59 protein-coding genes and 1 pseudogene (1 of these 60 running past the window's edge) are annotated in these 54,710 nt (G+C 61.8%); 36 read left to right on the top strand and 24 right to left on the bottom strand.

Annotated features, from left to right (window positions below; all coding sequences use genetic code 11):
• The 5 genes in view from AC3IP0_RS11530 to AC3IP0_RS11510 are tightly spaced (at most 37 nt apart) and all read right to left on the bottom strand, a layout consistent with a single transcriptional unit that may run on beyond the window.
• Nucleotides 1-293 carry the 5' portion of an aromatic ring-hydroxylating oxygenase subunit alpha gene (locus AC3IP0_RS11530; RefSeq protein ID WP_489327451.1) on the bottom strand. Its footprint begins 991 nt before the window's first position, so the window shows 293 of its 1,284 coding nt (coding positions 1-293); its start codon is at nt 291-293; the stop codon falls past the left edge of the window.
• A 23-nt stretch (nt 294-316) separates the two neighbouring features.
• A complete protein-coding gene (locus AC3IP0_RS11525) occupies nt 317-1,465 on the bottom strand; it encodes an amidase (RefSeq protein WP_489327449.1) in 1,149 nt (382 codons plus the stop codon).
• Entirely contained in the window at nt 1,462-1,947 is a 486-nt protein-coding gene (locus AC3IP0_RS11520; RefSeq protein WP_489327447.1) for a nuclear transport factor 2 family protein, read from the bottom strand. Before AC3IP0_RS11520 ends, AC3IP0_RS11525 begins: the two co-directional genes overlap by 4 nt.
• Nucleotides 1,948-1,950: 3 nt before the next feature.
• The gene (locus tag AC3IP0_RS11515; protein ID WP_046040355.1) at nt 1,951-2,322 is read right to left on the bottom strand and encodes a hypothetical protein; all 372 of its coding nucleotides are present in this window, start codon (nt 2,320-2,322) and stop codon (nt 1,951-1,953) included.
• A gap of 37 nt (nt 2,323-2,359) precedes the next feature.
• Entirely contained in the window at nt 2,360-3,523 is a 1,164-nt protein-coding gene (locus AC3IP0_RS11510; protein ID WP_489319320.1) for an acyl-CoA dehydrogenase family protein, read from the bottom strand.
• Nucleotides 3,524-3,844: 321 nt separating this feature from the next.
• On the opposite strand from AC3IP0_RS11510, the gene AC3IP0_RS11505 reads away from it, so the two are divergent.
• The 8 genes from AC3IP0_RS11505 (at nt 3,845) to AC3IP0_RS11470 (ending at nt 10,160) form a co-directional block, all read left to right on the top strand.
• Nucleotides 3,845-5,326, top strand: a complete 1,482-nt coding sequence (locus AC3IP0_RS11505) for a sensor histidine kinase (protein ID WP_489327445.1) — start codon at nt 3,845-3,847, stop codon at nt 5,324-5,326.
• Nucleotides 5,327-5,550: 224 nt separating this feature from the next.
• Complete coding sequence (locus AC3IP0_RS11500; protein WP_489327443.1) at nt 5,551-6,699, top strand: amine dehydrogenase large subunit; 1,149 nt, start codon at nt 5,551-5,553, stop codon at nt 6,697-6,699.
• Nucleotides 6,700-6,710: 11 nt separating this feature from the next.
• Nucleotides 6,711-7,250 carry a MauE/DoxX family redox-associated membrane protein gene (locus AC3IP0_RS11495; RefSeq protein ID WP_489327441.1) on the top strand — a complete coding sequence of 180 codons (540 nt, stop codon included), beginning with the start codon at nt 6,711-6,713 and terminating at the stop codon, nt 7,248-7,250.
• A 5-nt stretch (nt 7,251-7,255) separates the two neighbouring features.
• Nucleotides 7,256-7,882, top strand: coding sequence for a methylamine dehydrogenase accessory protein MauD (gene mauD, locus AC3IP0_RS11490; protein WP_489327439.1), 627 nt, complete (start codon nt 7,256-7,258; stop codon nt 7,880-7,882).
• A gap of 18 nt (nt 7,883-7,900) precedes the next feature.
• On the top strand, nt 7,901-8,422 hold the full coding sequence (locus AC3IP0_RS11485; RefSeq protein WP_008050506.1) for a methylamine dehydrogenase light chain: 522 nt from the start codon (nt 7,901-7,903) through the stop codon (nt 8,420-8,422).
• Nucleotides 8,423-8,525: 103 nt separating this feature from the next.
• On the top strand, nt 8,526-9,047 hold the full coding sequence (locus AC3IP0_RS11480; RefSeq protein WP_489319315.1) for a cytochrome C: 522 nt from the start codon (nt 8,526-8,528) through the stop codon (nt 9,045-9,047).
• A 111-nt stretch (nt 9,048-9,158) separates the two neighbouring features.
• Complete coding sequence (locus AC3IP0_RS11475; RefSeq protein WP_489319314.1) at nt 9,159-9,377, top strand: DUF4287 domain-containing protein; 219 nt, start codon at nt 9,159-9,161, stop codon at nt 9,375-9,377.
• A gap of 111 nt (nt 9,378-9,488) precedes the next feature.
• Nucleotides 9,489-10,160: a class I SAM-dependent methyltransferase gene (locus AC3IP0_RS11470; protein ID WP_489327437.1), complete on the top strand. Its 672-nt coding sequence runs from the start codon at nt 9,489-9,491 to the stop codon at nt 10,158-10,160.
• 258 nt (nt 10,161-10,418) lie between these two features.
• Here AC3IP0_RS11470 and metE read toward each other — a convergent pair whose 3' ends face one another.
• Entirely contained in the window at nt 10,419-12,707 is a 2,289-nt protein-coding gene (gene metE / locus AC3IP0_RS11465; RefSeq protein WP_489319312.1) for a 5-methyltetrahydropteroyltriglutamate--homocysteine S-methyltransferase, read from the bottom strand.
• A 114-nt stretch (nt 12,708-12,821) separates the two neighbouring features.
• On the opposite strand from metE, the pseudogene AC3IP0_RS11460 reads away from it, so the two are divergent.
• The 6 genes and pseudogenes from AC3IP0_RS11460 to AC3IP0_RS11435 form a co-directional block, all read left to right on the top strand.
• Nucleotides 12,822-12,965, top strand: a pseudogene (locus AC3IP0_RS11460) (hemin-degrading factor); the annotation flags it as partial.
• Nucleotides 12,966-13,134: 169 nt separating this feature from the next.
• Entirely contained in the window at nt 13,135-14,118 is a 984-nt protein-coding gene (locus tag AC3IP0_RS11455) for a FecCD family ABC transporter permease (RefSeq protein ID WP_489327796.1), read from the top strand.
• The gene (locus tag AC3IP0_RS11450; RefSeq protein ID WP_489327435.1) at nt 14,118-14,885 is read left to right on the top strand and encodes a heme ABC transporter ATP-binding protein; all 768 of its coding nucleotides are present in this window, start codon (nt 14,118-14,120) and stop codon (nt 14,883-14,885) included. Before AC3IP0_RS11455 ends, AC3IP0_RS11450 begins: the two co-directional genes overlap by 1 nt.
• 51 nt (nt 14,886-14,936) lie before the next feature.
• Complete coding sequence (locus tag AC3IP0_RS11445; protein ID WP_489327433.1) at nt 14,937-15,821, top strand: ChaN family lipoprotein; 885 nt, start codon at nt 14,937-14,939, stop codon at nt 15,819-15,821.
• A gap of 192 nt (nt 15,822-16,013) precedes the next feature.
• The gene (locus tag AC3IP0_RS11440; protein WP_056723114.1) at nt 16,014-16,619 is read left to right on the top strand and encodes an SCO family protein; all 606 of its coding nucleotides are present in this window, start codon (nt 16,014-16,016) and stop codon (nt 16,617-16,619) included.
• Between the two features lies 1 nt (nt 16,620).
• Nucleotides 16,621-17,130, top strand: coding sequence for a copper chaperone PCu(A)C (locus AC3IP0_RS11435; protein WP_489319309.1), 510 nt, complete (start codon nt 16,621-16,623; stop codon nt 17,128-17,130).
• 86 nt (nt 17,131-17,216) lie between these two features.
• On the opposite strand, the gene AC3IP0_RS11430 is transcribed toward AC3IP0_RS11435, so the two are convergent.
• Nucleotides 17,217-17,633, bottom strand: a complete 417-nt coding sequence (locus AC3IP0_RS11430; RefSeq protein ID WP_046040328.1) for an organic hydroperoxide resistance protein — start codon at nt 17,631-17,633, stop codon at nt 17,217-17,219.
• Between the two features lie 123 nt (nt 17,634-17,756).
• Entirely contained in the window at nt 17,757-18,086 is a 330-nt protein-coding gene (locus tag AC3IP0_RS11425; protein WP_489319308.1) for a hypothetical protein, read from the bottom strand.
• 185 nt (nt 18,087-18,271) lie between these two features.
• On the opposite strand from AC3IP0_RS11425, the gene potE reads away from it, so the two are divergent.
• The 8 genes from potE to AC3IP0_RS11385 all read left to right on the top strand — a co-directional run bounded on the left by potE (nt 18,272) and on the right by AC3IP0_RS11385 (nt 27,464).
• Nucleotides 18,272-19,681, top strand: a complete 1,410-nt coding sequence (gene potE, locus AC3IP0_RS11420) for a putrescine-ornithine antiporter (RefSeq protein ID WP_489319307.1) — start codon at nt 18,272-18,274, stop codon at nt 19,679-19,681.
• Complete coding sequence (locus AC3IP0_RS11415; RefSeq protein ID WP_489319306.1) at nt 19,678-21,963, top strand: Orn/Lys/Arg family decarboxylase; 2,286 nt, start codon at nt 19,678-19,680, stop codon at nt 21,961-21,963. The genes potE and AC3IP0_RS11415 overlap by 4 nt, the downstream gene beginning before the upstream one ends.
• Before the next feature lie 182 nt (nt 21,964-22,145).
• A complete protein-coding gene (locus tag AC3IP0_RS11410; RefSeq protein ID WP_008050481.1) occupies nt 22,146-22,547 on the top strand; it encodes a hypothetical protein in 402 nt (133 codons plus the stop codon).
• Nucleotides 22,547-23,086, top strand: a complete 540-nt coding sequence (locus AC3IP0_RS11405) for an HD domain-containing protein (RefSeq protein ID WP_489319304.1) — start codon at nt 22,547-22,549, stop codon at nt 23,084-23,086. The genes AC3IP0_RS11410 and AC3IP0_RS11405 overlap by 1 nt, the downstream gene beginning before the upstream one ends.
• Nucleotides 23,087-23,290: 204 nt before the next feature.
• Entirely contained in the window at nt 23,291-23,569 is a 279-nt protein-coding gene (locus AC3IP0_RS11400) for a DUF3303 domain-containing protein (RefSeq protein WP_057398488.1), read from the top strand.
• Between the two features lie 219 nt (nt 23,570-23,788).
• The gene (locus AC3IP0_RS11395) at nt 23,789-25,402 is read left to right on the top strand and encodes an arylsulfatase (RefSeq protein WP_489327430.1); all 1,614 of its coding nucleotides are present in this window, start codon (nt 23,789-23,791) and stop codon (nt 25,400-25,402) included.
• A 68-nt stretch (nt 25,403-25,470) separates the two neighbouring features.
• Nucleotides 25,471-26,739 (top strand): OmpP1/FadL family transporter, encoded by a 1,269-nt coding sequence (locus tag AC3IP0_RS11390; protein WP_489319302.1) that lies wholly within the window; start codon nt 25,471-25,473, stop codon nt 26,737-26,739.
• A gap of 50 nt (nt 26,740-26,789) precedes the next feature.
• Complete coding sequence (locus AC3IP0_RS11385) at nt 26,790-27,464, top strand: DUF3313 domain-containing protein (protein WP_489327428.1); 675 nt, start codon at nt 26,790-26,792, stop codon at nt 27,462-27,464.
• 102 nt (nt 27,465-27,566) lie between these two features.
• Here the strand turns inward: AC3IP0_RS11385 and AC3IP0_RS11380 are convergent, their stop codons facing one another.
• On the bottom strand, nt 27,567-28,307 hold the full coding sequence (locus AC3IP0_RS11380; protein ID WP_489327426.1) for a tellurite resistance TerB family protein: 741 nt from the start codon (nt 28,305-28,307) through the stop codon (nt 27,567-27,569).
• A 257-nt stretch (nt 28,308-28,564) separates the two neighbouring features.
• On the opposite strand from AC3IP0_RS11380, the gene pcsA reads away from it, so the two are divergent.
• Together pcsA and AC3IP0_RS11370 are read left to right on the top strand one after the other, a co-directional pair.
• Nucleotides 28,565-29,287, top strand: a complete 723-nt coding sequence (gene pcsA / locus AC3IP0_RS11375; RefSeq protein WP_489327424.1) for a phosphatidylcholine synthase — start codon at nt 28,565-28,567, stop codon at nt 29,285-29,287.
• Between the two features lie 2 nt (nt 29,288-29,289).
• Nucleotides 29,290-29,676: a DUF488 domain-containing protein gene (locus tag AC3IP0_RS11370; protein ID WP_489327422.1), complete on the top strand. Its 387-nt coding sequence runs from the start codon at nt 29,290-29,292 to the stop codon at nt 29,674-29,676.
• Nucleotides 29,677-29,805: 129 nt separating this feature from the next.
• Here AC3IP0_RS11370 and AC3IP0_RS11365 read toward each other — a convergent pair whose 3' ends face one another.
• Entirely contained in the window at nt 29,806-30,618 is an 813-nt protein-coding gene (locus AC3IP0_RS11365) for a class I SAM-dependent methyltransferase (protein WP_489319299.1), read from the bottom strand.
• 45 nt (nt 30,619-30,663) lie between these two features.
• Nucleotides 30,664-30,933 (bottom strand): DUF4242 domain-containing protein, encoded by a 270-nt coding sequence (locus AC3IP0_RS11360; protein WP_489327420.1) that lies wholly within the window; start codon nt 30,931-30,933, stop codon nt 30,664-30,666.
• 177 nt (nt 30,934-31,110) lie between these two features.
• Here AC3IP0_RS11360 and AC3IP0_RS11355 point away from each other — a divergent pair, with 177 nt between their 5' ends.
• A complete protein-coding gene (locus AC3IP0_RS11355) occupies nt 31,111-32,103 on the top strand; it encodes an AraC family transcriptional regulator (RefSeq protein ID WP_489327418.1) in 993 nt (330 codons plus the stop codon).
• Nucleotides 32,104-32,112: 9 nt separating this feature from the next.
• Here the strand turns inward: AC3IP0_RS11355 and AC3IP0_RS11350 are convergent, their stop codons facing one another.
• The 3 genes from AC3IP0_RS11350 to AC3IP0_RS11340 are packed head-to-tail and all read right to left on the bottom strand — an operon-like array spanning nt 32,113 to nt 33,913.
• Complete coding sequence (locus tag AC3IP0_RS11350) at nt 32,113-33,330, bottom strand: cytochrome c biogenesis protein DipZ (protein ID WP_489327416.1); 1,218 nt, start codon at nt 33,328-33,330, stop codon at nt 32,113-32,115.
• 58 nt (nt 33,331-33,388) lie between these two features.
• Entirely contained in the window at nt 33,389-33,601 is a 213-nt protein-coding gene (locus AC3IP0_RS11345; RefSeq protein WP_489319296.1) for a hypothetical protein, read from the bottom strand.
• Nucleotides 33,602-33,649: 48 nt separating this feature from the next.
• A complete protein-coding gene (locus AC3IP0_RS11340) occupies nt 33,650-33,913 on the bottom strand; it encodes a DUF2790 domain-containing protein (protein WP_489327414.1) in 264 nt (87 codons plus the stop codon).
• A 306-nt stretch (nt 33,914-34,219) separates the two neighbouring features.
• Here AC3IP0_RS11340 and AC3IP0_RS11335 point away from each other — a divergent pair, with 306 nt between their 5' ends.
• Both AC3IP0_RS11335 and AC3IP0_RS11330 read left to right on the top strand, forming a co-directional pair.
• Nucleotides 34,220-34,960 (top strand): response regulator, encoded by a 741-nt coding sequence (locus tag AC3IP0_RS11335; RefSeq protein WP_095946382.1) that lies wholly within the window; start codon nt 34,220-34,222, stop codon nt 34,958-34,960.
• On the top strand, nt 34,957-36,267 hold the full coding sequence (locus tag AC3IP0_RS11330; protein ID WP_489327412.1) for an ATP-binding protein: 1,311 nt from the start codon (nt 34,957-34,959) through the stop codon (nt 36,265-36,267). The genes AC3IP0_RS11335 and AC3IP0_RS11330 overlap by 4 nt, the downstream gene beginning before the upstream one ends.
• Before the next feature lie 1,003 nt (nt 36,268-37,270).
• Here AC3IP0_RS11330 and AC3IP0_RS11325 read toward each other — a convergent pair.
• Both AC3IP0_RS11325 and AC3IP0_RS11320 read right to left on the bottom strand, forming a co-directional pair.
• Nucleotides 37,271-38,026 carry an HvfC family RiPP maturation protein gene (locus AC3IP0_RS11325; RefSeq protein ID WP_489319293.1) on the bottom strand — a complete coding sequence of 252 codons (756 nt, stop codon included), beginning with the start codon at nt 38,024-38,026 and terminating at the stop codon, nt 37,271-37,273.
• A 3-nt stretch (nt 38,027-38,029) separates the two neighbouring features.
• Nucleotides 38,030-38,860 carry an HvfB family MNIO-type RiPP peptide maturase gene (locus AC3IP0_RS11320; protein WP_489327411.1) on the bottom strand — a complete coding sequence of 277 codons (831 nt, stop codon included), beginning with the start codon at nt 38,858-38,860 and terminating at the stop codon, nt 38,030-38,032.
• A 346-nt stretch (nt 38,861-39,206) separates the two neighbouring features.
• On the opposite strand from AC3IP0_RS11320, the gene AC3IP0_RS11315 reads away from it, so the two are divergent.
• Together AC3IP0_RS11315 and AC3IP0_RS11310 are read left to right on the top strand one after the other, a co-directional pair.
• Complete coding sequence (locus AC3IP0_RS11315; RefSeq protein WP_489319759.1) at nt 39,207-40,253, top strand: class I SAM-dependent methyltransferase; 1,047 nt, start codon at nt 39,207-39,209, stop codon at nt 40,251-40,253.
• Nucleotides 40,254-40,377: 124 nt separating this feature from the next.
• Nucleotides 40,378-41,220: an NAD-dependent protein deacetylase gene (locus AC3IP0_RS11310; RefSeq protein ID WP_489327409.1), complete on the top strand. Its 843-nt coding sequence runs from the start codon at nt 40,378-40,380 to the stop codon at nt 41,218-41,220.
• Nucleotides 41,221-41,334: 114 nt separating this feature from the next.
• On the opposite strand, the gene AC3IP0_RS11305 is transcribed toward AC3IP0_RS11310, so the two are convergent.
• Nucleotides 41,335-42,237 carry a LysR family transcriptional regulator gene (locus tag AC3IP0_RS11305; protein WP_489327407.1) on the bottom strand — a complete coding sequence of 301 codons (903 nt, stop codon included), beginning with the start codon at nt 42,235-42,237 and terminating at the stop codon, nt 41,335-41,337.
• Between the two features lie 229 nt (nt 42,238-42,466).
• Here AC3IP0_RS11305 and AC3IP0_RS11300 point away from each other — a divergent pair, with 229 nt between their 5' ends.
• Genes AC3IP0_RS11300 through AC3IP0_RS11290 form a run of 3 tightly spaced genes read left to right on the top strand, consistent with a single transcriptional unit; the run spans nt 42,467 to nt 45,060 of the window.
• Nucleotides 42,467-43,165 carry a CoA transferase subunit A gene (locus AC3IP0_RS11300; protein WP_046043267.1) on the top strand — a complete coding sequence of 233 codons (699 nt, stop codon included), beginning with the start codon at nt 42,467-42,469 and terminating at the stop codon, nt 43,163-43,165.
• 36 nt (nt 43,166-43,201) lie between these two features.
• Nucleotides 43,202-43,867 (top strand): CoA transferase subunit B, encoded by a 666-nt coding sequence (locus tag AC3IP0_RS11295; RefSeq protein ID WP_008026717.1) that lies wholly within the window; start codon nt 43,202-43,204, stop codon nt 43,865-43,867.
• Between the two features lie 11 nt (nt 43,868-43,878).
• Complete coding sequence (locus tag AC3IP0_RS11290) at nt 43,879-45,060, top strand: acetyl-CoA C-acetyltransferase (protein WP_489327406.1); 1,182 nt, start codon at nt 43,879-43,881, stop codon at nt 45,058-45,060.
• A 278-nt stretch (nt 45,061-45,338) separates the two neighbouring features.
• Here AC3IP0_RS11290 and AC3IP0_RS11285 read toward each other — a convergent pair whose 3' ends face one another.
• Nucleotides 45,339-45,869 carry a chalcone isomerase family protein gene (locus tag AC3IP0_RS11285; protein ID WP_489319288.1) on the bottom strand — a complete coding sequence of 177 codons (531 nt, stop codon included), beginning with the start codon at nt 45,867-45,869 and terminating at the stop codon, nt 45,339-45,341.
• A gap of 169 nt (nt 45,870-46,038) precedes the next feature.
• Between AC3IP0_RS11285 and AC3IP0_RS11280 the strand changes: the two genes are divergently transcribed.
• On the top strand, nt 46,039-46,833 hold the full coding sequence (locus tag AC3IP0_RS11280) for a hypothetical protein (protein ID WP_489327794.1): 795 nt from the start codon (nt 46,039-46,041) through the stop codon (nt 46,831-46,833).
• A 127-nt stretch (nt 46,834-46,960) separates the two neighbouring features.
• Nucleotides 46,961-47,527: a DcrB/PsbP domain-containing protein gene (locus AC3IP0_RS11275; RefSeq protein ID WP_489327404.1), complete on the top strand. Its 567-nt coding sequence runs from the start codon at nt 46,961-46,963 to the stop codon at nt 47,525-47,527.
• Nucleotides 47,528-47,530: 3 nt separating this feature from the next.
• Here the strand turns inward: AC3IP0_RS11275 and AC3IP0_RS11270 are convergent, their stop codons facing one another.
• The 3 genes from AC3IP0_RS11270 to AC3IP0_RS11260 form a co-directional block, all read right to left on the bottom strand.
• Nucleotides 47,531-48,247 (bottom strand): alpha/beta hydrolase, encoded by a 717-nt coding sequence (locus AC3IP0_RS11270; protein WP_489327403.1) that lies wholly within the window; start codon nt 48,245-48,247, stop codon nt 47,531-47,533.
• Nucleotides 48,248-48,429: 182 nt separating this feature from the next.
• The gene (locus AC3IP0_RS11265; RefSeq protein WP_489327402.1) at nt 48,430-49,542 is read right to left on the bottom strand and encodes a succinylglutamate desuccinylase/aspartoacylase family protein; all 1,113 of its coding nucleotides are present in this window, start codon (nt 49,540-49,542) and stop codon (nt 48,430-48,432) included.
• Between the two features lie 182 nt (nt 49,543-49,724).
• On the bottom strand, nt 49,725-50,504 hold the full coding sequence (locus tag AC3IP0_RS11260; protein ID WP_102672653.1) for an ABC transporter substrate-binding protein: 780 nt from the start codon (nt 50,502-50,504) through the stop codon (nt 49,725-49,727).
• A gap of 330 nt (nt 50,505-50,834) precedes the next feature.
• On the opposite strand from AC3IP0_RS11260, the gene AC3IP0_RS11255 reads away from it, so the two are divergent.
• A complete protein-coding gene (locus AC3IP0_RS11255; protein ID WP_489327401.1) occupies nt 50,835-51,473 on the top strand; it encodes a type 1 glutamine amidotransferase in 639 nt (212 codons plus the stop codon).
• Between the two features lie 92 nt (nt 51,474-51,565).
• Here the strand turns inward: AC3IP0_RS11255 and AC3IP0_RS11250 are convergent, their stop codons facing one another.
• Nucleotides 51,566-52,000 (bottom strand): rhodanese-like domain-containing protein, encoded by a 435-nt coding sequence (locus AC3IP0_RS11250; RefSeq protein WP_489327400.1) that lies wholly within the window; start codon nt 51,998-52,000, stop codon nt 51,566-51,568.
• Between the two features lie 101 nt (nt 52,001-52,101).
• Here AC3IP0_RS11250 and ftrA point away from each other — a divergent pair, with 101 nt between their 5' ends.
• Entirely contained in the window at nt 52,102-53,076 is a 975-nt protein-coding gene (ftrA, locus tag AC3IP0_RS11245; protein WP_489327399.1) for a transcriptional regulator FtrA, read from the top strand.
• 7 nt (nt 53,077-53,083) lie between these two features.
• Here the strand turns inward: ftrA and cobF are convergent, their stop codons facing one another.
• Together cobF and AC3IP0_RS11235 are read right to left on the bottom strand one after the other, a co-directional pair.
• Complete coding sequence (gene cobF / locus AC3IP0_RS11240) at nt 53,084-53,839, bottom strand: precorrin-6A synthase (deacetylating) (protein ID WP_489327397.1); 756 nt, start codon at nt 53,837-53,839, stop codon at nt 53,084-53,086.
• On the bottom strand, nt 53,839-54,411 hold the full coding sequence (locus AC3IP0_RS11235) for a histidine phosphatase family protein (protein WP_489319280.1): 573 nt from the start codon (nt 54,409-54,411) through the stop codon (nt 53,839-53,841). The genes cobF and AC3IP0_RS11235 overlap by 1 nt, the downstream gene beginning before the upstream one ends.
• Between the last annotated feature and the right edge of the window lie 299 nt (nt 54,412-54,710).

Here is a 54,710-nt window from a genome sequence, read left to right as displayed (position 1 = left end):
TCGCACACGGTGGCGCCACGGTGGCGGCAACGGTTTTCCAGCACGTTGATGTTGTTCTTCCTGTCGCGCACGACGATCACCGGGCGACGGCCGATGGTGGCGGTCTTGAAGTCGCCGCTGTTGCGCACTTCGCTTTCGTGGGCAACCCACACCCAGGTGCGGTAGAAAATCTTGTCGAGCTCGGCTTCGAACAGCGCCGGGTCGTTGTACAGCGAGACGTCGACGCGGTCGTGCTGGACCAGGTCTTCTGGGCTTTTCGACGATGCGATCAGCTGATATTCATGAGTGCTCATGCGGTTCTCCTCATGGCTTCTTTTTATGATTTTGATTTAGAGCCAAGCCGTTCACCGACCATGCTCTGTTGCAGTTGCGCGCCGAAGGCACAGACCAGTTCGTCCTGACCCTTGCGGCCAACGATTTGCAGGCCGACCTTCAGCCCGCCGCAGTCGAGTTCCACCGGAACCGTCAGGGCCGGATGGCCGCTGAGGTTGAAAGGCCGAACCAGCGGGGTCATGCCGGCCACGGCCTTGCTGCCGGCGCGGGCTTCGCTGAGGGTCGGCGGCAGGGTCGGCATTGTCGGCAGCAGCAATACGGTAAAGTCTTCCAGTGCCGCGTCCACTTGTTGGGTGAACGCTGTGCGCACGGCTTCGGCCTGGGCCAGTTCTTCGCGGGTGGTGCGGCTGGCCGCCAGCAAACGTGTCTCCACATCGGCGCCGATCAGGCCCTTGCCGGTCAGGTGGCCGAACGCCGCCCAGTTTTCGAAATTGATCACGGTCAGGCCAGCCGCGAACGCGGCTTCGAATTCGCTCAGGTGCAGGTTGCTGCGACGCCAGCCAGCGCGGTCCGCGGCAGCTCCGAGACTTGCTTGCAGATGCGCATCGCAGGCCACCTCGAGAAAGCCGACCCTGGCGCCGTCACCTGGCAGGCCTTGAACGGTAAAACCCGGGCAGATCACCTGCATCGCGGCGATCAGGTCGTCCATGCTTTTGGCGAACGGCCCGACGCAATCGAGGCTGGATTCCAGCGGATGGGCGCCGATACGGCTGACGCGACCATAAGTCGGCTTGAGCCCGGCAATGCCGCAGCACGCTGCCGGCACCCGCACCGAACCACCGGTATCGGTGCCGATGGCGATGTCCGCCAGGCCTGCCGCGACCGCCGAAGCCGAACCGCTGGACGAACCGCCAGGAACACGGTCCGGCGCTTGCGGATTGATCGGTGTGCCGGTCCAGTCGTTGATGCCGGTCACGCCGAACGCCAGTTCATGCAGGTTGGTCTTGCCGACGATCTGCCAGCCAGCGTCGAGGATCGCATCGACCACTTCGGCGTTTTTCGTCGCCGCCGGTGCATCGGCAAACGCGCGGCTGCCCGAGCGGGTCGGATGGCCGGCGATGTCGATGGAGTCCTTGATGGCGACGCGCTTGCCGTTGCCACCGAGGAGGAATTCGCTGATGAACGTACTCATGCGCCCGCTCCCAAGGTGAATAGCTCCGTATTGAACAGCCGTTGCGTGCGGAAATGTGCGATCAGCCAGACGCCGTCGACACAACGAAAATCGATGTTCAGGCGCGTGCCGAACAGCTCGTTGCGGCCATCGGCGTAGGTCGAGATCTGCTGCATGATCCATTGCCCCTGCGCCGCCTTGCCGTCGACCACAATCGACTCGCTGGTGAGGTAATGCAGGTTCAGCTTGAAGTGGTCGGACGGCGGCAGATAACCGCCGACAAACGCCGCCACCGCCTCACGCCCCTGGTGCTGACCGAAAGTCTGCGCGGTCTGGGCGCCGAGGCCTTCCCAGATCGCATCTTCGGTGAACAGTTGCGCCAACTGGCTCAGATGAATCGCCGCCCGCGGCACATCGCACAGGTCCATGTAGCGCGCCATCAAGCGGCGCACAGCACTCTCCCCTTCGAGCGTCGCCAGACGCAGCAGCAAGGCCTCGTTCATGGCTTACACCTTGGCCGCATCAGGAATGGTCAGCGGGCGGCCGATGCGCGCTTCGATCTTGGCGTAGCGCCACAGGCTGTACTGGCCGACCGGCGTGGTGCGGAACAGGTTGCAGGCGTCGATCACCGACTGGTGGCAGTCGACGTCGGCCATGATGTACACGGTCCAGGGCGAGGTGGTGGACGGGCCGACCATCAGGCGGTCGTCGTCCATCGCGCCGAGCACGGTGATGCCGGGCATGGCGCCGAGGTCACCCATCATCTGGCTGAAGCCTTTCCACACGCTCAGGCCTTCGCCGGTGGGCAGATCGAAAAAGTTCTGGGTGATGCCGATGCAGAAGACGACGCGCAACGGTTCCTGGGTAGCTTGGGACATGCTGTTGATCCTTGAAAAAGTGAAAAATCAATAGGGTTCAGATGTAGCCCGGGAACGGCGGGACGCCGAGGAACACCGAGCCTGCGCCGTCGTACAGGCCTTCGCTGAGGAAGGCGTGCTGGGTCACCACCATCGAGTCGCGCAGGTAGCGTTGCAGCGGATGGCGCAGGTAAATGGCAGTGGTGCCGGCCAGGCTGTAGGCGCTCTGCACCACCTCGGCACCGGCCTGGGACACGTGAATGGCCGACAGGCGCAGCAGGCTGGTCTGCTCCGGGGTGACCGGGTTGCCGGCCAGGATCGAGTTCCACACCTGTTCGGTGGCGTTGTAGAAGAAACCGCGGGCGGCGCTGAGCTTGGCTTCAGCCTTGGCGATCTCGATGCGCACGTAGGCGCGGTCGGACAATTTCGGCGCGCCGGTGATGCCGCTGCCGCCAGCCATGCGGCTGATTTCGTCCAGTGCGGCACGGGCCAGGCCGAGGTTGACCACCGCCAGCACTTGCGCGGCGTAGGCGATCGACGGGTAGCGAAACAGCGGTTCGTCGATAGTCGCGGCACCACCACGGATGAAGGTCCAGCGCTCATCAACGTGTTTGTCGCTCACTCGCAAGTCATGGCTGCCGGTGCCCTTGAGGCCAACCACTTCCCAGTTCTCGACGATGTCGACCTGCGCCGGGCGGAATACTGCGGTGCGCGGCTTGCCGCCGGCGGCACCGATGCCAACGCCCAACAGGTCTGCGCCTTTGCAGCCGCTGGCGAATTTCCAGGTGCCGTTGACCTGATACCCGCCTTCCACGGCCTCGGCCGGTTGCAAGGGGAACAGGCCACCGGCGAATACGAGGTCAGGGCTTTCGGCGTAGAGCTCAGCCAGGGTTTCCCGTGGCAAGGCTGCCAGGTAGACGCCGGCGCTGCCGAAGCTGGCCACCCAGCCCGCCGAGCCGTCGGCTTCGGAGATGCGCTCGATCATTTGCAGGAACAGCGAAGGTGCCAAGGCGTCGCCGCCGAAGCATTTCGGCGTGGCGGCGCGGTAGATGCCCACCTGCTTGAAGCGCTCGATCATGTCCCGAGGCACGTGGGAGCCGGCGTCGAACTCCTCGCGGCGTTGGCGGACCTCATCCAGCACTTGCTGGAATAGCTGACTCTCGACCATTGGCACGACCGGGCCGGACACAGGGTCTTGTTGCGCGACAGCTGAACGCAGCATGGGCTAGTTCTCCGTTTTGATTATTGTTAGTTGGCTACACGGCACCGCTGCCTGTAGGAGCTGCCGAAGGCTGCGATCTTTTGATCCCGACAAATCAACATCAAAAGATCGCAGCCTTCGGCAGCTCCTACAGAGAAGATGTGTGGTTGCCCTTGCATTGAGGTCCAGTGTAAAAACCGCGTCCCGGCACAACTATTGGTGCGTGCAGCCCCCTCGCTAAAGAAAACCCCTAGACCCCCACCGGTTACCTCTGAGCGCATCCCGCTGTGCGAGCAGGTATAAAACGCCATACTGCAAATCTCTGCCGCCAGGGGCCGTGCGATGTACCAGCCAAAACCGAACGACTTTTATGCGCTGATCGAAGCCATGCCGCTGTGCATCATTCTTCATGACGCGCACACCAAGGAAATTCTCTGGGCCAACGCCGCCGCCTTGGCCGCGCTGGGTTTTACCCTGGAGGAACTGACGCCGCTCAAGGCTCCGGACATGACCCGCGACGCACCGAAGTACCGGCGTTCGGTGGGCTTGCGCTGGCTGGAAGGCGCCGCGCGCACCGGGCAGCGCGCTATCGAGTGGTGCTATCGCTCCAAGCAAGGGGTGGAGATTCTTTCCGAGGCGGTGGCGACTCTGGTGCACCTGGACGGTCGCGATGTGCTGATGGTGCAGTTCCGCGACATCTCCAAAGAGGACAAGGTCAAGCGCGACCTCAAGCGTTTCGAGAGCCGGCTCAAGGCCTTCATGCAGGACCTGGCCGAAGGCGTGGCCGTACTCGGGCCAGAGGGCGATATCCGCTTTATCAGCGACTCCGGCGCGCTCTTGCTCACCAGTGAAGTGCGTCAGTTGATGGGTAAGAACTTCATGGCCTGGTGTGACGATGCTTCTCGCCAGCGCCTGCTGCAACAGCTGGCCCACGAGACACCGGAGCACGCGCCGTTCAGCGTCCACTATAAAGTGCAGCGGCGTGACGGCGAGTGGCGCTGGCATCACGCAACCTGCCGCTACATCGAGATCGAGGACGATCTGGTCGGCCACCTGCTGCTGTTCCGCGACGTGACCGAGCAGGTGCAGGCCGAAGAGGCGCGGCGGGTCAGCGAGCAGAAACTCGAGTACCTGGCGCGCTACAACGCCATGGGTGAAATGGCCGTGGCGATTGCCCACGAGTTGAGCCAGCCATTGGCGGCGACCCGCAACTTTATTGAAGGCGCGGTGATTCGCCTGGGCAACGCCGGCGAAACCGATCAAGGCGTCGCCTGGGGCTTGCAGAGCGCCGTGCGGCAGATCGAACACGCCTCGGTGATCATCAAGAGCGTGCGCGATTACGTGGTCAAACTGGAGCAGTCCGAAGAGCTGGTCGACCTTAATGAGTTGCTGCGCGAAACCCGCTACTTCATCAGCCTGCGGGCCGATCCGAGCCTGGTGCGCATGGAAATCGTCACTGCGCCCGAACCGCTGCGGGTGAGTTGCGAGAAGGTGCTGATCGGTCAGGTGATCCTCAACCTGGCCTTCAATGCCATTGAAGAAATGGCCGACCTGCCTACTGAACGGCGCTTGTTGCGTATCCATGCCAGCCGCGAAAACGACGTGGCCCTGGTGCGCATCGAAGACTGCGGTCGTGGCATCCAGACCCAGGCGCAGGAGAAGCTGTTCGACGGTTTCTTCTCGTCCAAGGTCAGCGGCAATGGCATTGGCCTGGCGCTGTGCAAGAACATCATCGGCCGCCACCGGGGCGATATCTGGGCGCAAAACCTGGAGCCGTGCGGCGCGGTGTTCAGCTTCTCCCTTCCCCTCGCTTCCCTCGTTTAAAAGCACAAGATCGCAGCCTTCGGCAGCTCCTACGGGGACCTCATTGCCCTGTAGGAGCTGCCGCAGGCTGCGATCTTTTCGCTCTTCCATACGACTGGCACAGACACACAAACACTTGGCAGGCAGGGCAATTCTCCCGATCGCGGGGCACGGCAGAATCAAAGGGTAAAAATCTGCCAAAGCACCCGCGATCCGCGTTACCAACAATTCAGGAAGTTCCCCTTATGCGAACAAACAGGATCTCCGTACAGTCAGCGCTAGGCCTGAGCCTGCTTGTACTCGGTTTGAACAGTGCCCGCGCGGACTTGCCCGCCGGTACGATTGGCCAGACCGTTCTGGCGTTTCCACCCGAAGCTCACCGCGCGTTTGTCATCGACGTCGAGTTCGACAGCTTCGTGGCTGGCCGCGTGACCGTGGTCGACCCGGACCAGAAGCGCATCCTCGGCATGGTACCGACCGGTTTTGCCGCGCCGTCGACCCTCAGTCACGACAAGAAAACCCTCTACAGTGCGGACATCTGGTATTCCCGGGGCACCCGTGGCACCCGCACCGACGTGCTCACCGCGTGGGACAGCTCGACCCTGTCGCCCGCCTGGGAAGTGCTGATTCCGAACAAGCGCGCCGAGTCGCTGACCCAGCGTTACTCGCTCAAGCCAAGCGGTGACGACAAGTTCGTCTACGTCTACAACTTCACCCCGTCGACTTCGGTGACCGTGGTCGATACCCAGGCCAAGGCCGTTGCCACGGAAATCGCCATCCCCGGTTGCGTGCTCAACTACCCGGTCGGCAACCGCCGCTTCGCCTCGCTGTGCGGCGACGGCAGCCTGCAGGTGGTGACCCTCAACGATCAGGGCCAGGAAACCGCGCGCAGCCGCACGCCGTTCTTTGATCCGAACGCGGAAAAACTGGTGGAGCGCGCGGTCAACGTCGGCGACACCTACTACTTCACCACCACGACCGGCACCGTACGCCCGGTGGATTTCGCCGGCGACGCGCCGAAGGTCCTGCCGTCCTGGTCGCTGGTTTCCGACGAGGAAAAGAAAGCCGGTTGGGCGCCGGGTGGCTGGCAGTTGATGGCCGTGGCACCGAAGCTGGACCGCCTGTACGTGCTGATGCACGACGCCCACGAACCGTTGAAGTGGGAAGACCCGAGCCCGCTGATCTGGGCGTTTGACCTCAAGACCCACAAGAAGGTGGCGACCCTGGAAGCCCCGGTTCCAGTGTGGAGCATGCAAGCCACTGGTGACGACCAGCCGTTGTTGCTCGGCACCGACGTGGAAGGCGGTTTGCAGATTTTCGATCTGAAGACCAACAAGCTCACCGGCAGCATGCCGAAAGTCGCCAAAACCGCGACTCAGGTCCTGAGCTACTAAGAGGTTCGGCCATGCACACAGATCCGATCTTCATCATAACCAGCGCCATCGCCATCGCGGTGTTGCTGGCCAGCGCCGCGACTCACAAGTTGCGCGCGCCGGTCCGCTTCGCCCGGCAACTGGCGGACTATCAACTGCTGCCCGAGGCGCTGGTGCGCCCGACGGCGCGGCTGGTGCCGCTGCTGGAACTGGCCATCGCCTTTGCCCTGCTGGTGCCGGTCAGCCGTGGTTATGCCGCGTTGAGCGCCGCCAGCCTGTTGGCGCTGTACGCCGCCGCCATCGGCATCAACCTGTGGCGCGGTCGCGCCGACATCGATTGCGGTTGTGCCGGCCCCGACCAGGCGCAGCCGCTGCGCCCGGTGTTGCTGGCACGTAACAGTGCGCTGGTGCTACTGGCGCTGGTGGCCAGCGTCGCGCCGGTTGCCCGCGACCTCAACCTGTTCGATGGCTTCGTGACCTTGGCCGCCGCCGCAGTCGCGCTGCTCATCTACGCCGCCGCCGATGGCTTGCTGGCGAACTCCCCTCTTCTGCTCAAATTGATTGGTAGGTAATCGAAATGGAAGGCTTGATTGTTTCCAACGTTCTGCTCTGGGTGCTGCTGGTGGCCGTGGCGTTTGTCGTCATGGGCCTGGTGCGGCAGATTGGCGTGCTGCACGGTCGCCTGGCGCCGGCCGGCGCGTTGATGGTCGACAAAGGCGTGGCGGTCAATGAACCCGCGCCGCAAGTCACCGCCAGCGACCGTCATGGTCGTCCGGTGAACTTCGGTTATGCCGGCGAGAAATCGCAACTGCTGTTCTTCCTCTCGCCGACCTGCCCGATCTGCAAGTCGCTGCTGCCGGCGATCAAATCCATCGCCAAGGAACAGGCCGCAAGCCTGGACGTGGTGTTCGTCAGCGATGGCGACATGGACGCCCAGCAAGCGCTGATCCGCGAACACAAACTCGAAGACGCCACCTACGTGGTCGGCCCGGAAGTGGGCATGACCTACCAGATCGGCAAGCTGCCGTACGCCGCGCTGATCGACAAGGCCGGCACCCTGCGCGCCAAGGGCCTGGTCAACTCCCGCGAGCACCTGGACAGCCTGTTCGAAGTCGAGCACCTGAAGCACGCCACGCTGCAGCAGTACCTCAATGCCCAACCGCACGCCCATGATCACGACCACAGCCACGGCCATAGCCACTGATAAGGCAGGGAGACCTTTATGAAACTGCTGGATCTGTTGTTTGAGCGTTCGTCCCGCCGTGTCGCCGACACCACGTCGCGTCGTAAGTTGCTGGCGCGCATGGGTTCGCTGATGGTGGCCGGTGCCGCCCTGCCCCTGCTGTTGCCGCTGGATCGCACCAGCAAGGCCCTGGCCGCAGAACCTGCGCAGGCTGGTGACCCGGGTGATCCGAACAGCTGCGATTACTGGCGCTACTGCTCCATCGACGGCTTTCTGTGCAGCTGCTGCGGTGGGTCGGTGACGTCCTGCCCACCGGGCACCGAAGCCTCGCAAGTGACCTGGATCGGCACCTGCCGCAACCCGGCCGACGGCAAGGACTACATCATTTCGTACAACGACTGCTGCGGTAAGCAAAGCTGCGCCCAGTGCGCCTGCACCCGTAACGACAGTGAAGAACCGGCCTATCGCCCGTTCAACAACAACGATGTGAACTGGTGCCTGGCCGCCAAATCGCACATCTATCACTGCACCGTTTCGGTCATCCGCGGCGTCGCCGTTTAAAAAAACGCGCTTTGCGCCGGTTGTTCGCGCAATCGGCGGCTTTTTTTATTTTGTCCGGCTGTTTTTTTAACTTTCGCCCGCAACAAGCAAAAGGTGCTCAGTCATGCGCAAGTTGCTACTCCTCGGTCTCATCTGCGCCCTTGGCGCCCCGCTCGCCTATGCCCGGGCCATTCCCGACCCGAACCAGCAGCACGCGCCGGGCAATGAATCACTGCAAACCCCGATTGCCCAGGCCGGTTACAGCGTCGGCGTGAACTACCAGTTGCAATGCGCCGGTTGCCACCTGGGCGACGGCACGGGTTCGGCCGCCAACGACACACCACGGATGAAAGGCTTTGTCGGCAACTTCCTGAAAGTCCCCGGTGGCCGTGAATTCCTCGTGCGGGTGCCGGGCATGTCGCAGTCGGCGCTGAACAACGCGCAACTGGCAGACCTGCTCAACTGGTTGATGCGTGAAGATGGCATGGCGGGCAACAGCCTGCCGGCTGACTATCAGCCCTACACCGCCGAAGAAGTCACGGTATTGCGCGCCAAGACCATGCTCAACCTGCCCGGCACCCGTAGCGAGTTGATCAAGGCCATGCGTGCCCAGGGCATCGCGATCGATGACGGGATGAATTACTGAGAACAACGTCCTTCAGGTTCGATCACCCGGACGATGGACTCAACGACGGTAAATAAGTAACGTAACCGGTGCTGTTTTCGAACCTGGAAAATCGAAAAGGGAGTTTGCATCGTGACCGAAGAGACAAAAACCAAAGGACCGGCTTCGTACTTTCCGTCCATTGAAAAAAAGTACGGGCAGCCGATCAGCCATTGGCTGGACCTGCTCAAGACCGTCAGCGACAAGAAACACATGGAAATAGTGGCCTGGCTCAAAACCGAACACGGTATGGGTCATGGTCACGCCAACGCGTTGGTTGCCTATCATCTGGCAGCCAGCAAAAGCGCCTAGCCACGGGTCCATCCTTCTCTGCGCTATCGGTGGTGCCGGGTAAAACCGGCTCCACCGTAAATCTTCTGTTGCCCTATCCTTTCATCCAACCCCTCTCGCCGGACATCGACCATGTCAGCCCCCGAATCCACCCTCCTCGACAGCTGGCACCACAACGCCCGGGCCTGGATCGACGCCATCCGCAGCGGCACCATCGAAAGCCGCCTCAAGGTCACCGACCAGGCCATCCTGCTGGCGGTGCTCGGTCGCCAGCCCGAGCGAGTGCTCGACCTGGGTTGCGGCGAAGGCTGGTTGTTGCGTGCGCTGGCAGACCGGGGTATCGATGCGGTTGGCGTGGACGGCGATGCGACGCTGGTGACGGCCGCGCGGGCGGCGGGCGCTGCGCCGGTGCATTTGGCGAGCTATGAACAACTGGCAGACGCGAAAGTCGACATCGGCCGCGACTACAACCTGATCTGCGCCAACTTCGCCTTGCTGCATCAAGACATCATCCCCCTGCTCGCCGCCATGAACACCCTGCTCGCCCCGGGTGGCGCGCTGGTGATCCAGACGCTGCACCCGTGGGCGGCTGCGGCGAGCGATTATCAGGATGGTTGGCGGGAAGAGACCTTCGCCGGTTTCAAGGGGCAGTGGCAAGCCATGCCGTGGTATTTCCGTACCCTGTCCAGTTGGCTGAATGCGCTGGACATGGCAGGTTTTGTGCTGGCTGGCTTGCAGGAGCCACAGCACCCGCAAAGCTCTGTGCCGCAGTCATTGCTGTTGGTGGCCGAACCGCGCCGCTGAGTGATGCAAATCCTTTGGAAGCTTGCTCGCGATAGCGGTCTGGCAGTCGCTGCATCGCTGGCTGTCATTCCGTCATCGCGAGCAAGCTCGCTCCCACAGGTTCAACGGCTGTACGCAAAATCTGCGAACCACCCAAATCAACTGTGGGAGCGAGCTTGCTCGCGATGAGGCCGGCACATTCAACATCGATGTAGCCTGACACTCAGCCTTCGCGGGCAAGCCCGCTCCTACAGGTTCAGTGGTGCCCCCACTAAAGCGTCAGGCCCATTCTTTACGCAGTTGACGTGCCGCATTGACCATGTGCACCAGCGCTGCTTCGGTTTCCGGCCAGCCGCGGGTCTTCAGGCCGCAGTCCGGGTTGACCCACAGGCGGTCGGCGGGAATACGCTTGGCGGCCTTGCGCAGCAGGTTGGCCATTTCCGAGGAGTCCGGCACCCGTGGCGAGTGGATGTCATACACGCCCGGGCCGATTTCGTTCGGGTAGGCGAAGGCTTCGAACGCGTCCAGCAGCTCCATGTCCGAGCGCGAGGTTTCGATGGTGATCACGTCGGCATCCATGGCGGCAATGGACTCGATCACATCGTTGAACTCGCTGTAGCACATGTGGGTGTGGATCTGGGTTTCGTCACGCACGCCGCTGGCGCACAGGCGGAACACTTCGGTCGCCCAGTCCAGGTAGTGCTGCCACTGCGCCTGGCGCAATGGCAGGCCTTCGCGGAACGCGGCTTCGTCGATCTGCACGATCTTGATCCCGGCGGTTTCCAGGTCGACCACTTCGTCACGGATCGCCAGCGCCAGTTGACGGGCCTGCACTTCGCGGCTCACGTCTTCACGCGGGAACGACCACATCAGCATGGTCACGGGACCGGTCAGCATGCCCTTCATCACCTTGTCGGTGAGGCCTTGGGCGTAGCGGATCCACTCCACGGTCATGGCTTTCGGACGGCTCAGGTCGCCGAAGATCACCGCAGGTTTCACACAGCGCGAACCGTAGCTCTGGACCCAGCCGAAACGGGTGAACACGTAGCCGTCGAGTTGCTCGGCGAAGTACTCGACCATGTCGTTACGCTCGGCTTCACCGTGCACTAGCACGTCCAGGCCCAAGTGTTCCTGGACTTGCACGGCGTGACGGATCTCGCTGTGCATGGCTTCGGTGTATTCGGCTTCGGTCAGCTTGCCTTGCTTGAACGACTGGCGAGCCAGACGGATCGACGCGGTTTGCGGGAACGAACCGATGGTAGTGGTCGGGAACAGCGGCAGGTTCAGGCCGGCGCGTTGCTTGGCGATACGCTGGGCAAACTGCGAGTGACGCTGACTGTCCTTGGCGGTGATGGCGGCAACCCGCGCCCGCACGGCTGGCTTGTGAATGCGTGGCGACGCAGCACGGCTTGCCTGGACTGCGCGGCTTTGAGTCAGCGCTTCAAGCACCTTCGGCGCTTCCGGCTCGTTGACCGCCTGGGCCAGCACCGCGACTTCTTCACACTTCTGCACGGCAAACGCCAGCCAGCTTTTCAGTTCGGCATCGAGCTTGTCTTCACGCCCCAGATCAACCGGGCTGTGCAGCAGCGAGCAGGATGGCGCGACCCACAGGCGATCACCCAGACGTTCTTGAGCGTGCTGCAAGATGGCCAAAGCGTTTTCCAGGTCGCAGCGCCAGACGTTACGGCCGTTGACCACGCCCAGCGACAGCACTTTGTAGGCCGGCAGGCGATCGAGGATGGTCGGGTACTGCTCAGGTGCGCGCACCAGGTCGATGTGCAGGCCGTCCACCGGCAGGTTGGCGGCCAGGCCCAGATTCTCTTCCAGCCCACCGAAGTAAGTGGCGACCAGCTTCTTCAACGGGTCGCGCTGAATCAGGTTGTAGGCCCGCTCAAAGGCGTTTTTCCAGTCCTGTGGCAGGTCGAGCACCAGGATCGGCTCGTCGATTTGCACCCACTCGACGCCCTGTGCCGCCAAGCGCTGGAAGATCTGGCCGTACAGCGGCAACAGGCGATCCAGCAGCTCCAGCTTGTCGAATTCGGCGCCCTTGGCCTTGCCCAGCCACAGATAAGTCAGCGGGCCGATGATCACCGGCTTGACGTTGTGCCCCAGTGCGCGGGCTTCTTCGACTTCCTCGAACAGCTGATCCCAACCAAGTTGGAATTGCTGATCGACGCTGAATTCAGGGACGAGGTAGTGATAGTTGGTGTCGAACCACTTGGTCATTTCCTGGGCATGCGCGCCGCCGCAGCAACTGTCGCTCACACCGCGCGCCATGCCGAACAGAGTTTGCAGGCTAGCCTTGCCATCGTGCGGGCGGAAACGCTCCGGGATCACACCGAACATCAACGAGTGGGTCAGGACCTGGTCGTACCAGGCGAAGTCGCCAACCGGCAGCAACTCGATGCCGGCCTTTTTCTGCAAGTCCCAGTGGGTCTTGCGCAGGTCGCGGCCCACGGTGCGCAGACCGGCTTCGTCGAGCTCGCCCTTCCAGAACGCCTCTTGAGCCTTTTTCAGTTCGCGGTCGCGACCAATGCGCGGAAATCCAAGGGAATGGGCCACAGCCATGTCAAATAACTCCAATGCGTTCAATGGGGCCATTGTCGACAGTGCCAGCGAGTGAGACAAACTCATTTTAATCTTGATGATCACAAGTTCTTCTCATGATCGGAGGTGCTGCGCAATCGGCGCTGGACGGACACCTGGTTCAATGCGCTCGATCCAATGTTCAACCTGCAGGTGAATACCACTGGCGTGACCGAACCGTGGCGTGTGCGTAAGCCGGGCGTCGATGGCATCATCACCCGCTACGAAGGTTTCGATGCCCGCCCCCCTCCCCTCTGATCGGCTAAGGAATAGTCCCGATGCGTACCAAAACACTGCTGGCCTGTGCCACGGCGTTCTCCCCGGACACCACAGCGCAGACCGCCGGGATCAACCAATGACGGCCATTTTTCGGCCGCGTCCGACGTTGATCTTTTTACTGCTGTTGCTGGTGCTGGTGTTCTGGCTGTCCCTGGCCCTCGGGCCGGTCAGCCTGCCGCTGGGCGATACCTTGCTGGCCGGGATGCGTCTGCTCGGGTTGCCACTTGACGGTGGTGACACGCAACAGGCGGAGCTGATCCTCGGGCAGATTCGCCTGCCGCGCAGTCTGCTCGGCATCGCCGTGGGTTCGGTACTGGCGTTGTCCGGCGTGGCGATGCAGGGGTTGTTCCGCAACCCCTTGGCCGATCCGGGTCTGGTCGGTGTTTCCGGCGGTGCGGCACTCGGTGCCGCCCTGGCCATTGTCGGCGGCAGCCTGCTCGGTGGCTTGCCGCCGGCGATCGAACCTTATCTGCTGTCGGTGAGCGCCTTCGCCGGTGGCTTGATCGTCACGGCGGTGGTGTATCGCTTCGGTCGCCGCAACGGGCAAACTGACGTTGCCACCATGCTCTTGGCGGGTGTGGCGATGACGGCCATGGCCGGTGCCGGGGTTGGTCTGTTCACCTACCTGGCTGATGACGCGACCTTGCGTACCCTGACGTTCTGGAACCTGGGCAGCCTCAACGGTGCCAGTTACCCGCGCTTGTGGCCATTGCTGATCGTCACCCTGGGCGTGGCGTTGTGGTTGCCCCGTCGGTCGGCGGCGCTCAATGCCATGCTGCTGGGTGAGTCGGAGGCCCGTCACCTGGGCTTCGACATCGAGCGGATCAAGCTTGAGCTGGTGTTGTGCACGGCACTCGGCGTCGGCGCGGCCGTCGCGGCGGCCGGCCTGATCGGTTTTATCGGCCTGGTGGTTCCGCATCTGATGCGCCTGCTGGTCGGTCCGGATCACCGGGTGTTGCTGCCCGCGTCGTTGCTGGCCGGTGCGAGCCTGCTGTTACTGGCCGATCTGGCGGCGCGCCTGCTGTTGGCGCCGGCCGAATTGCCCATCGGCATCGTGACCGCACTGATCGGCGCTCCGTTCTTTCTATATCTGTTGGTGCGAGGGCGTTCCTGATGCTGCGGGCAAACAACTTGCTGGTACGTCGTGGCAAGCGCACGGTACTGGCGAACATCGATATCGAGTTGCGCCCCGGTGAAGTGCTGGGTGTGCTCGGGCCGAATGGCGCCGGCAAAAGCACCCTGCTCTCCGCTTTATGCGGCGACCTGGCGACCAGCGAAGGCAGGGTCAGCCTCGACGAGCGTCCACTCGCCGACTGGCCGGGTCAGGAGCGGGCCAAACGCCTGGCCGTGCTGCCGCAGAGTTCGAGCCTGAACTTTGCGTTTTCGGTCAATGAAGTCGTCGGCATGGGTCGTTTGCCCCACGCCAGCGGCCGCGTGCGTGATGCCGAAATCGTCGCCGAGGCGCTCAAAGCCGCCGACGCCCTTCATCTTGCCGGACGCAGCTACCTGGCCCTGTCCGGCGGTGAACGCCAGCGCGTGCATCTGGCGCGGGTGCTCGCTCAGCTCTGGCCCGGGGCCGAAGGGCAAACCCTGCTGCTCGATGAACCGACGTCAATGCTCGATCCGCTGCACCAGCACACCATTTTGCAAGCCGTGCGCGACTTCGCCGAGCGTGGTGCCGCCGTGCTGGTGATCCTGCACGACCTCAACCTGGCCGCACGTTACTGCGATCAACTACTGTTGTTGCAACAGGGCCTGCCCCACGCCTACGGTCCACCGGCAGAGGTGCTGACCGCCGACGCGCTGGCGGCGGTGTATGGGCTGGAAGTGCTGATTCACCAACACCCGGAACGTGGCCACCCGTTGATCATCGCGCGCTGATACCGCCCCCTCCTCTGTCATCGAGGGGCAACTGTCCAAAAAGGAAAACCGATGCGCTTTGTGTTGCTCTGTGCATTCAGCCTGTTGGCTGCCTGCCAAACCCATCAGGTCACACCACTGCCGGCGCCGATCGCCCCGCAAGGCCGTGATCACACCGACCTCGGGGTCATCCGCGAACTCGCCACTGGCCGTACGCTGACGCCGCAAGAACTGGTCGAACGCCTGGCCGCCGCGCCGCGTGTTCTGGTCGGTGAACAGCACGACAACCCGGACCACCACGCCCTGCAATTGTGGCTGCTGCGCGAACTGGCGGCACAACGCGCCCAGGGCAGCCTGCTGATGGAGATGCTCAATCCCGATCAACAGGCCAGGGTCGATGCCGTGCAAACCGCGACCCGCGCGGGCCAGCCACCGGCCGATGCGTTCAAGGCGCTGGCCTGGCAGGCCAATTGGGACTGGAGTGTTTATGGCGCACTCGTCACTTACGCGTTGCGGCAACCGTATCCGCTGCTGGCGGCGAACCTGGACCGCGCGCAGATCATTCAGATCTACAAACAGCGCCCGCTACTCACGGGGCAAGCGTCCACCACCCCACAGGTGCAGGCGACCTTGCTGGACGACATCCGCGAATCCCATTGTGGCCTGCTGCCCGAAGCGCAGATGCCGGCCATGCTCGCCGTGCAGCAGCAACGTGACCGGCGCATGGCCGAACGCCTGATGGCCGCGCCGACGCCTGCGCTGCTGCTGGCCGGCGCCTTCCATGTGCGCAAGGATCTGGGGGTGCCGCTGCACCTGAAGGACCTCGGTGCCGGTGAAGGGAATGCGGTGCTGATCCTGGCCGAAGCGGGCAAGACCGTGACTGCCGAGAGTGCGGATTATGTCTGGTACACCGCCGCGCAACTGCAACAGGATCATTGCGCGAAGCTGCGTCGCTGAACTTAAGCGCGACATTGTGGCGAGGGAGCACTTTTGCCCTGGCGGCGCGACACTATGTCACGCCTCTGCGCCGGTCCAATGGTCGTATCCGCCCCTCCGGCACCGGCACAGTTTGTTAACATCCCCGCGATTTTTTCGTCTGTACAGTCATCACGCTGTCATTTCAGCCTGTTCAACAGGATGCTTTTTTTCATGAGTACTTTGTATACCCGCCGGACTGTCCTGCAAGGCATGGGCCTGTTGAGCCTGGGCCTGCTCGCCGGTTGCGACGACAGCAGCAAGCTGTCGTTCAACTACGGCAAGGACCTCAGCGACAAGATCATGGGGCGTAACTTCAAGCTCAAGAACCCTGAGGGCGAAACCAGGATGCTGGGCAGCTATCGCGGTCTGATGCCGATGGTGTTCTTCGGTTTCACCCAGTGCCCGGCCGTGTGCCCGACCACCCTGGCCCGCGCCGCCCAAGCCAAGAAATTGATGGGCCGCGATGGCGAAAGGCTTCAGGTGGTCTTCATCACCCTGGACCCTGAACGCGACACGCCAGAGTTGCTCGACAAGTACGTCAAGGCTTTCGATCCGAGTTTCGAAGCCCTGTACGGCACGCTTGAAGAAACCGCCGCCACCGCCAAGGAATTCGGCGTGTTCTTTGAAAAGGTCCCGAGCGGCGATACCTATACCCTCTCCCATACCGCGACCAGCTATGTCTTCGACTCCCGGGGCAATCTGCGCCTGGGACTGTCCGCGTCCCTGACGGCCAAAGAGTGCGCAGAAGACCTGCTCACCGTGATGGAGGTTTGCTGAAATGAATGCCCCGCAGGCTAAAAACCGCTTCGTGCAACGCTGCAAGCAACTGGCACTGGGCCTGTCCCTGGTCGGCCTGGCCCTTCAGGTATCGGCACAAACCCGGGTCGACGACGCCTGGGTCCGCGCCACCGTGGCCGGCCAGCCGTCGAGCGGCGCCTTCATGACCGTCACCGCCAGCAGCGACAGCAAGTTGCTGAGCGTGCAAACGCCCGTTGCCAAGCTGGTGCAGATTCATGAAATGAGCATGAAAGACGACGTGATGAAAATGCAGCAAGTGCAGTCCGTTGTGCTGCCGGCCGGCAAAGCGGTGAGCTTCGATCCCAATGGCTACCACATCATGCTCATGAACCTGACGGCCCAGATCAAGGAAGGCGACAAGGTGCCACTGACCCTGATCGTGGAAGACGCCAAGGGCGAAAAAGAGTCGATACAGGTTGAAGCCGTTACCAAGGCGATCGGCACCATGGACCACAGCAAGATGATGCATGACCACAGCAAGATGAATTGATTTTTTCGTAGAATCGCAACACAAAAAAAGATCGCAGCCTGCCGCAGACTGCGATCTTTTTTTGATCAGGACCTTTTCACGTCAACTCAAACGAGCTTGAGCACGACGTTGATGTTGTTGCGCGTGGCTTTCGAGTACGGGCAGTACTGGTGCCCGGTGTCGACGATTTTCTGTGCGGTTTCACGGTCCAGCCCCGGCAGGCTGACATTGAGCCGCGCCTGCAGCAGATAGCCGCCTTCATTGGTGCCCAAATCAACCTCGGCATCGACGGCCACATCCTTGGGCAGTGCCACTTTCATTTCCCTGGCCGCAACCTGCATGGCGCCGATGAAACAGGCTGACCACCCGGCAGCGAACAGTTGCTCGGGGTTAGTACCGCCACCGCCCGCGCCCGGGGACGAAAGCTTCACGTCGAGGATCCCGTCGGAGCTGCGGGACGCGCCGTCGCGCCCGCCGGTGGTGTGGGTTTGGGCGGTGTACAACACTTTATCGATCTGGCTCATGGTGACCTCCTGATTGAGTTGTAAGAAACCGGTTCTACACCCCATCGGGTCGCTGGGATGGTCAATCAATATAGACGTCGCAGCCCCACACCGCGGTCAATCCGACCGGCGCCCGCTTGTTCTTTATTTACGCGCCAACTTGTACCTGACGCAGTCCTCATAAAAGCTCTGGCGTACAGCAGTCGGCTTGAATCGCGACGGACTGTCATAAGTTTGCTCTGTAATGCCAAGAGCCATCATGCGCATCCAGGACTTGGCGAACTTGTAGATCTGGATTTTCTGGCGGGCGGCATACAAGGAAACGCCTGAAAGCTTGAGTTCTTGTGCCCTTGCAGCGGTGCCCGCGCCCCAACTACACATGTACTGATCATTGGCGGCCAGTTCTTTTGCTTGAGCCGAGTTGGCTATACCCGCAACTATTAGCGGGATTAATGCGATCCATATCTTGCGCATTTCGACCTATCTAACCAATTGAAAACCAAGTAATTTTGAAGAGAACTTTGAAACTTGGGGGCCAGCATCCTGCCTTTTCTGCAAATAAATGAAAAAGCGGGATGGGGGGGTCGTCAATTTCTTGCGAGATTTCAAACCTTTGCTATAGCTAAGGTTCTCAATCGCCAACTAAGTGAGGCAACGGAATGTCAGTCGCAAAGAAAATGAGTGTGGGGCAACTGACAATGTTGACCGCCGTCAACATGTTGGGCTCCGGCATTGTGCTGCTACCGACGAAACTCGCGGAAGTCGGTGCGATTTCGATCCTCTCCTGGCTGGTGACTGCCACCGGTTCCCTCGCTCTGGCCTACGCCTTTGCGCGATGCGGGATGCTCAGCCGCAAGACCGGCGGCATGGGCGGTTATGCCGAGTACACGTTCGGTAAAGCAGGTAACTACATCACCAACTACACCTACGGTCTCTCGCTGTTGATTGCCAACGTGGCGATCAGTATTACCGCGGTCGGCTATATCCAGGTGTTGTTCGGGATAAAACTTGATTCGCTGCAAGTAGGCCTGGCCACTATTGCCCTGTTGTGGATCACCACCTTCGCCAACTTTGGCGGCGCCAGCATTACTGGCCGGATCGGCGCGATCACGGTCTGGGGTGTGATTGCACCGGTGGTGCTGGTATCCACGGTGGGCTGGTTCTGGTTCGACAGCAGCGTTTACGCCGCTGGCTGGAATCCCCACGACAAGGGCTGGTTCGAAGCGGCAGGCGCCTCGGTGGCAATTACCCTGTGGGCCTTCCTCGGCCTGGAATCGGCTTGCGCCAACACCGACGCGGTGGAAAACCCTGAGCGCAACGTACCGATTGCAGTACTGGGCGGCACCCTGGGTGCAGCGGTGATCTACATCGTCTCCACCAACGTCATCTTCGGTATCGTCGGCAACGAAGAACTGGTCGCATCCACCGCCCCGTTCGGCCTGGTGTTCGCCAAGATGTTCACCCCGATGGTCGGCGACATCGTGATGGCGGCCATGGTGCTCGCCTGCATCGGTTCGTTGCTGGGTTGGCAGTTCACGATCGCCCAGGTGTACAAAAGCTCGGCGGACACCGGTTACTTCCTGTCGATCTTCGCCAAGGCCAACAAGGCGGGCACCCCGATTGTCGGCATGATGGTACTGCTCGCCGCACAGACCGCACTGGCCCTGCTCACCATCAGCCCCGACTTGAGCAAGCAATTCGATACCCTGGTCAACCTCGCGGTGGTGACCAACCTGGTGCCTTACATCCTGTCCATGGCCGCGCTGATGACCATGCAGAAAGTCTCCAACGTGCCGGAAGGCAAGGCACTGGCCACCAACGTCATTGCCCTGATCGCGGCGGCCTACAGCTACCTGGCGCTGTACAGTTCCGGTGAGCAGGCCCTGATGCTTGGCGGCGTGGCCACGATCTTTGGTTACACCCTGTTCGGCTTCGTCAACAACCGCCTGATCCGCCTCGAAGCACTCAACAACAGCGTACCGACGCAAACCGTCAGCGCGCAGCACCTCACTGGCGAGCCAGTGCCGGTGAACAATCTGAATAAAGCCACTATGGAGGCTCAAGCATGACGGAATATAAACACTCGCTGGGCATGCTGGCGCTACTGGTCAGCAGCCCCCCGGACAAGCGAACGGTGTTTGGCCGCGCCCTGGATCAACTGGTCCACGACGTAGAGGGACGTGGTGTCAGCGTACTGGCCTCGGAAAGCCTCACCGATGCCGCCTCGATCCTGCGCTCGGACCCTGCCATTCAATGCGTGCTCATCCGCTGGGAAATGGACACCAGCGAAGGCCACGCCGACTGCACCAAATTGCTGGTCAAGCTGCGTGAGCGCAACACGCGGGTGCCGGTGTTCCTGATCAGTGACCGTACCACCGCGTCGAGCATTCCGTTGCTGGTCATGCAACACGCCGACGACTTCATCTGGCTGCCCGAGGACACCTCCCGCTTCCTCAGCGGGCGCATCCTGGCGGCCATCGAACGCTATCGCCAGGCCGCCCTGCCGCCGATGTTCGGCGCGCTGGTGAAGTTTGCCCGCAACTATGAATACTCGTGGCACACCCCCGGCCATGCCGGCGGCACCGCGTTCCTGAAAAGCACCGCAGGCCGGGCCTTCTACGAGTTCTTCGGGGAGAACCTGCTGCGTTCCGACCTGTCGATCTCGGTTGGCGAACTCGGTTCGCTGCTCGATCACAGCGGCCCTATCGGCCAGGGCGAACGCTATGCCGCCAAGGTCTTCGGCGCCCACCGCACGTACTACGTGACCAACGGCTCGTCGATGTCCAACCGCGTCATCCTCATGGCCAGCGTCACGCGCAACCAGATAGCCCTGTGCGACCGCAATTGCCACAAGTCCGCCGAGCACGCGATGACCCTGTCCGGGGCGATTCCGACCTACCTGGTGCCGACCCGCAACCGCTACGGCATCATCGGCCCGATCCTGCCGCAGACCCTGAGCGCCGAAGGCGTGAAAGCCGCCATCGCCAACAACCCGCTGGTCAAGGAAGGCATCGACCCGACGCCGGTGCACGCCATTATCACCAACTCCACCTACGACGGCCTGACCTACAACGTCACCCGCGTCGAAGAGCTGCTGGGCGAAAGCGTGGACCGTCTGCACTTCGACGAAGCCTGGTACGGTTATGCGCGCTTCAACCCGCTGTACAGCGGACGCCATGCCATGCACGGCAACCCGGCCGATCACGACAAGTCCAAGCCAACCGTGTTCGCCACCCAGTCGACCCACAAGTTGCTGGCCGCCCTGTCCCAGGCCTCGATGATCCACGTGCGTAACGGGCGTAACCCGATCGAACATGCGCGCTTCAACGAGTCGTACATGATGCACGCCTCGACCTCGCCGAACTACGCGATCATGGCGTCCTGCGACGTCAGCTCGGCGATGATGGAAGCACCGAGTGGGCAGATACTCACCAACGAGTCGATTGAAGAAGCCATCAGCTTCCGCCAGGTTCTCTCGCGCATGCACAACGAGATGCTGGGCAAGGACGACTGGTTCTTCACCTGCTGGCAGCCGCCGACCGTACAGGTTGGCGCAGCGGCCGTGCCGTTCCATGAGGTCGACCCGGCTACGCTGAAAACCGACCCGAACTGCTGGGTCCTGCACCCGAACGCGGTATGGCACGGTTTCGGCGACATCGAAGACGGCTACTGCATGCTCGACCCGATCAAGGTCTCGGTGCTCAGCCCGGGTATGGGCGACGACGGCAGCCTGCTCGCCTCCGGTATCCCCGCTTGTGTGGTCACGGCGTACCTGGGCCGCCAGGGTATCGTGGTCGAGAAAACCACCGACTTCACCATCCTGTTCCTGTTCTCCATCGGCATCACCAAAGGCAAGTGGGGCACGCTGCTCAACGCCCTGCTCGACTTCAAGCGTGACTACGACGACAACGCCGAGCTCGAGCTGTGCCTGCCCGACCTGTACAACGCCAACCAGCATCGCTATGCCGGCATGGGCCTGAAGGATCTGGCCGACGAAATCTTCGCCGCCATGAAGAAACACAAGACCACCGCCAACATGTCCCAGGCCTTCGGCACCCTGCCAAAAGCCGAGTTCAGCCCGGTGGAGGCCTACGAAAAACTGGTGCGCAACGACATCGAGCTGGTGACGCTCAACGAAGCCGCCGGGCGTCTTGCCGCGACCGGTATCGTGCCGTATCCACCCGGCATCCCGCTGCTCATGCCGGGTGAGAACGCAGGGCCTGCGGACGGTCCGTTGCTGGCGTATCTCAAGGCACTGGAAGCCTTCGACAAATCCTTCCCCGGCTTCACCCATGACACCCACGGGATCGAAGTCGAAGATGGCGTTTATCGGATGCTGGTACTGAAATAAGTCACGCAGATTCACCGCTCCCCCTGTGGGAGCGGGCTTGCTCGCGAAGTCGTAGTATCAGTCGACGCAATTGTCGATTGACAGGACGCCTTCGCGAGCAAGCCCGCTCCCACATTTTTAGATCGCCTTCACACCAAATCCCTATGGGCAAACTCAATCACAGCGCTCTATGATTGATCCCCATGACCACCACCGCTGCGATCCGCTCACCCTGCCCGCCCGGCGCCTGCGACTGCGGGCGTGACCCGTTGCTGGAAACACCAGGGGCGGACCTGCGCATTCTGTTTCTGACCCGCAACGAAGAAAAACGCCTGATCGAACGCCTGGAGAACCTGCAGAGCCTGAGCGATCTGGAGCACCTGCAACGGCGTATGCTCGAACAGTTGGGCATCCGTGTGGACATCGCCCCCGGTTTCAACGAAGTGCGCACCATGCGCGGCATCGGCATCCAGATTGGCGAACTGCCGGGGCTGTGCCGCAAGACCCGCGCCAACATCCCCGCCGCCATCCGCCGGGCCATGGAAAAGCGCCCGGAGATCGCCTACGAACTGCTCAATGCCAACGACCTGTTGCGTGACGCCTGATGAAACCTCTTCTCGAATTCCCCCTCACCGACGAGATTCTCACCTCGTTCGCCCTGGCCATCGGGGCCGACCTGCAGGGCTACCGCAACCACATTTACCGGGTGCTGAATTTCCATGGTGCCCTGTGCGGTGCCGAAGGCCTGCCCCCGGACGCCGTACAAATCGCTGCGGCGTTTCACGACCTGGGTATCTGGACCGATGACACCCTCGACTACCTGCCGCCGTCCATTGCCCTGGCCACCGAGTACCTCGACAACCAGCAACGAGCGGAACTGAAGGATGAAGTCAGCGCGCTGATACTTGAGCATCACAAGCTGCGCCGGTATCGCGGCGCCTACGCCGACAGTGTCGAACCCTTCCGCCAGGCCGACCTGGTGGACGTGTCCCTGGGCCTGGTGCGTTTCGGCTTGCCCCGCAGCTTCATCAAAACCGTGCAGGCGACCTTTCCCGATCACGGTTTCCACGCGATGCTGATGAAGCTTTCAGCCCGGCAATTGCTCCGCTCGCCACGGCGCCCGCTGCCCATGTTGCGCTGGTGAAACAGGCACCTGTTACCCCCCTCGAAAATGCACCGGAACAGGATCGGCGGTCATACATGAATCGCGGGGCACTGCTATGCCTTCCTTGGGAGATTTTGCCGCAAGCCAGCCAGGACGGAACTGGAAACCCAAGCGTGGCCACGGCCCCGGCGCCAGCCAGGTACGCGCAGACAACAGGTGCCAATGTGCAACAGGAGGTGGCCGATGTTATTCATCGTCAGCTGGACAATCAGCCCGGACAACCGTGATGCCGCAATCGCACGTTTTCTCAAGACCGGTGGCGCACCGCCCGCAGGCGTCACCATGCACGGGCGCTGGCATGCTGTAGGGAGCTCGGCCGGTTTCGGCATTGCCGAGGCGAGTGATTTGGTGCCGATTCAGAAATGGGTGCTGGAGTGGAACGACCTGATGAGCATGGACGTGCATGCCGCATTGACCGATGAGCAAATCGCACCATTGCTGGCGGCCACTGCCGACCGGTAATGACGAAGGGAGGGCGGCGAGTATCGCTCGCCGCCCGACTTGAGCGGCTGCTTTGCCGGAACGCCATTTTGGTGCAACGTGCCTGAAACACTAACTTTCTGGCTATTCATTACTGGATATTTCGCAATTCAAACCTACGCTCATCGCGGGGGATAACGCATTTCAACGGCGGTTGGGGGCTCGTCTCGATGTACTCACGCTAGTGCGCAGGAGCTCGACATGAACCGGACAACCTTCTCCTCGATGTTTGCGATACCCCTGTTGCTGTCTGCAATGGCGTTTCCCGGCCAGACCCTGGCGGCCGACAAGGCCCCCAACATCCTGGTGATCATGGGCGACGATATCGGCTGGTCGAATATCGGAGTCTACAACCAGGGCATGATGGCCGGCAGAACCCCCAACCTCGACCAACTGGCGAATGAAGGCATGCGTTTCACCGACTATTACGCCGAAGCCAGTTGCACCGCCGGCCGCGCCAACTTCATCACCGGCGAACTGCCAATCCGTACGGGCATGACCACCGTCGGCCAGGCCGGCTCGCCCGTGGGGATTCCCGCCGAAGCCGTCACCATCGCCACCGCACTCAAGGCCATGGGTTATGCCACCGGCCAGTTCGGCAAGAACCACTTGGGTGACCTCAACCAGTTCCTGCCCACCGTCCACGGTTTCGACGAATTCTTCGGTTACCTCTATCACCTCGATGCCATGGAAGATCCGGCGCACCCCAATTATCCGAAGGAGCTGCTGGACAGTGTCGGCCCACGCAACATGGTCCACAGCTGGGCCTCCACCACCGATGACACGACCGTGATGCCGCGCTGGGGCAAGGTGGGCAAGCAGAAAATCGAAGACGCCGGCACGCTCTATCCGGAGCGGATGAAAACCGTCGACGAGGAGATTCGCGACAAGGCCTTCTCGTTCATCGACAAGGCCAAGCAGGACAACAAACCGTTCTTCGTCTGGCTCAATCCGACCCGCATGCACATCGTCACGCACCTGTCCGACAAGTACGAAGCCATGCGCAACTCGCAGAATGGCTGGTCGGAACAGGAAGCCGGCATGGCGCAGCTCGATGACATCGTTGGCGACGTCCTGGCGAAGCTGAAGAAAGACGGCATGGACGACAACACCATCGTCATTTTCACCACCGACAATGGGGCGGAAAACTTCACCTGGCCCGATGGCGGCACGACGCCGTTCGCCATGGGCAAAGGCACGGTCATGGAAGGTGGCTTCCGGGTGCCGGCGATCATTCGCTGGCCAGGCAAGGTGCCGGCCAACCAGGTGGCCAACGGCATCATGTCCGGCATGGACTGGTTCCCGACCCTGGTCGCGGCGGCGGGTAACCCGAACATCACCGCCGAACTGCTCAAAGGCAAACAATTGGGCGATACCACCTACAAAGTTCATCTGGACGGCTATGATCAAACTCCAATGATCACCGGAAAAGGTCCGTCGAACCGACATGAAGTTTTCTACTTCGGAGAAAGCTCCTTGGGTGCGGTGCGCATAGACGACTACAAATATCGCTTCATTGACCAACCGGGTGGCTGGATGGGGGCTAAAGTTGCTGTGGACGTGCCGATCCTGACCAATCTTCGACTCGACCCATTCGAGCGCATGGGCTGGCCGGAAAACCAGGCCGCGCAGGGTTCGCAACAGTACTTTGACTGGTTCAAGTTCCAGTTCTGGCGTTTCGTGTTCGTCCAGCAACAGGTGGCCAGACTGGCAGAAACGGCGATCGAATTCCCGCCGATGCAAAAAGGCGCGAGCTTCAACCTCGACTCGGTTAAAGCCAAGATCGCCGCGGCTCGGGCAGAAATGGCCAAGTAACAGCCGAATCCACGGGTGGCTGATGCAGTCCACCCGTATTCAAAATGGACAATTGCCGAGGGATTTCAATGCCAATAAAAACAGCTGCCCTGCCCGCCTCTGCGCTACTTGCCCTGTGCTGCCAGCAAGCCTGGGCCGGTGGCATCATGCTCTATGAAATCGGCACCGATAACGCCGGCCTGGCCAACGCCGGTGCCGCCGCCCGTGCCCAAGGCCCCTCGACCATCGCCAGCAACCCCGCGGGCATGAGCTTTCTACCCGGTACGCAAATCACCGCCGGCCTGCAGGTCCTGTACGGCGACCTGAGCTTCGACCGCGACGCCGGCACCAACACCCCGGGCAGCGGCAGTGGCAATGCCCTCGATCCGATCCCCGGTGGCAGCTTCTTCATCAGCCATGAACTGGACGAGCACTGGAGCGTCGGTTTCGGCCAGTACGGCGACTTCGGCCTGGCGGTCAATTACGACAACGACTGGTCCGGCCGCTACTTCGCGCAGAACGCCAGCCTGCTTGGCCTGTCGCTGGTGCCCAGCGTGGCGTATCGCTTCAACGAGCAGTGGTCGGTCGGTCTGGGTATCAAGGCCATGTACGGCATGCTTAAGGCGGACACCGCCATCGACCGCTCCCCTTTCGGCTTCACCGACCGCTCTGACGGCCAATTCAAGTACAGGGACAACACCTGGGGCTATGGCGCTAACGTGGGCGTGATCTACGCCCCGCAACCCGGCACGCGTATCGGCCTGACCTACACCAGCCAGGTCGACCTGGACTTCGAGGACCGGCTCGATGTGAAGGGAGACGGGCGCCTGCTCGAAAGAGTCAATAACACCAACACCGATCTCGACATAAAGGTGCCGCAAACCGTCACCCTGAGCCTGTTCCAGCAACTGGACCGGCAATGGGCGCTGCTGGCCTCGGCCAACTGGCAGGACTGGTCGGAGTTCGGCGACATCGCCGTAGAGGTCGACACCACGGCTTTTGGAGCGCAATCGAAAACGGTCGACGCCGGCTTCAAGGACACCTGGCACCTCTCCCTTGGCGCGCAATACCAGGCCACCGAGCAGTGGTTGTGGAACTTCGGCGTGGCCTACGACAGCAGCGCTGTCTCGGACAGCAACCGCAGTGTGGTGTTGCCGATGAACGAATCCTGGCGTATTGCCACAGGAGCCACCTATGCTCTGAACAAGGACACCGATGTCAACGTCAGTTGGGCCATGGTCTGGCTCGGCGACATGCCGGTTGAGCAGACCAAATCCGTATCGGGCGATCGAGTATCCGGTCAATTCGACAATGCCTGGATTCAAGCCTTGAGCGGGAACATGACCTGGCGATTTTGATGTCTTGTAAACAAAAGAACGAAGATTTCTTCCAAGGAGTAAACACCACTATGAATCTGTCCCGAAAACTGCTCGTCGGCGCCACGCTGGCCAGTCTGCTGCTAGGCGGTTGCACCTCGAAAGTGACGGAGAAGGAGCAATACTCAGGCTTCCTGTCCAACTACAACAACCTGCAGGAAGTGGAAACGCCGAGCGGCGGTACCGCGATGCGTTGGGTCAGCCCTTCGTGGAACCCGAATGCCTATGACACCGTGGTGTTCAACAAACTGGAGCTCTACCCGGCGCCAAAACCCGATGAGCGGGTCAACCAGCAGACGCTGACCGACATTCAGAACTACATGACCAACAAGGCCAAGGCCTCCCTGGGTCAGAAGTACCGCGTCGTGTCCAACTCCTCATCCGCACCGGCGGGCTCCCGCCCCCTGATCATGCGTGCGGCGATTACCGGGGTGAACGCCGAGAACGAAGGCATGAAGTGGTATGAAGTGGTTCCCATCGCGGCCGTAGTCGGGGCAACACAGGCCGCCACCGGTCACCGTGACCAGGAAACCACCCTGTTCATCGAAGCCGAGTTCGTCGACGCCAAGAGCAACCAGACCGTGGCCAAAGTGGTGCGCAAGGTGTTCGGCACCGAACTGAAAAACGAAAGCCAGCAGATTACCGCCAAGGACTTCAAGGCGGCGATCGACAAACTGGGTACCGACTTCCAGGCGTTCCTCAAGTAACACACTCTTGTGGCGAGGGAGCTTGCTCCCTCGCCACATGGAGTTCCTTCCTGACTCTTGCGGTCACTCCTTCATCCCCACGTTTCTGCTGCCCAAGGCGATTTAGGCCGCACCGCCCTTGGCCTGCTGTTCCAGACGCAATTGCAATTGCGGGTCGATCTGCAACGCGGCGGCCAGTTCATCCAGATAGTTGCGCTCGGCGTCCTGCTGGTCGTCCACCAGCATCACACTGGCCAGGTACATCTCCGAGGCCATGCCGGGGTCAGTGGCCGACTGCGCGACGTCATAGGCATCCAGTGGCTTGGCGACCTCGTCGTCCAGCCATTGCTGCAATTGCGGATCGTCGGTGTGACGGCCGATTTCAGTGCTGATCATCTGCTTCTCGGCGACATCGATGCGGCCATCGGCCTTGGCCGCGGCAATCAATGCCCGCAGGATCGCATGGCTGTGCTCCTCGGCCTCCGGGCCGGCCAGCAAGTCCACGGTCCGTGGCGCTTCTTGCGGGGCCGACGCCTGGCTGCGTTGCCAGGCTTGGTACGCCTGGAACGCCATCATGCCCAGGGACGCCAGCGCCGCATAATTGGTGCCGCCAGCGGAACGACTTTGCGGTGCACCGCCCATCGGCGAACCGCCGCCGAGCAAACCACCGAGCAAACCGCCCAACCCTGCGCCACCACCGCCACCACCGCCACCACTTGCACCAGCACCACCGCCCAACAAGCCGCCGAGCAATCCACCCAGGTCGCCGAGCCCGCCCTGGGCCGACGCGCCGCCGCCACCCTGTTGCGCCATCGAGCCCTGGCCGGCGCGCAGTAATTGTTCGAGCAGATCGCTGGTGTTCATGACGTTTGTCCTCTTGAAGGGCGTTTATCCAGTCAGGCAACGATAGCCCCCGCAGGCGAATGTGCCAGCACCGTTGGGCTGACCCGCCCGCGCTACCACGGATTGCGCCGGGGTATTTCTTTACGGCGCAGCTAAGATTCATAGGTGGTGAACCTTATTCCCGGATACCCGGTCGATACCTGCAACCCGACCCGGTTTGCCACCGCCCCATACGCGGGGTGATAACTGGCTTGCTTCATTCACTGGAGAACGCCCCCGTGATTTCAACCCTGTACATCGCCAGGCTCAAAGCATGGGGCGCCCATGGCTTTACCGCCACCGGCGTGGTCACCGCTTTCCTCGCCACCCTGTCCCTGCTGGAAAACCAGCCGACCCATTGCCTGCTATGGCTGGGTGTCGCCCTGATCGTCGACGGACTGGACGGTGCGCTGGCACGCAAGGTCAACGTGCAGTCAGTGTTGCCGAGCTTCGATGGCTCGATCCTCGACCTGGTGATCGACTACCTGACGTACGTGTTTATCCCGGCACTGTTCATCTATCGCTACATCCCGTTGCCGGAATACACCTTGCTGCTGAGCGTGTCGCTGATTCTGGTGTCGTCGCTGTTCTGCTTCTGCAACGTCAACATGAAGAGCACAGACAACTACTTCCAGGGTTTCCCCGCCGCCTGGAACGTGGTCGCCCTGTGCCTGTACATCATCGCCCCGTCGCCGTGGATCACCTTCGTCACGGTCATCGGCCTGGCCCTGCTGACCGTGACCCGGATGAAGTTCCTGCACCCGTTTCGCGTGCGCCGGTTCATGCCGATCAACATTGCGGTGACGGCCATCTGGTTGCTGTGCAGCCTGTCACTGGTGCTCAACCATCCGCAGATCAATCCGTTGGTGATGGGGCTGTGGCTGCTGATGTCGGCGTACTTCCTGAGCATCTGCCTGTGGCGCACGGCGCTGGAGTGGCTAGACGAATCGGGGCTCAAATAGTCATGGCGGTCCATATCGTTCAACTCGGTTCACCCCGTCGGCCCGACGAAGGCTTGCGCCTGGGCACGGTACGCCGCCCTCCCCGTGGCGTACCGAAAGCCGAATTCGCCCGTCGGGACTTTTATGATGTCTGGCAGCCGCTGCTGTCGCCCAGTGCGCAGTTGGTGGCCGAGGCCAAGGCTGCGCAAGATGCCAAGGCCTGGGAGGTGTTCCGGCGCAAGTTCAAGGCGGAGATGAGCCAGCCCGCTGCCAGTCAGTTGCTGGACCTGCTGGCCGCGTTGTCCCATCAGACGTCCCTGGCGGTGGGCTGTTATTGCGAGGATGAAGCGCATTGTCATCGGTCGGTGTTGCGCGAGTTGCTGGAAGCCCGTGGTGCCGTAGTGATTTAGATACCATGACCAACACACAACCCCTGTGGGAGCGGGCTTGCTCGCGAAAGCGGTCTTTCAGTCGAAGATGCTGTGGCTGATACACCGCTTTCGCGAGCAAGCCCGCTCCCACATTGGACTTGTGGTCACTCAACGCCGCGTGATCACCACCTCCAGATATTCACTCGGCACCACCAGCGACTTGTCGCCCGCCCGGTTCATCCGGTTGATCAGTTCGCTCAAGTCTCTCTCCAGTGCCTTGGACCCGTCCGCGGGCAGCGCGGCGAAGGCCTTGTGCACCGGCCCGTACCATTCGCGGAAGGTGTCGATGAAATGCGCCGCCGAGCGATAGCGGAAATTGAACGTGCGGCGCGTCACCTGGAGCAGGAATTCACGTTCGTCGAAATGCTCGTGCAGCCAGGCTTCGCTGCCCCAGCGTGAGGGCGGATTGGCCCCCGGAGGGGGTGGCAGGTGCTGGCCCAGGGTCTTGAACATCTGGCCGACGAATCCTTCCGGCGTCCAGTTGGCCAGACCGATCCGCCCGCCCGGGCGACAAACCCGCGCCAGCTCCGCGGCGGCCTTGGGCTGGTCCGGGGTGAACATCACACCGAAGGTCGACAGCACGGCATCAAAACTGCCGTCGGCAAAGGGCAAGGCTTCGGCATCGGCGACCTGGAAGGAGACGTTCAGGCGTTCTGCCCTCGCCCGTTCTTCACCGCGTTCGAGCAAGGCAGCGACATAGTCGGTGGACGTCACCTGGCAGCCACGGCGGGCAGCCGCGAGGGTTGCGTTGCCGTTTCCGGCGGCAACGTCGAGCACGCGTTCATCGCACAACAGGTCGCAGGCTTCGGCCAGTTGCTCGCCGACGATCTGCAGGGTGGTGCCGATCACGGCGTAGTCGCCGCTGGCCCAGGAGGCCATCTGGCGGTTTTTCAGGGCAGTCAGATCAATGGGTGTACTCATGGAATCGGTCTCTGGGTTGAAACACGAATCGGGCCTGGCGGGCATTCACTCCGCCGTTGTCGGATCAATGATGTTCATGACCTGGGAAATGCGATTGGCGGGAAAACCACTGATCCTGGCGTGCTCCTGGATCTGCGCCTCGTTCGGCGAGATGTACACGCAGTAGAGCTTGTCACCGGTGACATAGCTCTGCAGCCACTGCACCTCCGGCAACTCACGCAACGCCTGGCAGGACTTTAGCGAAGCGGCTTTCAAATCCCTTTCCGACAGACCTCCGGCGCCCTGGATCTCACGTTCGATGACGAACTTAGGCATGGCAACCTCTCTTTATTGTTGTGGATGGCAGGGCGGCACTCACCCTGTGATCAAACTATCGTCCTGACGGGCACTGGCGTCCTGTCCGATCGTCGCCTATCCCTGCCCGATCGTCCGGAGATTCCACGTTGCGCGCAGGCGCGCTCACAATCAGGAACCTCCCACGGGGAAACCCCAATGGACGCTCTGTCACAGACTCTGCGCGTCGTGCACCTGGTCGGCGCGATCTTCATCAACGCCCGGTTCACCGCACCCTGGTGCTACCAGTCGCCCAGCGCCGACACCGCCGCGCCGTTTCTGGAGCCCGATGCGGAACGGGTGGTGATCTTTCACCTGATCACCGAGGGCGAGTGCTACGTGGAATTGGGCGATGACCCGCCGCTGCTGCTGAGCGCGGGCGACGTGGTGATCTTCCCCCAGGGCGATGCCCATCGCATGTGCTCACATCCCGGATTGCCCCCGGCCACGGGTGCGCGACTGGATGCGGTGCTGGCGCGCCGCCCCCGGCAGTTGAGTTATGGCGGGGGTGGCGCGGTCACCCGGCTGGTATGCGGTTACCTGGCGTGCGACACGCGCCTGGCGGGCATGTTGCTCAAGGGCTTGCCGGCCGTGGTGCGGGTCAATGTGCGCGGTTCGGATGCCGGTATCTGGCTGGAATCCTCCGTGCGCTATGCCCTCGCCGAAGCCCGCTCGCCCCGCCCTGGCGGCGAAGGGGTATTGGCCAAACTCGCCGAAGTGCTGTTCATCGAAGTGTTGCGCCTGTACATGAACGAACAGGGCGAAGGCCGCACCGGCTGGCTGGCCGGTGTGCGCGACCGCATCGTCGGCGCCGCCCTCAACGCCTTGCACAAAAAACCCTGCCACGCCTGGACGCTGGACGAACTGGCGCGCACCGCCAGCACCTCAAGATCGGTATTGGCCGAACGCTTCCAGCAACTGGTGGGGGTGTCGCCGATGCAGTACCTGACGCAATGGCGGATGTTGCTCGCCGCCAATCTGTTACGCAGCAGCAACAGCTCATTGACGCGGATCGCCGAAGAAGTGGGCTACCAGACCGATACCGCCTTCAGCCGCGCCTTCCGCCGCGAGTACGGTGCGCCACCGGCGGCGTGGCGACGCGGTCAGGAGAAAAAAGCCATGGCCCACGAGGCAAGGCCTGTGAGCCATTGATCGAGCGGATTACGCCGCTGGCGCGCTGGCCTTGGCCTCCTCCAGCAACTGCTGAATCATCTTCTCCTGAGTGTCGTAGCTGCCTTCACCGAAGTGGGTGTAACGCACCTGCCCCTTGGCATCGATCAGGTAGTGCGCCGGCCAGTACTGGTTGTCGAAGTTGCGCCAGATCACGTAGTTGTTGTCGATCGCCACCGGGTAGGTGATGCCGTATTCCTTCACCTTGGCCTTGACGTTGTCGATGATGCGTTCAAAGCCGTATTCGGGTGTGTGCACGCCGATCACCACCAGTCCGTCCTTTTCATACTTCTTCGCCCAGTCCTTCACGTACGGCAGGGTGTGCTTGCAGTTGATGCAGTCGAAGGTCCAGAAGTCCACCAGCACCACTTTGCCTTTCAGGGCCTCGTTGCTCAGAGTCGGTGAGTTGAGCCACTCCACCGCGCCGGACAGCGAGGGCATGGCGCCCTGGGCATCGCCCATGGTGCTGTCGGCCTTGACCTTGCTGACCAGGTAATCGACGACTTTCGGCACGGCTTCCAGCACGCCTTTCTCCACACTGCTGACACCTTCCGATGAGGTGTTGGCCAGCAACAGGTCATTGGCCCCCGTTGCAATCACAGCCGCACCGGCGAGCACCGCAACCCCGGCGCCACGGCGCAACCAGCCAGTGACCGGAATCGACGGTTTCAAGCGATTGACCAAGCCGCGACCGGCGAAGATCAGGATGCCCAGGGACAACGCACTGCCGGCGCCATAAGCCACCAGCAGCAGACTGGTGCCGGCGTTCGCCCCTTGCAGCATGGCGCTGGTGAGGATCACCCCGAGGATCGGCCCGGCGCAGGGTGCCCAGAGCAGTCCGGTGGCGACGCCGATCATGATCGACGCCAGCGGCCCGGACATCTTGCGCGAGTTCGGGTCGATGCGATTGCCCAGCAGCACGAAGGGCCGCGCCAGCCAGTCACCGACCCGGGCGGAAATCAGCGACAGGGCGAACAGCACCATCACCACCAGCGCGACGTGGCGGCCGGTGTTGCTGGCCTGGATCACCCACTCGCTGCTGACCACGGCCAGGCTGGAGACCAGGGCAAAGGTCAAGACCATGCCGCCGAGGGTCAGCAGGATCGAGGAGCGTGTGCGGTCGGCCCCGGCAAACAGGAATGGCACGACCGGCAGGATGCACGGGCTGAGGACGGTCAATATGCCGCCCAGGAAAGCGATGAGTAACATGGGATCACCTAATGCAAATTAGAGGGCAACACAGGGCCACTGTGGGAGCGGGGTGTTCTCAAGCCGTCTGCTCATCCAGCAACTGCCCCTGAGGCGTGCGGCTGGAACCGTCTTGCGCCAGGAAGCCCTGGGTGCCCTTCTCTGCCACCGGTGTGAGCTGGAAGCAGGTGTTGCTGGCGCAGGCGCTTTGCTCGACAGCGGCGTTGGCATGGGCCGCCGCACCGGCGACGGTAAAAACGATGGCGGTCAGGTAACGGGAAACGTTGTTCATGATGTCCTTCCTATTTCAAATGGATCAGGCGGTGGTTGATCGCGACACTCAGTTTTCCGAGTTGCAGTTGTCAGCGAATTTGCGGTAATCCAGCACCTGGGTTTTGGACTGGGAGTCGAGGTACGTCAGCTGCGCATTCACCACGCCGCAGGAAGGCGTAGCGTCCTCGGTCAGCGACACCACTTTCCTGATGTCAAGATGGGTGCCGTAGGTGTAGGTTTTAGGCGCAACATCGGCTTCGGCACGGGCCGACAAGGTGCAGATGTTCAGGGCGGCAAACAGGCAGGCGGCGTAGATGGCCTTGGTGTTCATGGCGAGTTCCTCAAGGTTTCAACAGGTTGATCGTTGTTTGATCCGAGGCGGTCTGGCTGGCCTCGATGGAACCTATTAAAAGCCTGCGAAGTATCTCGTCTGTGTCGGGAATCGGCGTGAATCAATCGCTGCGTATCAGAACGGCGCCTGGATACACAGCAATACAAAACCGCTGGAAATCGGCTTTTTTGCCTTCGTGTGTATCCGCAGGCAAGCCAGATACACTGCAATACAAAGGGCGGCAGGCGAGCCCGCCCAGGCTCGATAGACTGTGTGGCATTCCCCATTTACCAGAGGTTTGGCCCAATGGATCACGTTGATCACATCCTCATCGTTGACGATGACCGCGAAATCCGCGAACTGGTTGGCAACTACCTGAAGAAGAACGGCCTGCGCACCACGGTCGTGGCGGATGGACGGCAGATGCGCGCCTTTCTGGAAACCACTCCGGTGGACCTGATCGTGCTGGACATCATGATGCCGGGGGACGATGGCCTGGTGCTCTGCCGCGAATTGCGCGCCGGCAAGCACAAAGCCACGCCAGTACTGATGCTCACCGCCCGCAACGATGAAACCGATCGCATCCTCGGCCTGGAAATGGGCGCCGACGACTATCTGGTCAAGCCATTCGCCGCCCGTGAACTGCTGGCGCGGATCAATGCGGTTTTGCGACGCACGCGCATGCTGCCGCCGAACCTGGTGGTGACCGAAGCCAGTCGCCTGTTGGCCTTCGGCCGTTGGCGCCTGGACACCTCGGCCCGTCACCTGCTCGATGAAGACGGCACCATGGTGGCCCTGAGCGGTGCCGAATATCGATTGCTGAGGGTGTTTCTCGACCACCCGCAACGGGTGCTCAACCGCGATCAATTGCTCAACCTGACCCAGGGCCGCGACGCCGACCTGTTCGACCGTTCCATCGATCTGCTGGTCAGTCGCCTGCGCCAGCGCTTGCTCGACGACGCTCGCGAGCCGGCCTACATCAAGACCGTGCGCAGCGAGGGCTATGTGTTTTCCCTGCCGGTGGAAATCCTGGGCGATCAATCATGACCCTGGCGCTGCATTGGCCGCGCACCCTGGCCTCGCGGCTGTCGCTGATTTTCCTGATCGGCCTGATCCTCGCCCAAGCGCTGTCCTTCGGCGCGCAGTACTACGAACGCTACGAGTCCTCGAAAAACACCATGCTCGGCAACCTGGAAACCGACGTTTCCACCTCCGTTGCCATCCTCGACCGCTTACCCGCCGATGAGCGAGCCGCTTGGCTCAAACAACTGGAGCGGCGCAATTACAGCTACATGCTCAATGAGGGTTCCTCGGGCACGCCCATCCGCACCGACATGCCCGATGCGCCCATTGCCATTGCCTCGATCAAGGACGCCATCGGCCACGATTACCCGATGACCTTTACCGACATCCCCGGGCCGAAAAAACATTTTCAAGTGCACTTGAACCTGGCGGATGGCAGCCCGCTGACCATCGACGTCCGCCCGGCGATGGTCCCGTTGTCGCCCTGGCTGCCCATCGTGTTGCTCGGGCAGCTGGCGCTGATGCTGGCCTGCTCCTGGCTGGCGGTGAGAATCGCCATCCGCCCCCTCACCCGCCTCGCCGGTGCCGTCGAAACCCTGGACCCCAATGCGCACCCGGTACTCCTGGACGAAAAAGGCCCGAGCGAAGTCGCCCACGCCGCCAGGGCCTTCAACTCGATGCAGGCACGCATCGCGGCGTACCTGAAGGAACGCATGCAATTGCTCGCGGCAATCTCCCACGACCTGCAAACCCCGATCACCCGTATGAAACTGCGCGCCGAGTTCATGGACGACTCCAGCGAAAAAGACAAACTGTGGAACGACCTGAGCGAGATGGAACACCTGGTACGCGAAGGCGTGGCCTACGCCCGCAGCATCCACGGCGCCACCGAAGAAAGCCGCCGCACCGACCTCGACTCGTTCCTCGACAGCCTGGTGTTCGACTATCAGGACGTGGGCAAGGATGTTCAGCTCACCGGCAAGAGTGCAGCCGTCATCGACACCCGACCCCACGCCTTGCGCAGGGTGCTGGTCAACCTGACAGATAACGCATTGAAATTTGCCGGTGCCGCCGAGTTGCGGGTGGAAAAACAGGCCGATGGAAATCTCTCGATCAAGATCCTCGACCGTGGCCCGGGGATCGCCGAGGAAGAACTCAAGCAAGTGATGGAACCGTTCTATCGCGTGGAAAACTCCCGCAACCGCAGCACCGGCGGCACCGGGTTGGGGCTGGCGATCGCCCAGCAACTGGCGGTCGCGATTGGCGGGGCGTTGACCTTGAGCAATCGTGAGGGTGGCGGGTTGTGTGCGGAGTTGCGATTGCCGGTATAGATGTTTTCGGTTCAGGTTCCCGGGTTTACTCGGGACTTGTGGCCACTGAAGACCCCTGTGGGAGCGAGCTTGGTCCGGGCGGCGCTCCGACGATGGCTTTGTGTCAGTCGATGAGTGTTTTGTGGGTGTACATATCCGTTGCTGCGGTAACGGCCACTTAGGGTTCCGCTCTTACAGCGGGTCACTTGGAAAAGCCCCAAGTAACCAAGGGCTCTTGCCCCTGACATTCGGTGCCTCGCCGTGGCTCGGCATGCCCTCGCTCCGGTCCTGCTCCGTGGGCCCGCCGCCATCGGCCATCCATGGCCGGGGGCGGCTAACCCGGCATCCATGCCGGGTTGCCCACTGCGCAGAACCTGCGCTCGGCCTCACGAGGGGGCGTACACCGCAACAGCGTCCGAGGCGGCCTACCGTTCTGATGCGTGCGTGTTTCCCTGTAGGAGCTGTCGAGTGCAACGAGGCTGCGATCTTTGGGCGTTATTACTTACAAACAAAATCAAAAGATCGCAGCCTTCGGCAGCTCCTACGGGGTGATACATCCGCGAAATCAGGTCGGCCGGCAGGCCGCCATCGCGAGCCAGCTCGCACCCACAGAAGAGCAAAGGCAGAGCGGCACACACCACGCTTTTCACCACTCATCAGGCCGAGCGTTAGCTCGCCTGCAGCTCTTGATCTTGATCCACCCGCCCCCTCGGGAGGCTGAGTGGAGGTGTTCATCCGGGGACTGGCGCGCAGCGCCGTTCGACGCAGTCGAACTCATTGCATGTAGGTCGAAGCGAAGCCGACCGGAGGGCAATGCCCCCGGATGAATACCGCAGCGAAGGAACCCCGAGCCTTAGCGAGGGGCCGTACGTAAGGGGCGTGACCTTTTGGTTCCTTTTGGGGCGTTTGCCAAAAGGGACTCGCCGTAAGGGCGAAACCGCCAGCCGCCGTTACCGCAGGAATGGATATGTACTCAATCAACCAACAACCTGGTCGGCCCAAAGGCCGCCAAAGTCAAAGAGGATCAAACAACCCCAACAACCCCCTCCCCATGCATCTGCCGCAACAACGCCAACCCTCTCTCCAAAAACTCAGAAGACCCTACCATCCCCGCCTCCACCGCCAATCCGTGCAACTGCTCACGCCCGGTCAACTCGGGAAACTCACCAACACGCAGCAACAACCGCCACGCCAACGGACTCAACTCAGAAAACCTCACACTCCAGTCCTCGGCGCGACGCACCAGCAACAAGGTCGGCTGAGCAGGTAAAACGTCCGGCTGGTAATCCGGTCCCAACAATTGCACCGGCCAGGCATAAGCCAATGGCCAGGCCAGCGGCGACACCCGCAAGGGCCGATCCAGCAGCAACGCGGCATCACCGCCAACCAGAGGCTCGGCGTCAGACTGCTGCAGCGCCATTTCCACCCACTCGTAATGCGCCAGTTCCACCATGAACGGCGGCCACGACCCATCGCTCAACGCCTGAGGCCCGGCCGCGAGGAACTCGACAAACTCCTGAGCGATCTCACCAAATTTCGGCGTGCGGGCGCGGTAGTCCCGCAGAAAAATCCGCACCAGCGAACGCCAGCGTTCATCACCCAGAATCTTCACCAGCACCGGAAAGGTGCCGCTAAGCAACGACGACAGATTGGCAAACACCAGATCGCGATAAACCTGTGCCCGCACCGGGTCCATTTCAGTGGGTGGCGCGTTGTGTTCAGGGTCGCGCAGGTACAGGCCCATAGTGGTTTGTTGATGCAAAAGACTCGACTTACCCACGGCTCAAACCTCCTGTTGCAGGCGGCGAATGGTCTGCAGTTCCTCCACCAGTTCAGCGAATACGGGAAAGTTGAAATCCCGCTCCAGCAAGGTCGGTTGCGCACCGAAGCGGGCATAAGCCTGGGCCAGCAACGACCACACCGCCGGTTTGACCGAAGCGCCGTGGGTGTCGATTTTCAAGGTGTCGGACTCATCGAAATGCCCGGCGATATGCATGGCCACCACCCGACCGGAATCGATGCCAGCGAGAAACGCCTGCGGATCGAAACCGTGGTTGATCGAATTGACGTAGACGTTGTTGACGTCCAGCAACAGGTCGCAATCGGCCTCGCGCAACACCGCATTGGTGAACGTCACCTCGTCTATGTCCTGTTGAGGCGCGGCGTAATAAGAGACGTTTTCCACCGCCAGGCGCCGCCCGAGAATGTCCTGGGCCTGACGAATACGCGCGGCGACGTGGTGCACCGCTTCTTCGGTAAACGGCAGCGGCAACAGGTCGTACAGGTGACCGTCATCGCTGCAGTAGCTCAGATGCTCGCTGTACAGCGGCACGTTGTAGCGATCGAGGAAGCTGCGAGCCTCATGCAGAAAACCGACGTCCAGCGGCGACGGCCCACCGAGGGACAGGGACAAGCCGTGACAGGACAACGGATAGCGTTCAGCCAGGGCGCGCAATGCCGCACCATGGGCACCGCCGATGCCGATCCAGTTTTCCGGCGCGACTTCCAGGAAGTCGAAATCGCCTGTCGGTGCGGCCTGGAGGTCTTTCATTAAACCGCGACGCAGGCCAAGCCCTGCGCTGGCCTTGGCTACGGGGGGAATGGAGGTCTGCATGGTGTCGATCTCACAAGATGTTCAAGGACGCGAGCCGGTGCCCGCCATGAGACAGAGTTAATCGAAAGGGTGTATCTGGACTGTGTTCGGCTGGGGTCTGAAGTTGCGCGGGACTGTATCGAAAGGCCGGTGAGATACAGTGAGATACATCGCACCCACAGGGTCGTGTAGCGGCAGAAAAAACATTGCTTTCGTCGCGCCAGACCGCGCGGTACAAGGCCCGGACTAAACTTACTGCACACAGGGCCCGCTTGGTGCCCTGTACATTCCCACGACCACCGCCCAGCGGCGAACGCCTCGCCAAACAATGCCCCTGGACCGTGATCCTGCTGAAGGAGCACACATGATGGACGAGGCCAGACTCAACGATTTCATGGGCAAACTGGTTAATGACATGGGCGGCGCGGCGATGCTCGCCAACGTCATTCTCGGCGAAGAACTCGGCCTGTACCGGGCGATGGCCGACAGTCAGCCAATGACCCCGGAAGCACTCGCCGCCAAAACCGGCTGCAACACCCGCCTGCTGCGTGAATGGCTCAGCGCCCATGCAGCCTCCGGCTACATGGAACACCGCGACGGCCAGTTCCGCCTGCCCGAAGAGCAGGCCATGGCTTTGGCAAACGAAGACTCACCGGTTTATGTGGCGGGCGGAATCGGCGTGGTCGCGTCGTTTTTCCATGACAAGGACAAACTGGTCAAAGCAATGCGCGGCGACGGCGCCCTACCCTGGGGCGATCACCATCCGTGCATGTTCAGCGGGACCGAACGCTTCTTCCGCCCTGGCTACAAAGCCCATTTGGTCGCCGAATGGTTGCCGGCCCTCGACGGCGTGGTGGCCAAACTGGAAGCCGGGGCCAAAGTGGCGGACATCGGCTGCGGCCATGGCGCCTCGACGGTGATCATGGCCCAGGCGTATCCGGATTCGCGCTTCGTCGGTTTCGACTACCACGCGCCCTCCGTTACCGTTGCCACCCAGCGGGCCGAAGAAGGGGGTGTATCCAGCCGGGCCAGGTTCTTCCAGGGCACGGCGAAAAGTTACCCCGGCAGCGACTACGACCTGATCTGCTATTTCGACTGCCTGCACGACATGGGCGATCCGGTGGGTGCGGCCAAACATGCCTATGAGTCGTTGAAGGACGACGGCACGGTGCTGCTGGTCGAGCCCTACGCCAACGATTTGCTCGACGACAACGTCAACCCGGTCGGACGCCTGTTCTACGCGGCGTCGACCTTCATCTGCACGCCCAACTCGCTGTCCCAGGAAGTCGGCCTCGGCCTCGGTGCCCAGGCCGGTGAAGCGCGGTTGCGCAAGGTGTTCAGCGAGGCCGGATTCACCCGTTTTCGCCGGGCCACGGAAACGCCGTTCAACCTGATTCTGGAGGCGCGTAAATAAACACCGCCGCCATCTCTGTAGGAGCGAGCTTGCTCCGGGCGGCGTTCCGACGATGGTGTGTCAGCTATATTGATGTCGACTGACACTCCATCGCGAGCAGGCTCGCTCCAACAGGTTTCCCAACATGCTCGATAGCATGATCCGCGACCAACTCGATCGCCTCCATCACTTCATGGCCGACGCGCCGTTTGCCGTGCTGACCGGTGCCGGTATCAGCACGCCCTCGGGCATCCCGGACTATCGCGACAACCAGGGCGTGCGGCGGGGCCGGCAGCCGATGATGTACCAGGAGTTTCTCTCGGCCCCGGAGTCCCGGCGACGCTATTGGGCGCGGGCGATGCTCGGCTGGCCACGGGTGCGACTGGCACAACCGAACGTGGCCCACGACACCCTGGCCCGATTGCAAGGCACGCGGCAGATCAGCGGGTTGATCACCCAGAACGTCGACACCCTGCACGACCAGGCCGGCAGCCGTGACGTGATCGAACTCCACGGCAGTTTGCACCGGGTGTTGTGCCTGGATTGCGGCCAGCGTAGTGAGCGCGATTCGATCCAGCACTTGATGGAAACACAGAACCCGTACCTGGCCGGCGTCGACGCGGTGCAAGCGCCGGACGGCGACACCTTGCTCGACCCGGCCTTCGAGGCACGTTTCCAGGTCCCCCGCTGCCCGCATTGCGCCGGGGAACGGATGAAGCCGGACGTGGTATTTTTTGGCGAGAACGTCGCACAAGCCACGGCGGCCAAGGCGATGGCGGCCGTCGAACAGGCTGCCGGGCTGTTGGTGGTCGGCTCGTCGTTGATGGCCTATTCGGCGTTTCGCTTGTGCCGGGCGGTGGTGGATCAGGGCAAGCCGTTGATTGCGATCAACCTGGGCAAGACCCGGGCCGATGAGATGCTGGATTTGAAGATAGAGGGGTCGTGCGAGCGGTTGTTGCCGTTATTGGCCGAACGCCTCTCTTCCTGATCAACACAAAACTCTGTGGGAGCGGGCTTGCTCGCGAAGAGGGCGGCACATCCAACATCTTTTTTGCCTGACCCACCGCTTTCGCGAGCAAGCCCGCTCCCACAGGTATTGTGATCAGTTTATGGAGAAACGTTGCCCAAGGTTCTCCTCTTTCAACACATCAAACATCGCCTGCGCCGCCGCCGACAGTTCTCCCCCCGGCAACGTCAGCACCCCCAGCGCCCGCTCCACCACCGGGTCACGCAAGGTAATGCAACGCGCGCCCAGTTCACGCATCTGCCCGGCACACAAGGCCGGTACCGCGCTCACGCCCAGGCCACTGGCGACCATGCGCCCGACCGTCGCCAGTTGATGGCTTTCAAACTCCACCGGCAGCTTCATGCCGCGGGCCTGCAAGTGTTCTTCGAGCATCACCCGCACCGTCGACGGACGCTGCAAGGTAATGAACGGCTCCTTGAGCAGGGTCTGCCAGTCGATGTCGTCGAGTTCGGCCAGCGCCGAATCCAGGGGCACCACCGCGACGAAACGGTCGATGTACAACGGCGTGAATTGCAGCGACGAGCTCTGGGTCGGCTCGAACGCCACCCCCAGTTCCACCTGGCGGTCACGAACCATTTCCAGCACTTGTTCGTTGATCACGTCATTGACCGTCACGTTGACATTCGGATAGCGCGCGCGGAAGGTCTTGAGGATCGGCGGCAGCAGGTTGCCGGCGAACGACGGCATCGCCGCCAGGGTCACGCGACCGCGCTGCAGGGTAAAGCGCTGGCGCAACTCATCCTCGGCATTGTCCCAGTCGGCGATCAACCGGCGCGCCAGCGGCACCAGGGATTCGCCTTCGGCGGTGAGCGCCACGTTGCGCGTGGTGCGGGTGAACAAGCGCCCGCCCAGGCCCTCCTCCAGCGCCTTGATGGTCAGGCTCAGGGCCGATTGCGACAGGTGCAGGCGCTCGCAGGCCACGGCAAAGCTCAGGCTCTGGGCCACGGCCAGAAAGGCGCGGATCTGCTTGACGGTCATACTCGATTTCTCCCGGGTATTGTAGGAGCTGCCGAAGGCTGCGATCTTTTGATCTTGATCTTGCGCCAAAAAACAAGATCAAAAGATCGCAGCCTTCGGCAGCTCCTACACACTATTGAGTTTTATCTATTAATTAACCTTAAAAATCAACTTAACAAATGAATACTCCAGCGAGACACTCCTTCCCATTCGGCTAGCCAGCCGCCCACAAAGAATAAAAGAGGTGCATATGGCAGGTTTCGACAAGCGCGTCAGTTCCTACGAGGAAGCTCTGGCAGGTCTTGAAGACGGCATGACCGTGATCGCCGGCGGCTTCGGCCTGTGCGGGATCCCGGAAAACCTGATCAACGAGATCAAGCGCAAGGGCACCCGCGATCTCACCGTGGTTTCCAACAACTGCGGCGTCGACGGTTTCGGCCTCGGCGTACTGCTGACCGACCGCCAGATCAGCAAAGTGGTGGCCTCCTACGTCGGCGAAAACAAGCTGTTCGAAGAGCAACTGCTCAAGGGCGAAATCGAAGTCACCCTGACCCCGCAAGGCACCCTCGCTGAAAAAATGCGCGCAGGCGGCGCCGGCATCCCGGCCTTCTTCACCGCCACCGGCGTTGGCACTCCAGTCGCCGAAGGCAAGGAAGTTCGCGAATTCCATGGCCGCAAGTACCTGATGGAAGAATCCATCACCGGCGACTTCGCCATCGTCAAAGGCTGGAAAGCCGACCATTTCGGTAACGTGATCTATCGCCACACCGCCCAGAACTTCAACCCGCTGGCGGCCACCGCCGGCAAGATCACCGTGGTCGAAGTCGAAGAAATCGTCGAACCCGGCGAGCTGGACCCGGCGCAGATCCACACCCCTGGCATCTACGTCGACCGGATCATCTGCGGCACGTTCGAGAAGCGCATCGAACAGCGCACCGTGCGTAAGTGATCCCCTGCCCCCGGACCGAATGAAGGAATAACGACAATGGCACTTTCCCGCGAACAAATGGCTCAACGCGTCGCCCGCGAAATGCAGGACGGCTTCTACGTAAACCTGGGCATCGGCATTCCGACCCTGGTCGCCAACTACATCCCCGAAGGCATGGAAGTCATGCTGCAGTCGGAAAACGGCCTGCTGGGCATGGGGCCGTTTCCTACCGAAGAAACCATCGATGCCGACATGATCAACGCCGGCAAGCAAACCGTGACCGCACGTACCGGCGCGTCGATCTTCTCCTCCGCCGAGTCCTTCGCGATGATCCGCGGTGGCCATGTCGACCTGACCGTGCTGGGCGCCTTTGAAGTAGACGTGCAAGGCAACATCGCCTCGTGGATGATCCCCGGCAAACTGGTCAAGGGCATGGGCGGCGCGATGGACCTGGTTGCCGGCGCCGACAACATCATCGTCATCATGACCCACGCGTCCAAGGATGGTGAGTCCAAGCTGTTGTCCCAATGCAGCCTGCCGCTGACCGGCGCCGGGTGCATCAAGCGCGTGCTGACCGACCTGGCCTACCTGGAAATCGAAAACGGCGCGTTCATTCTTAAAGAACGTGCACCGGGCGTCAGCGTCGAAGAGATCGTCGCCAAGACTGCCGGTAAACTGATCGTGCCGGACCACGTACCGGAAATGCAGTTCGCTGCCCAGTGAGGAATCATTCCATGCAAGAAGTCGTCATTGTTGCCGCCACGCGCACCGCGATCGGCAGCTTCCAGGGATCCCTGGCCAATGTGTCCGCGGTTGACCTGGGCGCTGCGGTGATCCGTCAGCTGCTGGCGCAAACCGGCCTGGATCCTGCGCAAGTCGATGAAGTGATCATGGGCCAGGTGCTGACCGCCGGCGCCGGGCAAAACCCTGCGCGCCAGGCCGCGATCAAGGCCGGCCTGCCCTTCGCCGTGCCGGCCATGACCCTGAACAAGGTCTGCGGCTCCGGTCTCAAGGCCCTGCACTTGGGCGCCCAGGCGATCCGCTGCGGCGACGCCGAGGTGATCATCGCCGGTGGCCAGGAAAACATGAGCCTGGCCAACTACGTCATGCCCGGTGCCCGCACCGGCCTGCGCATGGGCAACGGGCAAATCGTCGACACCATGATCAGCGATGGCCTGTGGGATGCGTTCAACGATTTCCACATGGGCATCACCGCCGAGAACCTGGCCGAGAAGTACAGCCTGAGCCGCGAGCAGCAGGACGCCTTCGCCGCCGCCTCGCAGCAGAAAGCCGTGGCCGCCATCGAAGCCGGGCGTTTCGTCGATGAAATCACCCCGATCCTGATCCCGCAGCGCAAGGGCGATCCGCTGTCCTTCGCCACCGACGAGCAGCCACGGGCCGGCACCACCGCCGAATCCCTGGGCAAACTCAAGCCAGCCTTCAAGAAGGACGGTTCGGTGACCGCTGGTAACGCTTCGTCGCTGAACGACGGTGCCGCGGCCGTGATCCTGATGAGCGCCGAAAAGGCCAAGGCCCTCGGCCTGCCGGTACTGGCGAAAATCGCCGCCTACGCCAACGCAGGTGTCGACCCGGCGATCATGGGCATCGGCCCGGTGTCGGCCACCCGCCGCTGCCTGGACAAGGCCGGCTGGAACATCGACCAACTGGACCTGATCGAAGCCAACGAAGCCTTCGCCGCGCAATCGCTGGCGGTGGCCAAGGACCTGGAATGGGACTTGAACAAGGTCAACGTCAACGGCGGCGCCATTGCCCTGGGTCACCCAATCGGTGCCTCGGGTTGCCGTGTGCTGGTGACCCTGCTGCATGAAATGCTCAAGCGTGACGCCAAGAAAGGCCTCGCCACCCTGTGTATCGGTGGTGGTCAGGGCGTGGCACTGGCGCTCAAGCGAGCGTAAGCCAACAGCGTTCAACAGACGGCGCGGGGACCCACGAAGATCCGTGACCGTCTGGAAAAACACCCGGTGCGATGCAAGTCGCACCGGGTTCTTTTTTGCCTGCGTTTTTTCAGGTGGACCGCGTTATCGTTCTTCGCGAGCAAGCCCGCTCCCACACTGGACCGCGCTCGTCTGGACAACCCGGTCAATTGTGGGAGCGGGCTTGCTCGCGAAGGGGCCCGACGAGTCACCCCACTGATCACCACAAACCTCGGGCCAGGCCCGGCAAAACGCAAAGTCTACGGGGCCGCGCCCAGCAACTGCTGGCGCAACTCGGGGTTGTTGGTGCGCGGATCGAGCCAGATGGCAAAAAACGCCTTGGCGAATTGCAGGTCCTGCACATCACGCAGTAACTGCTGGCCGAGAAAAAACCGCGCGCCCTGCCCCGGCAGATAGACCCCGGTCAGCCGCGTGCCGGGTTGCACGTCGACGAACGACTGCTGCATCTGCGCCTGCCAGGACGCCAGTTGCCCGGCACTGACCGAAGTGCCGGCGAGTCGCTTGATTTCCCTGACGCTGGCGTTCACCAGGTCATCACGGGAAATGCTGCGCTGGTAGATCAGCTCCAGGGCGAACGGCTGATCGCCCGCCAGGGGCCGCGAGGTACTCCAGAGCCGTGCGCTGTAGACATCGAAACCGTACTTGCGAAACTCGCCGCTGCCGAGGATTTGCGCTCCGGGCAGCGAATCCTGCCAATTGGCCAGGGCCTGGCAGCTCAGCAAGACAAGCAGCCACAGACCATGGCGCAGCGGTGTTCGTTGGCGGTTCATGGCAGATTGGCCTCATCGCGGGATGCCCAAAAAAACGTATACGCAATAGACCCTTTCGTACAATTTCCAATAATGGCTCTATTCTTGTATACAAAATGCACATACACATAAAGCAATCTATCCGATGCAATGTTACCGTTGCCACCTCACACAGGTCGGAGACGTGCGCGTGTTGATCCTCAAGTTGCTGGTGATCCCAGGCTTCCTGCTACTGATTTCCCTGGCTGGCAAACGCTGGGGGCCGAGCGTGGCCGGTTGGTTATCGGGGTTGCCGGTGGTGGTCGGGCCGATCCTGCTGTTCCTCGCCCTTGAACAAGGCCAGGCGTTCGCCGCGCAATCGGCCACCGCCGCGCTGTCGGCCATGTTCGCGATGATTGCGTTCTGCGTGACCTACGCCCAGGTCGCACAACGGGCCGGATGGCCGCTGGCGCTGGTGATCTCGCTGTCGGTCTGGGCACTGGTGGCGGTTGTCCTGTCGCTGATCCCGGCCTCCCTGGTGTTTTCGGTGTGCGCCGCCGCGACCGCGCTGCTCGCCGCACCGTACCTGTTCCCCACCGTGCAACCGGTGCTCAGTGGCCCTGCGCCGAAATCCGACAAGCTCCTGTTGCGCATGATGGCCGGTGCATTGCTCACCCTGGTCGTCACTCTGCTGGCCAGCACCGTCGGCGACCGCTGGAGCGGCCTGCTGGCGGTGTTCCCGGTATTGGGCAGCGTGATGGCGGTGTTCTCCCAGCAAACCCGTGGCCCGGCCTTTACCGCCGCGCTGTTGCGCGCCACCGCCACCGGCATGTACTCGTTCGCCGCCTTCTGCCTGGTGTTGGCCCTGGCCCTGCCGACGATGGGAATGAACGCTTTTGTGCTGGGCGTCGCGGTGTCGGTGGCCATGCTGAGCGTGACCAAGCGCCTGCTGGCGCGGCCGGCCGGCCCGGCGACGGACACTGAAGGAGCAGCCATCAAACGCTAAGCTGCATCAGGTCTTCAGGCCGGGATGATGCCCGCCCAAGATGACCGCTGGGTAGAGCACGCTGGAATGCATCACAAGCTCCATGGGATGATCGCGCCCCACCGCGCGCCCCTCCCTGGAGATTTCGATGTCATTGTTGAGTAAAAAAGCCCTTGTCCTGCTGCTGGCCGCCGCTACCGGCCTTGGGGCTTTGAATGCGCAGGCCGCCAAGGCCGCTTCCAGCGATGCGCCCGCCCAGAAAGTCTCAATGCTCGGCAGCAAGTTCACCTTCAACCTGCCCAAGGGTTTCATCGCCAACCCGCTGCCGGCCAGCCCGGACGGTGCCAGCGGCACCCTGTACAGCAATGAAACCACCAAGACGGTGGTGATCGCCGCTGAAAACACTCTGCCCAACGGTGTCAGCGTCAAGGACAACGATGGCGGGTTCCTCGACGGCACCGCAGCCGATTTCGAAGCGGCGCAACACAAATCCCTGCCCGACTACAACAAGCTCAGCGAGAAAGCCCTGACCCGAACAACCGGGCTGGGCCTGCGCCAGGTCGACGGCACTGCCACGCAAGGCGGAGGCATGACCCTCACCACCACGCTGATGGCCGCATCCGGCACTCGCATGGCGGTGATCCAGGTGATTTCCCGCCCAGGCGACATGGCGGCCCACGAAACCCTGGTCAAACAGATCGTCAGCGGGAAATAAGGCTCAGGGGTTGAGACGCTGCAACCAGGCGCTCAAGTCCTGTATCTCGTCGGCGCTGATGCTGTGACCGACACCGGGGTAGGCGTGAAACTCGGGTTCGAGTGACACGCTCTGCAACAGGCTGTTGGCTTCGGTGCCGTCGCTGAATGGCAGGCGTTTGTCCTGCTCGCCATGACCGATGAAAATCGCCAGCGACTGACGTTTTTCATCGGGCTGGAGCTCGGACTTGAGCACCGGCAGAATCCGTCCGCTCAACGCAGCAATCCCACCGAACGCCTCGGGATGCCGCAGGCCTGTTTCGTAGGACATGATCGCGCCCTGGCTGAAGCCGACCAGGAACACCTTCTCGGGTTCGGTGTGATATTTCTTCGTGGCCTGTGCGACGAAATCCAGCAGCAACTGGCCGCTGGACTTCAGATCATCGGTCTCGCCGTTGTAGGCCCCTTCGCCCTTCTTGCGGAACCACTGATAGCTGCCCGGCTCCATCACCAACGGTGCCCGCACCGACAGGTAGGTGTAGGACGCGGGCAAGTCATCCTTGATGCCGAACAGGTCCTGCTCGTTACTGCCGTAACCGTGGAGGAAAATCACCAGGGGTTGATGGTTCGAATCGGCGTTGGTCTGCGCCAGGTACTTGAGCGGCAAGTCGGTTTGCAGCGAGGTTTGGGCGTTAACGGCAGTGGATACCAGGAGCGTGAGCAGCGCGAGCATCTTCAACATGGGTCTTCCTTCACTGAATGCAGGATTCGCGCAAGAGCCTAACACTGGTCAGTAGTCAGGGACATCTCAGGCGTGGCTGATGCCGTCATCGCGAGCAAGCTCGCTCCCACAGGGGACGCATTTCCACTGTGGGAGCGAGCTTGCTCGCGATGAGGCCAGTACAGACAAAGAAAATTCCGGGATCAGTCGTTGATCAACTTCCCCACCCGAATCGGCTCGCGCCCGGCGACCTTTGCCTGCCAGCTGCCCGGCTGGGTGTAGCGCCCACGGTCGATGGCGAACAGCACACCGCTGGTGCCGGCCTGCACGGTGGTGACCTTGTCGTTCAACGGGTCGACCACCTCGAACAGCGCATCGCCCTTTTCCACCCACTCTCCGGCCTCACGCAGGAAACTCACCACGCCGTGATGCGGGGCGAACAGGTATTGGGTGCCTTCGAATGGCATGCCTTCGCAGCATTCGGCCGGTGCCGCCGGCCAGGTGCCGGAGATGAAACCCTGCTCGGCGAGGAATCCGAGGATGGCCTCGCAATTGGCCTGGGCCTGGTCGACGCGGGTGTCGCCCATGCTGCCCAGCTCCAGGGTGGTCGCCAGGTTGGCCGGGGGAATCGCCGCCGCCGGGAACGCCCTGGCCAGGCGCAACCATGGCGAAGAACAGGATTCATCGAACGAGCTGCCGCCGGAGTCTTCACACAACAACGCCACGCCGGCCTGCAAACGAGCCGCCAGGGATTGCCACTGCGGCCAGTGCTGCGGCAGCGCGTAGATGTGGATGGCCGCGTCGAAATCGCAATGCAGGTCGAGGGTGATGTCGGCGTCGCAGGCATGGCGCAGCAACAGGCGGTGCATGGCTTCCAGCTGCGATGGCGCTGCCGGCAAGCCGTCGAGGACCTGGCCCATGGTCTGACGAATCAGCGCGATGTTGGCATGGGCGTCGGTGCCCAGGCGATCACCGATCAACGCGGCCACCGGCGCACTGAGTTCGACGAACGAGCGGTTGAAGTTCTTGCCGCTGCCCAGTTCGAAACGCCCCATGTGGCTGCCTTGCAAGTGCTGGTCGAGGCCAATGGGATTGGCCACCGGCACCAGTTCGATCACACCCTTCAATTGTCCCTGTTGTTCAAGTTCGGCCAGGCGTTTCTTCAGTTCCCAGGCCGTACGCATGCCCGGCAATTCGTCGGCGTGCAGGCTGGCCTGGATGTACACCTTGCGCGTGCCCGCGCCATAACGAAATACGCTGAGGGTGCGCTCGCTGCCCAAGTGGCTCCAGGGCAGTTTATGGTCGATGCGTTGCATGGAAATACTCCGGTGTTCCGTAGGAGCTGCCGAAGGCTGCGATCTTTTGCGCTATTTCAAAAGATCAAAAGATCGCAGCCTTCGGCAGCTCCTACATTGGGAAATATGTTGGCAGGATAAATCATGAGCACAAAAAAAATGGCAACCGCGTCTAACGGTTGCCACTTTTCCAAACGGCTGGATTACTCGCCGTAAACGTCAAACTTGAAGTACTTGTCCTGCACTTGCTTGTACTTGCCGTTGGCGCGGATTTCGGTGATGGCGGTGTTGAACTTGTCCGCCAGTTCCTTATCACCCTTGCGCACGGCAATGCCTGCGCCGCCACCGAAGTATTTCGGATCGTTGTACTCAGGGCCGACGAAGGCAAAACCTTTACCGGCGTCGGTTTTCAGGAAACCGTCGTCCAGGTTGACCGAGTCGGCCAGCAGCGCGTCAATGCGGCCGGAGACCATGTCCAGGTTGGCTTCCTGCTGGGAGCCGTAACGCACCAGGACGATCCCCGCCGGTTGCAGCACTTCAGTGGCGAAGCGGTCGTGGGTACTGGCGCGCAGGACACCGACTTTCTTGCCCTTGAGTTCGGTCAGCGGGTCCTTGACGTCGCTGCCTTCCTTCATCACGAAGCGTGCCGGGGTGTGGTAGTACTTGATGGTGAAATCGACGTTCTTCTTGCGGTCGTCAGTGATGGTCATGGACGACAGGATGGCGTCGATTTTCTTGACCTTCAGCGCCGGGATCAGGCCGTCGAACTCTTGCTCGACCCAGGTGCACTTGACTTTCATCTGCTCGCACAGCGCATCGCCGATATCCACGTCGAAACCGGTGAGTTTGCCGTCAGGGGTTTTCATCGAGAATGGCGGGTAGCCGGCTTCGATACCGATGCGGATCGGCTTGGCGTCTTCGGCCACGGCGGTCAGGGACAACATCGACAGTGCCAGGGCACCGAACATCACTAGCTTCTTCATTTATAACTCCTGTGTGCGGAGGCTTTTATTGGCAGCTTCGATTGGCAGCGTTCGGTCATCGCTTCGTGAGCGGGAACCGAAGTGGCCGGCAGTCTAGAGCGGCTACAGGAGGGCAAATTACGCCGAGGCGACAAATATTTATAGAAAAGTGGCACCTGGAGGGAGGCGTCGAGGTGAACGCGCCATGACGGTGCAATGTCTGTCAGACATATCGCGATTTCAGACCAGGCCTACAGGTTTTCAGGCGTCATCCGACAGAACGGGACGACTGGCGATGCCCGGTGATTTGCGGCACATTGAGCGCCCTTGCGTTCCATCGAGAGTAGTGTGATGCCCACGTTGAACCTGATCCAGCACCACTGCGCCGAAGGTCCGGGCGCCATCGCGACCTGGGCCGAATCCCGAGGGCTGACGCTGAAGGTGTTTCGCGCCGACCTCGGCCAATTGCCGCCCGTCAGCGCCGACCCCGTGATCCTGTTGGGTGGGCCTTATGAATCCAATGCCGGTCCGGCCTGGCTGGAAGCCGAACGGCAATGGCTCAGAGGCAGTCTGGATCAGGACGCGGCTGTGTTCGCCATATGCCTGGGGGCACAGCTGCTGGCGCTGACCCTGGGCGGGAATGTACGGCGGATGGACCGGAGCGAAACCGGATGGACCACCGTGACCTTTATCGATGGGCAAACGCTGAAGGTGCTGGAGTGGCACGAAGACGCCATCGACCTGCCGCCTGCCGCGCAGCTATTGGCCAGCAGCGAGTACTGTACTCCGCAGATGTACCGCGCCGGGCCGGCGCGGCTGGGGTTGCAGTTTCATCCGGAGTGGAACGGCGAGTCGGTGGCCATGCTCAATGCGCATTTTGGCGATGAGTCGCCGTTGCCACGGGGGCCGCAGGACGATGCGGCCTACGCCGATGTGTTGGCGTGGTTGCAGGCGACACTGGATGAGTGGTGGGCGGCGGGAAATGAATAATACAGATCAAAGGATCGCAGGCTGCGCCAGCTCCTACAGGCAACGCAATCCAATGTAGGAGCTGGCGCAGCCTGCGATCTTTTTCGGTTACATCAGCACTCGCAACCGACCACGCTGCTGGCTTGCCGCTGCACCCCGGCACTCAACTCAAACCCCTCATCCAGCCACCCGGTCACGCCGCCGATCATCTCCTTGACCGGATAACCCAGGGCCGCCAGTTTCACCGCCGCCTTGTTGGCGCCGTTACAGTGAGGCCCGGCGCAATAGACTACAAACAGGCTGCTTTTCGGATAACCCGCCAGGCCTTCGGCGCTCACCAGGCGCCCGGGAATGTTGATCGCTCCCGGTACATGCCCGCGTTCGAACGCCAGCGGGCCACGAACATCCACCAGAATGAAATCGACTTCGCCTGCCTGCTGGCTGCCGTGGACGTCGGAACAATCGGTTTCGAAGGTCAGACGGTTGCTGAAATGCATCAGGGCGATGGCCGAGGGGGCGGCGGGAATTTCGCGAACCAGGCTGGTCATGGGCTGTACTCCAAAGAAGCGGTGGGTGTGGGAAGACTTTATCCGCCAGCCACTTGCGGCTACAGTGGCGCACAAGACACTCACCGGGAACTTTCCGCCAAATGCACCCAACCCCAGGAATGGTTGCGATTCTGGCCTACGACGGCCTATGCACGTTCGAGTTCGGCATTGCCGTGGAGATCTTCGGCCTGCCACGGCCTGAATTCGATTTTCCGTGGTACGAGCATCGCATCGTCGCGGTCGATCAAGGCCCGATGCGTGCCATGGGCGGCATCCAGGTCCTGGCCGATGGCGGCATGGAAATGCTCGCCGATGCCCGCACCATCATCATTCCCGGCTGGCGCGACCGCAGCGCCGCGGTGCCCGCAGAACTGATCGCCGCCCTGCGCCAGGCCCATGCGCGGGGGGCGCGGTTGCTGTCGATCTGCTCCGGTGTTTTCGTCCTCGCCGCCACCGGGTTGCTCGACGGGCACGGAGCGACCACGCACTGGCGCTATACCTCGGAACTAGCCGAGCGCTTTCCCGGCATCCTCGTGGACCCGGACGTGCTGTATGTCGATTCCGGCCAGTTGATCACCTCCGCCGGCAGCGCCGCAGGCATCGATGCCTGCCTGCATCTGGTGGCACGGGATTTCGGCACGCAGGTGGCCAATTCCGTGGCCCGGCGCCTGGTCATGTCGCCGCAACGCAGCGGTGGCCAGGCGCAATTCATTCCGACGCCAGTCAGTCCGACACCGCGCAGCGATCTTTCCCGCGTCATGCAGTGGGCACGTGAGCGTTTGCACGAGCCGCTGGAAGTGCGCGACCTGGCCAGCGAAGCCGCCATGAGCGAACGCACCTTCCTGCGCCGCTTCACCGAAGCCAGCGGCCAGTCGCCGAAAACCTGGTTGCAGCACGAACGACTGGGCCGCGCCCGCGAACTGCTGGAAAGCAGCGACCAGAACACCGAGCAGATTGCCGAACGTTGTGGTTATCGCTCGGTGGAAAGTTTCCGGGTGGCCTTTCGAACGGTGGTTGGCGTGCCGCCTTCGGTGTATCGGGAGCGGTTTGGGCGTGGGAACAGTGTTGTTCTTTGAGGGGCGTTCAAGGCTTGCGCAATAAATAGGTATCCATGATCCAGCCATTGGCCAGCCGCGCCGCCTTGCGCACCCGTTCGATTTCCTCCGCCACATCCTTGAGCTTGCCGCGGATCAGGATTTCATCTGGCGTCCCCAGATAGGCCCCCCAGTAAATCTCGGTGTCCTGATCCACCACCTGATGGTAAGCATCCTGGGCATCGAGCATCACCACCAGGCTGTCGGCATCGCTCACCTGCCCGGCCGCCAGACGTCGGCCGGTGGTGATTTCAACGGAGCGGCCAATCTGGTTGAGCGGCACTTTGTGTCGGGCCGCCAATGCCTGGACGCTGGTAATGCCGGGGATCACCTCGAACTCGAACCCACAGGTGCCTGCGGCCTGGATCGCCTGAAGGATACGGATGGTGCTGTCGTACAGCGCAGGGTCACCCCACACCAGGAAACCACCACACTGGCTGTCGGACAGTTCCTCGTTGATCAGCCGTTCGAAGGTCTGTTGTTTGGCCAGGTTCAAGTCGTCGACACTGGTCTTGTAGTCCACCTCACCGCGCACGCGCTCAGGGCTGTGGGCTTCGACAAAACGGTAATCGCGGTCGGTGATGTAGCGTTCGCAGATTTCGCGGCGCAGATCGATGAGTTTGTCTTTGCTCTGGCCCTTGTCCATGAGAAAAAAAACATCGACCTGATTCAACGCCTTCACCGCCTGCATCGTGATGTAGTCGGGGTTGCCGGCTCCTATCCCGATGACCAGGAGTTTTTTCATCACAGCAGGTCCTCGGGGTCGGTGCCCGGCAAACGCAGCCGCCAGCAACCATGGAACCGCAATTCGACAGCCGACAGGGGCTCGACGTCGATGAGGTTGGACGATGCACCCTGCAACACGTGGGTCAGCGCGGCGCGGATGACAAAGGGATGGGTAATGGCCACGATGTGCCCCGGCATCGATTGCAAGGATGTCAACCAGGCGCCCACCCGCTCGCCCAGTTGCACCAGTGGCTCACCACCGTAGGGCGCCGAAGCCGGGTCGTCCAGCCAATGCTGGAGCGCCTGGGCTTCGGTTTTTTGCAGATCGCCGATGCGTTCTCCGCCCCAACGGCCGAAGTCGCAGTCCCTCAAGGCGTCGACAATCTCCGGCGCGCTGGCGAACAGTTCAGCGGTTTGCCGGGTGCGCAACTCCGGACCACAGACAAGGCGTGGAGCGCCCTTGAACTGATTGCAACGGGAAAGCCTGAGCGTTTGCCAATCCATCTCCAGAGGCTCGTCCAAGGGAAAACGCGCCAATTTCTGTGCGACGGTTCGCGCGTGGCAAATCAGGGTTAAACGGGTTGCCTGCACCAGCAATCACTCCAGGGATGGAAAGGAACGACGGCGTCAGGTGACCGCCATCGCGCAATTGTGCCGCAACACAGCAGGCCCGGGGGGTGTTTAATTTTCCTGCTTGAAACGGATTCCTTCAGTCATTTCCCGCCAGATTTTCTGTCATGGCTGACCGCAACGCAGGCAATCACCTACAAGACTTTACGACATCGCCGTAGCCCCTTGGCACAGGCACTTCGCCCCTTTTTCGGGCACGAGCAGACCACGCGAAAATTCACTAGACAGGCAGTACGCGATGATTAAATACTCCTTTCAAC

The sequence above is a fragment of the Pseudomonas sp. GL_103 genome (assembly GCF_057835175.1).
This window is presented reverse-complemented; position numbering and strand designations above follow the sequence as displayed.

Excerpts from the sequence above, each read along its gene's own strand:
- AC3IP0_RS11335 (WP_095946382.1), top strand. The coding sequence starts at position 34,220 with ATGGATCACGTTGATCACATCCTCATCGTTGACGATGACCGCGAAATC.
- AC3IP0_RS11515 (WP_046040355.1), bottom strand. The coding sequence starts at position 2,322 with ATGTCCCAAGCTACCCAGGAACCGTTGCGCGTCGTCTTCTGCATCGGC.
- AC3IP0_RS11370 (WP_489327422.1), top strand. The coding sequence starts at position 29,290 with ATGGCGGTCCATATCGTTCAACTCGGTTCACCCCGTCGGCCCGACGAA.
- AC3IP0_RS11300 (WP_046043267.1), top strand. The coding sequence starts at position 42,467 with ATGGCAGGTTTCGACAAGCGCGTCAGTTCCTACGAGGAAGCTCTGGCA.
- AC3IP0_RS11525 (WP_489327449.1), bottom strand. The coding sequence starts at position 1,465 with ATGAGTACGTTCATCAGCGAATTCCTCCTCGGTGGCAACGGCAAGCGC.
- AC3IP0_RS11480 (WP_489319315.1), top strand. The coding sequence starts at position 8,526 with ATGCGCAAGTTGCTACTCCTCGGTCTCATCTGCGCCCTTGGCGCCCCG.
- AC3IP0_RS11435 (WP_489319309.1), top strand. The coding sequence starts at position 16,621 with ATGAATGCCCCGCAGGCTAAAAACCGCTTCGTGCAACGCTGCAAGCAA.
- AC3IP0_RS11430 (WP_046040328.1), bottom strand. The coding sequence starts at position 17,633 with ATGAGCCAGATCGATAAAGTGTTGTACACCGCCCAAACCCACACCACC.
- ftrA (WP_489327399.1), top strand. The coding sequence starts at position 52,102 with ATGCACCCAACCCCAGGAATGGTTGCGATTCTGGCCTACGACGGCCTA.
- AC3IP0_RS11295 (WP_008026717.1), top strand. The coding sequence starts at position 43,202 with ATGGCACTTTCCCGCGAACAAATGGCTCAACGCGTCGCCCGCGAAATG.
- metE (WP_489319312.1), bottom strand. The coding sequence starts at position 12,707 with ATGGCTGTGGCCCATTCCCTTGGATTTCCGCGCATTGGTCGCGACCGC.
- AC3IP0_RS11310 (WP_489327409.1), top strand. The coding sequence starts at position 40,378 with ATGCTCGATAGCATGATCCGCGACCAACTCGATCGCCTCCATCACTTC.
- AC3IP0_RS11505 (WP_489327445.1), top strand. The coding sequence starts at position 3,845 with ATGTACCAGCCAAAACCGAACGACTTTTATGCGCTGATCGAAGCCATG.
- AC3IP0_RS11385 (WP_489327428.1), top strand. The coding sequence starts at position 26,790 with ATGAATCTGTCCCGAAAACTGCTCGTCGGCGCCACGCTGGCCAGTCTG.
- AC3IP0_RS11260 (WP_102672653.1), bottom strand. The coding sequence starts at position 50,504 with ATGAAGAAGCTAGTGATGTTCGGTGCCCTGGCACTGTCGATGTTGTCC.
- AC3IP0_RS11425 (WP_489319308.1), bottom strand. The coding sequence starts at position 18,086 with ATGCGCAAGATATGGATCGCATTAATCCCGCTAATAGTTGCGGGTATA.
- AC3IP0_RS11320 (WP_489327411.1), bottom strand. The coding sequence starts at position 38,860 with ATGCAGACCTCCATTCCCCCCGTAGCCAAGGCCAGCGCAGGGCTTGGC.
- AC3IP0_RS11520 (WP_489327447.1), bottom strand. The coding sequence starts at position 1,947 with ATGAACGAGGCCTTGCTGCTGCGTCTGGCGACGCTCGAAGGGGAGAGT.
- AC3IP0_RS11285 (WP_489319288.1), bottom strand. The coding sequence starts at position 45,869 with ATGAACCGCCAACGAACACCGCTGCGCCATGGTCTGTGGCTGCTTGTC.
- AC3IP0_RS11485 (WP_008050506.1), top strand. The coding sequence starts at position 7,901 with ATGAAACTGCTGGATCTGTTGTTTGAGCGTTCGTCCCGCCGTGTCGCC.
- AC3IP0_RS11450 (WP_489327435.1), top strand. The coding sequence starts at position 14,118 with ATGCTGCGGGCAAACAACTTGCTGGTACGTCGTGGCAAGCGCACGGTA.
- AC3IP0_RS11330 (WP_489327412.1), top strand. The coding sequence starts at position 34,957 with ATGACCCTGGCGCTGCATTGGCCGCGCACCCTGGCCTCGCGGCTGTCG.
- AC3IP0_RS11340 (WP_489327414.1), bottom strand. The coding sequence starts at position 33,913 with ATGAACACCAAGGCCATCTACGCCGCCTGCCTGTTTGCCGCCCTGAAC.
- AC3IP0_RS11445 (WP_489327433.1), top strand. The coding sequence starts at position 14,937 with ATGCGCTTTGTGTTGCTCTGTGCATTCAGCCTGTTGGCTGCCTGCCAA.
- mauD (WP_489327439.1), top strand. The coding sequence starts at position 7,256 with ATGGAAGGCTTGATTGTTTCCAACGTTCTGCTCTGGGTGCTGCTGGTG.
- AC3IP0_RS11400 (WP_057398488.1), top strand. The coding sequence starts at position 23,291 with ATGTTATTCATCGTCAGCTGGACAATCAGCCCGGACAACCGTGATGCC.
- AC3IP0_RS11255 (WP_489327401.1), top strand. The coding sequence starts at position 50,835 with ATGCCCACGTTGAACCTGATCCAGCACCACTGCGCCGAAGGTCCGGGC.
- AC3IP0_RS11500 (WP_489327443.1), top strand. The coding sequence starts at position 5,551 with ATGCGAACAAACAGGATCTCCGTACAGTCAGCGCTAGGCCTGAGCCTG.
- AC3IP0_RS11315 (WP_489319759.1), top strand. The coding sequence starts at position 39,207 with ATGGACGAGGCCAGACTCAACGATTTCATGGGCAAACTGGTTAATGAC.
- AC3IP0_RS11270 (WP_489327403.1), bottom strand. The coding sequence starts at position 48,247 with ATGTTGAAGATGCTCGCGCTGCTCACGCTCCTGGTATCCACTGCCGTT.
- AC3IP0_RS11405 (WP_489319304.1), top strand. The coding sequence starts at position 22,547 with ATGAAACCTCTTCTCGAATTCCCCCTCACCGACGAGATTCTCACCTCG.
- potE (WP_489319307.1), top strand. The coding sequence starts at position 18,272 with ATGTCAGTCGCAAAGAAAATGAGTGTGGGGCAACTGACAATGTTGACC.
- AC3IP0_RS11360 (WP_489327420.1), bottom strand. The coding sequence starts at position 30,933 with ATGCCTAAGTTCGTCATCGAACGTGAGATCCAGGGCGCCGGAGGTCTG.
- AC3IP0_RS11495 (WP_489327441.1), top strand. The coding sequence starts at position 6,711 with ATGCACACAGATCCGATCTTCATCATAACCAGCGCCATCGCCATCGCG.
- AC3IP0_RS11345 (WP_489319296.1), bottom strand. The coding sequence starts at position 33,601 with ATGAACAACGTTTCCCGTTACCTGACCGCCATCGTTTTTACCGTCGCC.
- AC3IP0_RS11390 (WP_489319302.1), top strand. The coding sequence starts at position 25,471 with ATGCCAATAAAAACAGCTGCCCTGCCCGCCTCTGCGCTACTTGCCCTG.
- AC3IP0_RS11440 (WP_056723114.1), top strand. The coding sequence starts at position 16,014 with ATGAGTACTTTGTATACCCGCCGGACTGTCCTGCAAGGCATGGGCCTG.
- AC3IP0_RS11470 (WP_489327437.1), top strand. The coding sequence starts at position 9,489 with ATGTCAGCCCCCGAATCCACCCTCCTCGACAGCTGGCACCACAACGCC.
- AC3IP0_RS11275 (WP_489327404.1), top strand. The coding sequence starts at position 46,961 with ATGTCATTGTTGAGTAAAAAAGCCCTTGTCCTGCTGCTGGCCGCCGCT.
- cobF (WP_489327397.1), bottom strand. The coding sequence starts at position 53,839 with ATGAAAAAACTCCTGGTCATCGGGATAGGAGCCGGCAACCCCGACTAC.
- AC3IP0_RS11350 (WP_489327416.1), bottom strand. The coding sequence starts at position 33,330 with ATGTTACTCATCGCTTTCCTGGGCGGCATATTGACCGTCCTCAGCCCG.
- AC3IP0_RS11510 (WP_489319320.1), bottom strand. The coding sequence starts at position 3,523 with ATGCTGCGTTCAGCTGTCGCGCAACAAGACCCTGTGTCCGGCCCGGTC.
- AC3IP0_RS11265 (WP_489327402.1), bottom strand. The coding sequence starts at position 49,542 with ATGCAACGCATCGACCATAAACTGCCCTGGAGCCACTTGGGCAGCGAG.
- AC3IP0_RS11365 (WP_489319299.1), bottom strand. The coding sequence starts at position 30,618 with ATGAGTACACCCATTGATCTGACTGCCCTGAAAAACCGCCAGATGGCC.
- AC3IP0_RS11395 (WP_489327430.1), top strand. The coding sequence starts at position 23,789 with ATGAACCGGACAACCTTCTCCTCGATGTTTGCGATACCCCTGTTGCTG.
- AC3IP0_RS11410 (WP_008050481.1), top strand. The coding sequence starts at position 22,146 with ATGACCACCACCGCTGCGATCCGCTCACCCTGCCCGCCCGGCGCCTGC.
- AC3IP0_RS11380 (WP_489327426.1), bottom strand. The coding sequence starts at position 28,307 with ATGAACACCAGCGATCTGCTCGAACAATTACTGCGCGCCGGCCAGGGC.
- AC3IP0_RS11290 (WP_489327406.1), top strand. The coding sequence starts at position 43,879 with ATGCAAGAAGTCGTCATTGTTGCCGCCACGCGCACCGCGATCGGCAGC.
- AC3IP0_RS11250 (WP_489327400.1), bottom strand. The coding sequence starts at position 52,000 with ATGACCAGCCTGGTTCGCGAAATTCCCGCCGCCCCCTCGGCCATCGCC.
- AC3IP0_RS11305 (WP_489327407.1), bottom strand. The coding sequence starts at position 42,237 with ATGACCGTCAAGCAGATCCGCGCCTTTCTGGCCGTGGCCCAGAGCCTG.
- AC3IP0_RS11415 (WP_489319306.1), top strand. The coding sequence starts at position 19,678 with ATGACGGAATATAAACACTCGCTGGGCATGCTGGCGCTACTGGTCAGC.
- AC3IP0_RS11355 (WP_489327418.1), top strand. The coding sequence starts at position 31,111 with ATGGACGCTCTGTCACAGACTCTGCGCGTCGTGCACCTGGTCGGCGCG.